The following is a 41,264-nucleotide window of genomic DNA, read 5'->3' on the forward strand; positions in this document are numbered from 1 at the left end:
TCACTAACCTCAACTAGTTTTGCCCCCTTTAAGACTGCTGCGACTGCTTTTTGACGCAAATCGTAACTGTATGGTCTTGCCATCGCTTTCCTCCACAGCATCTATCCTATAATATGACGACCTTACCCTGCTTGACTATAATTCAACATTTTTAATCACTGGAGCTGGAGGATTGTAAATCGGGGCGACGGCGCTGCGTGCGTTCCCGTTGTTGGGCGGCGCGCCAGGCAGCAATGGCCTGATGGTTGCCGGAGCGCAGGACTTCGGGTACCTGCCAGCCCCGAAATTCTGCCGGGCGGGTGTACTGGGGGTATTCCAAGAGGGATTCGTTGAAACTTTCGGACAGTAAAGAGGCGGCGTTGCCCAAAGTTCCAGGCAACAAACGCATCACCCCATTGATGATGGCTAGGGCAGGAATTTCACCACTGGTCAACACAAAATCCCCTAGCGAAATTTCCCGGTCAGCCAAATAGCGAATTCGTTCGTCAAAGCCCTCGTAGGCACCACAAATCAACACCAATTGCTGATAGTTGGCTGCCCAGTTTTTGAAGTGGGATTGGGTCAGGCGCTCCCCCTGGGGCGTCAGGAGAATCACCTCCCGCGGTTCCAAACGGGGTAAGGATTCCACCGCGGCAAAAATGGGTTCCGGTTTCAAGATCATGCCCACGCCACCCCCGTAGGGTTCATCGTCCACCCGCTGATGTTTGTCGGTGGTAAAGTGGCGGGGATTGGTGTACACGACCGTACCGATGCCCTTGGCAAGGGCTTTGCCCACCAAACCTTGCGCCAGAGGGCTGGTGAAAAATTCGGGAAAGAGCGTGACCACATCAAAACGCATGGCCGTTGACCCAAATTAGTGGGGATAAATGGATGTTTCGACCGCTTTCCAGTAGCGGGAAAACCGTCTTAAGTCCACGTATTTTTGGGGCGGAACCAGGGGTGGAATAGGCAGGATTTCCAGGGTAAATTGCCGGGATAAGGCCTGCACGATTTGCTTAAACCGAGGGCTGGGACTATGGGTGGTGACCAGTTGTTTTGCCCCCTGTTCGTGCATGGCTTGGGTCAATTCCTGCACCACATTGCCCCGGCGAATTTCTACCGGCAATTCTAATAAACATTCATAGATAAAAACAATCCGCTTGCGGCTGATTTGCCATTGGCGCAACAACTCCTCATCCCACACCCACACAGCCGGGGCATCCGGGTAAGCCAGAAGCGCCGGATTGGTTGGACTCAGGCTATCGCCGTGTACCCAAACGAGAACTGGACTGGGGCAATTCGGCATGGGGAAATAGGCGCATGTGCAATTGTTCGTAACTTCCCAAAAAGGGACAGGTGTTGTCTCGGTGCGGGCAGGACCGACACCAGCGGTGATGGGTATAACGGGCTAAATTCTCCTGGTTGAAATAGTAGGGTTTGGCGCTAAAGGTGCTGGCCACCCACTGCCAGGAGAGATTATTGCTTGCCGGGTCGCCATCTAATAGGTGCATCAGAAACCAGGCCGCCCCTGCCTGCCATTTGACCCGGCGCCAGTGAATGAGGTAAGCCGCTAACCACAGCCGGGCGTGGTTGTGCAGATAACCGGTCGTCTGTAACGCCTGACTAAAACTGTCCATACAAGGTAAACCCGTGGTTCCGTGGACCACATCGGCAGGCAACTCATCCGCATAGTCCGCCGCCGTCCAACCGGTTTTGTAGGGTTCCCGGTCCTGCCAGATGCCCTCGCCCCACTGTTCATACAAAGTCTGCCAATAGTCCCGCCAGGCCAACTGCCGCACCAGGGGTTCTACTACCGACCAGGGGTAGCCCTGGGACCGGAGATGGTCCCGCACTTCCGCTAGGGTGAGGACGCCATGCCGGATGTAGGGCGATAGGCGGGTGACCGCCCCATCCAGATAATTACGGGTGTCACCGTAGCGGTGGGGTTGCAGTTGCGCCAGGAGGTGCAAAGCTGCCCGGCGTCCCCCCACCGTTTCGCTCACAGGACCCCCTGCCTCCGGAAACGCCTGGGTGACGTAGGCAATCAGGTCGTCCCGGTTGGCAAATGTCCGCCGCATGGGAGTCACACCGTTGCCACCTCGCTCCGCCGTTTGCGGGTGCGGCGATTGGCTTCCTCCGCCGGAGGCGTCGCACTGGCTGCCGTGGTCTGCAACAGGAAAATCAGCAACGGCTGGCTTTTGAGTTCCCGACGGATCAACCGCTGCAAGGCCGCCTCCATCGCCTCTTTCAGCCCTGCCCAGTCCACATCCGTACCGTTGACGGCAAACTCCGACCAGCGCTCCTGCACCGTTTGCGCCAGGGTTTCCTGCACCAACTGCCGCAGGGTTGCTAGGGACACGCTCGTCACCACCCCCCGCACATGCAGTTCCGGGTTCGCCACCAGTTGCCCTTGCCCATCCAAGGTAGCCGCCACCGTCACGACCCCTTCGTCTGCCAACTGCTGCCGTTCCTTGAGCACCTTGCCGTCAACGACCCCCTCGCCGGAGGCATCCACCAGCTCGATCCCGGCCTTGACCCGACCCACCACCTGAATCCGGTCCGGCGTCAGCTCGATCACATCCCCGTTATCCACAATCACAATATTTTCCGCCGGTATCCCCAAAGCCTGCGCCGTCTCGCTGTGCTTGACCAACATCCGGTGCTCCCCGTGGATCGGCACAAAAAACTTGGGTTTCGTCAGGGCCAACATCAGTTTCTGGTCCTCTTGACTCCCATGCCCGGACACGTGAATCCCCCGGTCCTTGCCGTAGATGACCTTCGCCCCCTGGGCCATCAGCTTGTCAATCGTGCTCACCACCGCCAGCGTGTTGCCGGGGATGGGGTTAGCCGAAAACACCACCGTATCCGTCGGGCGAATCTGAATCTCCTTGTGCTCCCGATTGGCAATCCGGGTCAGGGCCGACAATGGCTCTCCCTGCGACCCGGTGGTCAAAATCACCACCTGCTCATCAGGCAACTGGCGGATTACATGCATCGGTTGCAGTAAATCATCAGGACATTGGATATACCCCAACGTGCGGGCATGGGCAATCACATTCAACATCGAACGCCCCAGCACCGACACCTTGCGGTTGTGTTTTTGCGCCAACTGCAGAATGATATTCAGCCGGTGCACCGAAGAGGCAAACGTAGTGATCAACAACCGACCGGGGGCCTCCGCAAACGCCCGGTCCAAGGCCGGAATTACCGCCCGTTCCGAGGGGGTAAACCCAGGCAACTCCGCATTGGTAGAATCGCTCATCAGACAGAGCACCCCTTTTTCCCCATGCTCTGCCAGCCGTTGCAGGTCAAACCGCTCCCCATCAATGGGCGTATGGTCAATCTTGAAATCCCCCGTGTGAATCACCACCCCCACCGGCGTATGCAGGGCCACCGAAAAACTATCGGCAATCGAGTGGGTATTGCGAATAAATTCCACCAAAAACGAGTTGCCAACCCGCACAAAATCGCGGGGGCCGACCGGGTGGAGTTTGGTGCGATGGGCCACCCCCGCTTCTTCCAACTTGGCCTGCAACAGGGCAATCGCCAAGCGGGGGCCATACATGATGGGAATGTCCAACTGTTGCAGATGGAAGGGAATCCCGCCAATGTGATCCTCATGGCCGTGGGTAATGACCATGCCCTTGATTTTGTGGCGATTTTCCCGCAGGTAGGTCAAATCCGGCAAGACCACCTGTACCCCGTGCATGCCCTCGGTGGGAAACGCCAGCCCGGCATCCAATAGGAGAATTTCGTCATTCATTTCAAACACACAGGTATTTTTGCCGATTTCGTGCAGACCCCCCAAAGGAATGATCTTCAGGGCGGCATGGGTCTGAGAACGGGTTTTCGTCATAGGCTCCTTGACATAAAACAACAGGACATGTGAGCACGGTTCACCCCTGGTCGGAGGGAAACTTTTAAGCCAACAGGTGCAAATCCTGCATCACCGGGCGTAAAACCTGATCGATTTCTGGGGAAGCAGCCACCAGCGGTAACCGCGGTGTCCCCACCGGCCACCCAGCCAATTCCAAAGCCCGCTTGATGGGAATCGGGTTGGTGGTCGTAAACAGGGCTTTGAAGAGGGGGTACATCCTATTGTACAGGGATTGCGCCCGTTCCAGTTGTCCTTGGAAAAATGCCTGCACCATGTTTTGGATGTCCACCCCCACCAGATGGCTGGCCACACTCACGACCCCCACCGCCCCCAGCGCCAGCAAGGGCAACGTCAGGCTGTCGTCCCCCGAATAAATCGCCACCCCCGGCGCCAACTGCCGTAACTGGGCCACCTGTTCTAAATGGCCACTGGCCTCTTTGATCGCCACGATATTTGCTTGTTTGGCCGCCAACTCCGCCACTGTTTCCGGCAAGAGATTGACCCCCGTGCGTCCGGGAATGTTGTACAGCATCAGGGGCAAATCCGGCACGGCCTGGGCAATGGTCCGAAAGTGGGCCAGCAAACCTGCCTGGGGCGGTTTGTTGTAGTAGGGAACCACCTGCAAACTCCCATCGAGGCCCAATTGCGCCGCTTTGCGTGTGGCTGCCACTGCTTCCTGGGTACTGTTGGCGCCTGTGCCTGCCAATACCTGCGCTCGGTTGCCCACCGCCGCCTTGACCACCCGGAACAACTCGTACTCCTCTTCCCAGGTGAGCGTCGGGGACTCGCCCGTCGTACCTGCCACGACCAGTCCATCACTCCCGTGCGCCACCAGGTGATCCGCCAGCCGTTCCGCCAGGGGGTAATTCACCTGCCCGTCCGGGGTAAACGGGGTGACCATCGCCGTAATGACCCGCCCAAACCGCGGGCGCTCTTCCGGGAGGGGTTCACGCATCACCGGTGTTTCCACCCACCCACCCAAGCCAACCGTGCCACCCGCATCCTCCCCTGACCATCATCCATGGAGACATTGCGCCAAACCAACCTGCATTGAGTTTATCGCAAAGATTTGCCGCTGGAAGCGCCGCTCTGGCAGTTCGTGCTGTACCATCGTCGCGTAAAATGGCAGTAACCCAGAAGTCGTTGCGTAAGGAGACGAGAAAAATTTTTCTGCTATTTTAGGGTGCAGTGGCAACATCTAGCAAACTCATTGGCGAGAGCGGAAAATAACTGCTGCGGTGATTGATTGTATATCTCCTACCGGTAAATCATGAAACCGTCGTATAAAATTCTTTATAATTAACCACCCCATCCTCGGTTGTGCCTTGGTAGCCTTAGGGGTACCTCTATTGATGCAAAAGATGGGAGTAAACCGAAGTGGTGAATTTTCAGATTTTGCGGGTTTTTCATGATACAAAGCATCCTTATGGAGGAGCTGAATTCTCATTTGATGAAGAGTTTGATGAAGAGTTTTTTATTAAGCATTTTGCCTGACCCAAATTTATGAACTTTTGTTTCAGATGCAACATTACTAGGTAAAATAGGTTTCTTAAACTGTTAATTCCCTTGTCTAAAATGGCGGTAAATCAGACGGAACTTTGTTGGCAGCTCTTTGCATAAAACTTTGACAATCCCCGGAAAAGAATTTAATTCCATCGTTATTTCGCATTTTGATTTACAGAGGTTTAGAATATTGTGATCCCTCTTTTTGTGCCTTTACCCATCTTTGAACCCTTCAGCCTAAGAAATTGAGCTTTTGATGAGACAGCAAGTCGGTGCTGCAGCATTTTATCGGGGAACGTTCCAGAGCCGGGAGGTCTGTAATCAATAGTAGCCATCCTGCTGCCAAAGTTGGTTGGCTAAGGGTTGGTGACATACTCCCGTCTCATGGCTCCGCCACGCTTTGCTAACGTCCTACAGCCAGAGAGCGGGCTTCAATACGCTTCAAAGGACTCCGTCCCGCTGACGCGACCGGGGAGCTTCCGCAAGAACCCTCTGCGTATCGCAGACACGGGATGCCCCTCCGCGTAGCCATACCAGATTCCGGCAACGCCGTTTTGTATAACCGGCCTGATTTTACCACACGGGGGTATCTGTATCCCGACACTGACCTTGCAGGTACCGTGCGGGGCTTATCCACCCCCGTACCCCCACCGGCTAAACAACGCTTTTATTTACTTTCCTTATGTTTACTCAATTTTTTATTAATTCTATCCATAGATGCAGTTGTGTTGTGGCGGTTCCCACCCGTTACAATGCTTAACAAATCACTTCTAGGTATTTATTCCTAATGGACATGCAGATTCCTTGGCTGACGGTGGCGGTGCTGGTTCCGCTGGGGGCGGCGCTGGCGATACCTTTTTTGCCCGCCAAATCGGGGCGCACGGTGCGTTGGTATGCGCTGGGGGTGGGCTTGTGGGATTTTGCTTGGTTGGTGACGGGGTTGTGGCAGGGCTATGACCCGGCGCTCCCGGGGTATCAGTTGGTGGAGCAATGGGTGTGGTTGCCCCAGTTGGGTTGGCATTGGGCGGTGGCGGTGGACGGGTTGTCTCTGCCGTTGCTGGTGTTGGGGGCGTTGGTGACGACGTTGGCAATGGCGGCGGCGTGGCGGGTGGAACACCGTCCCCGTTTGTTCTATGCCCTGATGTTGGTGCTGTATGGGGCGCAGTTGGGGGTGTTTGCGGCCAAGGATGTGCTGCTGTTTTTCCTGATGTGGGAGTTGGAGTTGGTGCCGGTGTATCTGTTGATTGCCATTTGGGGGGGGGCACAGCGGCAGTATGCGGCGACCAAATTCATCCTGTACACGGCGCTGGGTTCGGTGTTGATTGTGGTGGGGGGGTTGGCTTTGGCGTTGGCCGAGCGTCCGTTTACCTGGGATATGGCGGTTTGGCAGGAACGGTCCTGGCCCCTAGGGCTGGAGATGTTTGCTTATCTGGCGTTTTTGGTGGCTTTTGGGGTGAAGTTGCCCGTATTTCCCCTGCATACGTGGCTGCCCTTTGCCCACAGTGAGGCTGCGGCGCCGGTGTCGATGGTGTTGGCGGGGGTGCTGTTGAAGTTGGGGGGCTATGGGTTGCTGCGGGTGAATGGGCAGATGTTGCCGCATGCCCATCAGGTGTTGGCGCCGGTGTTGGTGGTGCTGGGGGTGGTGAACATTATTTATGGGGCGTTGACGGCCTATAGCCAAACCCATCTGAAAAAACGGTTGGCCTATTCCTCGATTTCCCACATGGGGTTTGTGTTGGTGGGGTTGGGAAGCCTGCATAACTGGGGGTTGCAGGGGGCAATGTTGCAAATGGTGTCCCACGGGCTGATTGCCGCTGTGTTGTTTTTCCTGGCAGGGGTGGCCTACGAACGGACGCATACCCTGGACATGGGGCAGTTGGGGGGGTTGGCGCGCACGGCTCCCCGGATTTTTGCCCTGTTTACGGCGGCCAGTTTTGCGTCTTTGGCCCTGCCGGGGATGAGTGGCTTTATCAGCGAACTGTCGGTGTTTTTGGGGTTGGTGGATGCTCCCTACAATGCCCTGTTCAAAGGGGTGGTGGTCAGTGTGGGGGCGGTGGGGCTGATTCTTACGCCCATGTATCTGCTGGATGCCCTGCGGCGGGTGTTTTACGGGCTGCCGGGGACGGCGGTCTGGGCCGGTACGGATGCCAACCCCCGCGAATTGTTCATCGCCCTGAGTTTGCTGGTGCCGGTGCTGTGGGTGGGTATTTATCCCCGCAGCTTGAGCGATTGGTCGAATCCCGCCACAACCCTGATGGCGGCCCAATGGCAAACTCCGGTGGTGGCACAACCGATAAACCCGCCGCCGGTGTTATTCTCGACGATGCACCAAGAGGGCGTTGGCCTGGTCGGTGGGCAGTAGGGTGAGTTCTTGGATGTTGACGTGGGGGGGACGGGTCAGGCAAAACACCACCGTCTCCGCCACGTCCTGTCCGGTTAAGGGAGTTAACCCCCGATAAACCTGCTTGGCGCGCTCGGTGTCCCCCCGAAACCGCACGGGTGAAAATTCCGTATTCACCAGACCGGGGTTGATGGTCGTCACCCGCACCGGTGTCCCCAACAAATCCTGTTTCAGGGCATCTCCCAAAATGCGCACGGCGGCCTTGGTCGCACAGTACACATTGCCCCCCGGATAGGCGGCCAGTCCGGCAATGGAAGCAATGTTCACCACATGACCCCGCCCCCGTTGGATCATGCCCGGTAGCACCATCCGGGTCACGTAGAGCAAGCCTTTGAGATTGGTGTCAATCATCTCTTCCCAGTCATCAATATTGCCGTCTTGGAGTTTGTCCAACCCCCGGCTCAGTCCCGCATTATTAATCACAACATCAATACATTGCCAGTCAGGGGGTAACTGCGCAAACCAGGTCTGCACTTCCAGGCGGTTCCGCACATCCAGGGCTTGGGGGAAACAGGGGGTTTTGTACTGCGACCGTAATTCTTGCGCCAAAGCCGCCAACCGCTCGTACCGCCGTGCCACCAGCAGCAGCCGCACGCCCAAGGGAGCTAACGCCCGGGCGCATGCCAACCCGATGCCGCTACTGGCGCCTGTGACCAATACCGTCTGCCCTGCAAGCATTGCCATACCCGCTGCCGCCTAGGTTGTTTCCTCTATCATCGCGGAAAAAGGCGTAGCGGTTGTGCCTGTTGCCAGGGTTGCATCAATGGCATAATCAACCGTGAGGCAAGGGGGCAAGCGCTATGGACGGCCCGATTGTCCTGGTGGGGGATATTGGCGGCACCCATAGCCGTCTGGAATTGCTACGTCTAACGGACCCGCCCCAAGTCCTGCACGCGCGCACCTACCACAACGATGACTACCCGGATTTGGGCGCCATTGGTCAGGAATTTTTGCAGCAAGCCTCTGCTTCCCCCGACCTAGCCTGTTTGGCCGTGGCCGGGCCGGTGATGGACAATTGTATGAACTTGACCAACCGGGGTTGGCAGGTGAGCGGCGCGGAATTGGCGGCGCAGCTCGGCGTGCCCTGTGTACATTTCATCAACGACCTAGAGGCGGTGGGCTACGGCTTGCAGTGCCTACAGCCGGAGGATTGGGTGGTGTTGCAGGCAGGCAGGGTGGTTCCCCAGGCGCCGATTGGGGTGGTGGCGGCAGGCACCGGGTTAGGCGAATGTTTCCTCACCTGGGACGGGCAAAAATACCGGGTGTGGCCTTCGGAGGGGGGGCATACGGATTTTGCACCCCGCAATGACCGGGAATTGGGGTTGTGGAAGTATTTACAAGCCAAATTTGGGCGGGTGTCGGTGGAGCGGGTGGTTTCCGGGCCAGGGCTATGTAACATTTACAACTATTTGGCGCAGGTGTTTCCCGAACAGGCCAAACCGGAGCTGCTGGCCGCGCAAAATCCCGCTTTAATTACGCAGAATGTGCATGACCCTTTATGCAGCCAAGCCGTGGATATGTTCATTGCCAATTACGGCAGTGAAGCGGGCAACCTGGCCCTAAAACTCCTGGCGCGTGGGGGCATTTATCTTGCCGGTGGCATTGCCCCCCGACTGGTGACACGGTTTCAACAAGGAGGATTCCTGCGCGCTTTTTTGGATAAGGGACGTATGGGGCCGTTGCTGGCCCATATTCCCGTCTTTTTGGTGACCAATCCACGGGTCGGACTTCTCGGCGCAATGGCAGCGGCGCAGCGCTATCTCAACCCTCCGGCTTAGTGTTTCAAATTGCGAAATTGGGTGAAATTGGCATCGAAAAGCATTTTGGCAACCCCGGTGGGGCCGTTGCGGTGTTTGGCAATGATCACCTCGGCAATGCCCCGCTCCGGCGTGTCGGGATGGTAGTACTCATCGCGGTACAACATAATCACCACGTCCGCATCCTGTTCAATACTGCCACTTTCGCGCAAATCGGAGAGCATAGGGCGTTTGTTGGTGCGATGTTCGACGCCCCGGCTCAACTGAGATAGGACAATCACCGGCACATGGAGTTCCCGCGCCAGGGCTTTGAGACCGCGGGTCATGCGGGATAGTTCCAGCACCCGGTTGTCGCTGGGGGTGCCGCTTTCCATCAGTTGCAGGTAATCAATCAAAACCAACCCCAAACTGCCCTGTTCGGCCTGCAGGCGGCGGCTTTTGGAGCGGATTTCCATCAGGGTGGCGCTGGCCGAGTCGTCAATGAAAATGGGGAGTTGCGCCAGGTTGCTGATGGCCTGGTTCAGGTGCGGCCATTCCTGTTCGGCGATGCGTCCGCTGCGCAAACGGGTGCTTTCGATGCGGGCTTCGCTGGCCAACAGCCGGTACACCAATTGTTCTTTCGACATCTCCAAACTAAAGAGGGCCACGGGCAAGCGGTGGGTGGCGGCGATGTTGCGGGCGATATTCAGACAAAAAGAGGTTTTCCCCATCGAGGGACGACCGGCGACGATGATCAAATCCGAGCGTTGAAACCCCTGCGTGAGGGCATCCAGGTCGTAAAACCCGCTGGTAATCCCCGGCGGTGACATATCCTCGGAACGCTGCTCGATTTCGTGCCAGATGGTGCTGACCATTTCGGCAGTCGAAACCAGTTCCTGGCGGGGCTGGCTTTGACAGATGGCAAAAATATGCTGTTCTGCCTGGTCCAACACCTGCTCAATCGGCAAGGTGGTTTCGTACCCCAGCCGGAGAATATCCTGCCCCGCTTGGATAAGCTGTCGCCGCAGGTATTTATCCGCCACCAGCGCCGCGTACTGGTCTATGTTGACCGCGCTGACCACCTGTTCGACCAACTGCACCAGTTTCGCCGGCCCCCCCACCTTTTCTAGCAATCCCTGGTCCTGCAACCAGGCAGCCACCGCCGTCATATCCGTGGGTTTGCCCTGCATATGCAAACTCAAGGCGGCGCGGTAAATGTCCTGGTGGGATTGGATATAAAAAAATTCCGGCTTCAGCAGATGGGTAATGCGGCCAATGGCCTCCGGGTCCAGCAGAATGCCCCCTAAAATGGCCTCCTCCGCGGCGACATTTTGGGGCGGCAATTGGTGAGGCGAAAAACCTAACTCCGCACTGCGCGGACGGTTGGGCGCATCGGAGAGCATAGCCAAGCCCTGATTTGCCCCTATTGTAACCGACAACCCGGCGCCCCGATTAGGGATGACTTTGGAAGTGGTGCTGTAGCTTGTCCGCCACCGCCTCCACCACCGTCCGGTTGTGCAGTTGGGCAGCCATTTCCGCCTCCAGGGCAGCCACCTGTTCAGCAGGAATCTGCAACAGGGAGATTAACTTGGCATAGGCGGCCTTTTCCTCCGCATTGACGAGCGGTTCATCAGGGGCGCGCCGACTGGCTTGGATCACCGCATAACCCAGTTGCAACACCAGAAACTTTTCCGTTTCGGTTTGCAATTTGGGCACCAGTTCTTCCAGGGGAATATTTTGGGTGACGTACTCCTGCAATTCCTGGCGCAGTTGGGCCTGTTGGGTTTCATTCTGGGCAAACAACTGGGCGAAACGCTCAAGCATCAGGGCGTTTTCTTCCGGGGAAAGTTCGCCATCGCTCCAAGCCAGAGCGGCCACCACCCGCAGGAGATTCATCTGCCGGGGAGAAATGCTGGGGACTGCGCTCATCAACCTAGCCATCGAGGGAATCATTTTGAACCCTACCACACGCCGAGAACATTCGCACCCTTGGATGCAATTATTGATGCAATTTGATGCAATTATTTATGGTTTGCCGAGGCCGGACGTGCAACCGTCACCTGCGCCAACCACGCCCAGGGGAGTTCCGCCGCGGCCCCTTCGTGCTGAACCTGCCACAAACAGGTAAACGCCCCTGCCCCCACCCCGGTGTGCGGCCAGCACCGATAGCAGGGAAAGTCGGCCAGATGGGACTGGGCAGATTGCAACGGCGGCACGGCCACCGGTTGTACATGGGGATGGTGTGCCATAAGCCAACGGCAATTCTCCTCGTTCTCTTCCGGGCTATAGGTGCAGGTCATATAGGCCAAATACCCCCCCGGTTTGACCAGACGCAGGGCATTGGCCAAAATCCGCCGTTGCCGGTTGGCATTTTTGCGAATGGTCAGGGGATGGAAACAGCCGGGATTTTTTTCCCCCTTGGCCAGCAGGGATTGGCCGGAGCAGGGGGCATCCACCACCACCACATCGGCGGTATGGGCCAAATGGTGGGCCAGTTGCTGACTGTCTTGACACAACACCAGCCCCGCCACCCGACAGCGGTGCAGATTGCTAATCAACATCCCCAGCCGTTTGCCAATCGGTTCATTGACCAGCAGCAGCCGCGGTTGCAAATACCGCCAGGCCAGCAACGCCTTGCCCCCCGGCGCGGCACACACATCCACCACCACCGGCGCAGGAATGGGAATGGCCCCCAACACCGCCCCGGCAAACACCGAGGACATATCCAGACAGTAGTAGTACCCCTGGGCATGGTAGGGATGACGACCGGGTTGCACCTGGGGAGGCAGCCGGTCCACCCAAACAGGTTGCCAAGAATAGGGCGGCAAAACCGGAAAAGGCGGCGGTTCCGGGCGCTCCCGGCACCAGAGAATGGCCGGCGTCGGCGCAGGCGGTGTCTGCAAAGCCCCGGTAAAGGCCCCTTGCGCCTGGGGGTCATCCGGCCAGAGATGTGCCGCTAATTTCGCCAAATAACGGGGCACTGGCCCATCCACAGCCATCGCAGGCGGAAACAGGCTCAAGAAGACAGGGGCACTTCGGGATTCCTCTTAGAAAATCCCCACACAAACAACAACACAATAACACTGGTAGTCACCCATTCGGGGGGAATCCATTCCGGGTGGACGGCTTTGAGCAATAACCGCAACCCCACCAAAACCACCGTTGCATAACCCGCATCCTGGAGATGGGTATAAATTTCCAACCAGCGGATAAACAAACCGGCCAAAAATCGCAGCGCCATAATCCCGATCACCCCACCGAGCAACACCAGCCAGGTTTCTTCCGCCACCGCAATTGCCGTCGTAATGCTATCTAAAGAGAAGGCCAAATCGGTAAAGGCCAAGGTCGGCACCACCTGCCAAATCGACTGCGCCGGGGGCAGGTGAGGCAATTCCCTATCATTTGTCGCTTGTCCCCGCGTGCGGACATAGTTGACCGCCAACCAGAGCAAATACAATCCCCCGGCCACCGAAACCAGAGGAAATCTCAAGACCCAGGTTGCCGTCAAAATCAGCAGAATGCGTAACAAAAACGCCAAAGCCAGGCCCCAATTCAGTGCTTTTTGTTCCAGTTTCGGGTCATGTAAGCCCTGGACAATTGCTGCCAAAGCAATGGCATTATCCGCCGAAAGGATTGCTTCGAGTAACACTAAAATGCCAATGACCACGAGGGTCTGTAACCCAAATTGTTGAGGCAGTTCGATGAGCTGGTCAAGCATGGATTCCTTTGGCGCAGTATTTCATAATGTAACAGATTGGTGTCAGCGGTGCGCTTTTCCGGCAAAGTAGGGTAGGAGAGGAGTTGTTGTTGCGGAGGCGGTGCATATGGGACTGTCGGATACCCAAGTATTTGTGGCGCTGGTGGTGGCGTTGTTGCCCCTGGCGATGGCCGTGCGGCTGGGTTTGGCGTTGTACAAGTAGTTGGCCGGGATGCTGAAGCTGTACGGGGGAACCCGCTCACGGGCGGCGATTGTCGCTTGGTATTTGGAGGAGCTGGCGGTTCCCTACGAATTTGTACGGCTGGACATGGCAGCCGGAGCGCATCGCCAACCCGAATACTTGGCGATCAACCCGATGGGCAAAGTGCCCGCCTTGGTGGACGGGGAGACGGTGGTGTGGGAATCCGGCGCCATTTTGCTGTATTTGGCGGATAAATACGGGCAATTGCCGACGGCAGTGGGGCAGCGGGCGCTGGTGTACCAGTGGATTTTATTCAGTAATTCCACCTTGGTCCAAGCCCTGGCCCAGCCAGACAAGCGCGAGCAGGAATTGGGCAAATTGCTTCCCCCCCTAGAGCAAATCTTGCAGGATCAGGCCTACATCACCGGCGCCACGTTCACGGTTGCGGATGTGGCGTTCGCCTCCATTTTGGGATTTGCAGTACAAATGTTTGGCATCAATTTGCAGCCCTATCCTGCCCTCAACGCCTATGTCCAACGCTGCCAAGAACGTTCAGCCTTTCAAAAAGCGATGGGTGGAAACGCGAACTCTCGTTCCTGATGCACCCAAATTCGGGGTCAACTTGGCCCTGGTGGCGCCTGCACAAGCAGCGTGAGAATTCCCTGCTGACCGAGCAAAAGTTCCCGCACCAAACTGAAAATTGCCACCCAAATCACCGGCGTCATGTCCACTCCCCCCAAAGGCGGCACCAAACGGCGGGTCGGCGCCAAAAACGGTTCTGTCGGCCAATAGATCAGTGCCTGCGGCCAGCGTTGCAGGGGAATTTGGGGATACCAGGTCAACACAATCCGCACCACAAACGCCACGATCATAAAAGCAATCCCCGGCCCCAACACCCAGGTCATCCAAAATGATAGACTCCCCCCAGACATGGCCCCAACCTCCAAACATGTCCATTTTGCCCACCTGATCCGCAACCAGGTTAGGGACAGCCAAGCTAGAAAATTAGCCAAAAACGCGAAACAACGATCAAACTTTAGCAAATTTTCAGGCGCTGCGGTTCAGGGTGGGGGGATGGTCACAGGCATTTATTTTGAGATATTTTTGTACTAACGTAAAAACAGGAACTTGGCAAACCGAAGCGGGGTTAAAAAGCGCTGGGGGTTTGCCAAAACCGCCAGAACCTGGAAAAATCAAGGCTTTTGTCTTCTGCAATCCCGATAGTGTACATTTATTGTACTAACAAAATGGGGTTGATGCTGGGGGTTTGCCAAAAATGGTTGCAGGCCTCCCGCAGTGTGGGAGTTTCAAGGGGTAGGGGGTTGCAATCAATTAATCCCGGTTTACGGGACTGAAACGATTATGGCTAAGATACAATTTTCGTGTTGCAACCAATTAATCCCGGTTTACGGGACTGAAAAATGAGGCAAACCAGCCCATGGGTTTGATGCTTTTGCTATTGCAATTACCTGCGGTGGCGTTGCTTTTGGCACGGCTATTACCGGGCATTAAACGCCCAAGTCCCCTTTTACCTGCTGCGGAAATTCCCGCTTATTTGGGGCAGGTGAGTGTGGTGATTCCCACGTTGAACGAAGTACGGCGTTTGGGGCCCTGTTTGACGGGGGTGCAACGCCAGGGCTACAGCGTCCGGGAAATTTTGGTGGTGGATAGCCAGTCCCAGGATGGCACGCGGGAATTGGTGGCGGCTCAGCAAACCCACGACCCGCGCATTCGCCTGCTGTCTGACCCCCCCTTGCCCGCAGATTGGGTGGGACGGCCTTGGGCCTTGGACTGGGGCTGGCGGCAAAGTTCCCCTGCGAGTCCCTGGATTTTGAATCTGGATGCGGATACTCGTCCCCAAATTGGCCTGGTGCCTGCTTTACTGCAATTGGCCATACAAGAAAACTATGATGTAATCACACTTTCTCCCCAATTCATTCTCAAATATCCGGGGGAATGGTGGCTGCAACCGGCTTTGCTCATGACCTTGATTTACCGATTCGGGGCAACGGGGGTAAATCCATCGGCTGCAGAACGGCTAATGGCCAATGGGCAATGTTGTTTGGTGCGCCGGGCGGTTTTGGAACAAATGCAGGGTTATGCCACGGCCAAATCTTCGTTTTGTGATGATGTGACGTGGGTGCGCCATGTGGCACAACAGGGCTATAAAGTCGGCTTTTTGGATGGGTCACGGGTGTTGCAGGTGCGGATGTATGAGGGGTTTGGAGAAACGTGGCGGGAATGGGGACGCTCTCTCGATTTGAAAGATGCAACTTCTACCGCTCAATTGTGGGGAGACCATTGGTTTTTATTGAGTGTGCAGGGGTTACCGATTTGGTTGTGTATCACCAGCTTATTTCTACCTACCAATCCGGTCAATCAAACCCTCTTTGGGGTGAATTTATTTTTGGTTCTCGTCCGCTGGGGAATGTTGTTTGCCATTCGTCCAGTGTATGCGGGTTGGAACCGCCACAGTTGGCTGTTTTGGTTGTCCCCTTTGGCCGATAGTTTGGCAGTAATGCGTATTATTTTATCCTCTGTAACCCGTCCCAAAACTTGGCGGGGACGTAACTATGGCGCAACCAAGCGGGTGAGGGCGTAGTGAACGACTTCCGGGGGCACTTGGTTGGTCATTGCTGCTTGACCAATTTTTTGGGGCAAAATAAAGCGTATGGTTCCCTTCTCAACTTTTTTATCCCAATGCAAAGCATTTTTAATCGCTGCGAGGTCAATATCGGGTCTGAGTTGCGTGGGTAATTTGACCTTGCAAATGAGTTGCTTTTGCCGTTGTTGTTCGCTGTCTGACCACCAGCCCATCTGCACGGCTATATCCCCGGCGGCAAGCATACCCAAAGCAACAGCTTCCCCGTGGGTGTACTGACGATAGCCAGTTACGGTTTCAATCCCATGCCCAATCGTATGGCCGTAATTGAGCAAGGAACGTAGGCCCGCTTCCCGTTCGTCTTGGCTGACAATCGTCGCTTTGGTTTGGCAGGAAAAATAGAGAATTTTGGTCAGAATTTCCGGGGATAAAAAGCGGTACTCAGACAGCCGGGGTTGGGCTTCTAATAAGGTAAATAATTCTGGTTCCCAAATCACGCCATACTTAATCACTTCTGCCATGCCCGAACGGTATTCCCGCACCGGTAGCGTTTGCAATACGTTGGGGTCAATGAGTACCGCTTGGGGTTGATAAAATGCCCCGATTAAATTTTTGCCTTGAGGGTGATTCACCCCTGTTTTCCCACCAATGGCTGCATCCACCATCGCCAACAAACTGGTGGGAATTTGCACAAAATGAATCCCCCGTAACCAGGTAGCGGCGGCAAAGCCGACCATATCACCAATGACCCCACCACCTAGGGCAATGAGGGTGGAACGACGTTCTAAACGATGCTGGGCACAATGGTCATAAATTCGCGCTACGGTTTTGAGCGTTTTGTACCGTTCGCCCGCGGGTAACAGACAGGATGCCACCGTAAAACCGGCGGTGTTTAACGCAGTGGATAACGCCTCCCCATAGTGTCGAAAAATCACCGGGTTGGAGACAATTAACACCTTTCCTGTAAGGCCAATTTCGGTGAGCAATTCCCCCGCCCGTTTCAGACCATCACGGATGATCCAAATGGGATAACTGCGCTCGGGTAAGGATACGGTAATGGACATGGGACGCATCATCGCACCAATGGGAATACAGTTAGGGCGGCAGGGAGGGGCGTTTCTCCATACTACCAAGCGGCGTTCCTAGAGACTGGACGTTCGGCCAAGCTGAGATAAAATGTTAAGCAACGTTAAATGTTCAGCCAGGTTTTTGGCCTATGCGGGTAGCGATTGTGGGGGCGGGTTTGGCGGGTTTGGCGGCGGCGGTGGCCCTGGTGGATGCAGGGCATCAGGTGACGCTGTACGAGGGACGCCGGTTTGTCGGGGGCAAGGCGGGCAGTTGGCAGGATGAGCAGGGCAATCATATTGAGATGGGGCTGCATGTATTTTTTAATAACTATTACAATTTGTTTGCTTTACTGAGAAAAGTGGGGGCATTTACGCATTTATTGCCCAAGGAGCATGTGCATACGTTTGTGAATCGAGGGGGGCAGTTGGGGCATTTGGATTTTCGCTTTTTTTTGGGGGCGCCGTTTCATGGGCTAAAAGCATTTTTCACCACAGAACAATTGACCTGGTGGGATAAGTTAGGCAATGCTTTGGCGTTGGGGACAAGTCCGCTGGTGCCAGGGCTGCTGAACTATGAGTGGGCGATGCAGCGAATTCGGGATTTAGACCGGTTGAGTTTTGCGGATTGGTTTCGCAGTCACGGCGGGTCGCAGCGCAGTTTAGAACGGTTGTGGAATCCGATTGCTTTGGCGTTGGGATTTATTGATGCCGAACAGATTTCTGCCCGCTGCATGTTGACGATTTTTATGATGTTTGCTGCCCGCACGGAAGCGTCCCGTTTGCATATGCTCAAGGGTTCGCCAGACCGCTATTTGCATCAGCCCATTGTGAACTACATCCGGGCAAGGGGGGGAGAAATTTTTACATCCCGGCGGGTGCGGCACATTGCTTTTACAGAAACCGCTAGGGGAACTGAAGTAACGGGGTTAGTGGTGGCGCAGGGGGAAACTACGGAATTGGTGACGGCGGATGCCTATATTGCGGCCTGTGATGTGCCGGGAATTCAGCGGTTACTGCCCCAGGAATGGCGCAAGTGGCCGGAATTTGACCGAATTTATAAGTTGGAAACAGTGCCGGTGGTGACGGTACAGTTGCGGTTTGATGGTTGGGTGACGGAATTGCAAAACCCCCAGGCGCAAAAATGTTTAACCAAAGCGGCGGGTTTGGATAATTTGCTCTACAGTGCGGATGCGGATTTTTCCTGTTTTGCAGATTTGGCATTGACCAGTCCGGCGGATTATTATCGGCAGGGGGAAGGGTCTTTGATGCAGGTGGTGCTGACGCCTGGGGATGCGTTTATTCCTATGAGTAATGAGGAGATTGCCCGTCATGTCCTGGCGCAAATTCAGGAGTTATTTCCTTCTTCTCGCTCCCTGAACATGACTTGGTTTAGTGTGGTAAAATTGGCGCAATCTTTGTACCGAGAAAAGCCGGGGATGGAGCCATTTCGTCCGCCGCAAAAGACCCCCATTCCCAACTTTTTCTTGGCGGGAAGTTACACGCGACAGGACTACATTGACAGCATGGAAGGAGCGGTGATTTCCGGGCAACAGGCGGCGCAAGCGGTGTTGGCATTTTTGAGGTAGGCAGATGGCAGAGTGGCTAGAGCATACGGTGCAGGTGGACGTGGAAATTCCCGTGCGGCGGGCGTGGGAATTGTGGTCGGACCTAGAGCGCATTCCCCATTGGATGCAGTGGATTCGTTCGGTGGAAATTGTGCCGGATCAACCGGAATTATCCCGTTGGCATCTGGCGACGCGGGGCTTGGATTTCAGTTGGCAATCGCGCATTGTCAAGCAAATTCCCTACCAAATCATGCAGTGGGAATCGGTGACGGGCTTGCCGAATCGGGGGGCGGTGCGGTTTTATGACCGGGGGGCGCACTGTGTGGTCAAGCTGACGGTGGCCTACAGTCTGCCTGCTTGGGTGAGCCAGTGGGTGGATGGGTTGGTCGGCCCCCAGGTGGAACGGACGTTGCTGGCGGATTTGCAGCGGTTTCGGGCCTACAGCCAGGGCTTGGCGGCGGGTCTAACTCCCGCAGGTCTGCCGCAGACGTTGTAATAAACGGGTGTTTTCGGCGGGTGTGCCGACGGTTAGGCGCAGTCCCCCGCCCGTGTGCCGCACCAGACTGCCGAGTTCCTGCAACCGTTGCTGGAGCCATGCGGGGGTGCAGGTGGTCGGGCGGCAGTACAAAAAATTGGCTTGACTCGGCCACACCCGGATGCCGGGGATTTTCTGCAATTCCAGGCGCAACCGCTCGCGCTCGGTGAGAATTTCTGGGATGGCGCTGAGCAGGTGCCGCCTCTGGGTGAGGGCCACTTGCGCCGCCAGCAGGGAAAATCCCGTGAGATTGTAGGGCAAACGTACCGCTTCCAGGGCAGCAATCACCTCCGGGTGGGCAATGGCATAGCCAATCCGCAAATTGGCCAGGCGAAATCCCTTGGAAAAGGTGCGTAGGATGACCCAATTGGGATGCGTTAACAAATCGGGCAAAAGCGTGTCCTGGCTGAATTCAAAATAGGCTTCGTCAATGACCACCAGAATATGGGGGGGCAGTTGACGCAACCACGCCCGTTCCGAAAGCGTTAAACCGTTGCCGGTGGGGGAATTGGGATGCACCACAAATACCACCCGGATCGGTTCCCGGTGGAGCAATGCCGTTGCCTGGGCAAGGTCAACGGCAAACTGTTCGTCCCGCGCCGCCGTCCACACGGGAATGCCCAGGGTACGGGCCAGAATTTGGTACATGGAAAAGGTGGGTTCGGCAATCAAAATCCCCGCATTTTGCCCCAAACAGGTGGCAATCAACAACGAGCGAATCAACTCATCGGAACCGTTGCCCACCGTTATCCATTCCGGCGTTAGCGGTGACGGCACTGGGCCTAACCCCTCTTGGATGTAATGACATAATTCCTGCTTCAAATCCCCGTGACTCCCATCGGGGTAGCGGTTGTTGGCAATATCCTGGCGATACAGCCAGACCAATTTTTCCTTCAGCGACGCAGGCCAATCCAGGGGAAATTCATTGCCATCGAGCCAATCCGTCCCCGGTTCCCGCACCTGGGGGTGATAGACCGTCAACGTCGCCAAATCCGGTCGCAAACAGGGCAACATTGCCATCCCTCCATGCCGTTAGTCCATCCTAGCCCGCCCAGAATCAATGAACTACCCCACCGGCTTGACGGCGAGATTTTTGTCTCTTCTAAATTCTCTGTCCACCCGCAAACCTTCCGCAGTAAGTAGGATGGCAGTAATGCCCTGCATCCATCGAGCCCCCTATGGACATTGCCGCCCAGCGTCGTCATTTCCCCGCTTTGGCCAACAAAATTTATCTGAATTTCGGCGGCCAGGGACCGCTGCCTACTCCTGCGCTGACTGCCATTTGCCAGGCCTACGAACAGAGCCAAAGCTGGGGGCCGTTTAGCCGTCGGGCGCTCGATTGGGTCATGGCCGAAGAGGATTTGACCCGCACCGCCCTGGCACAAATGCTCCGGGTGTCCGCCCAGGACCTGACCCTCACCCAGTCCACCACCCAAGGCTGCGCCATTGTCCTGTGGGGCTGGCCCTGGCAGGCTGGCGACCATCTGCTTTTAAGCGATGGAGAACACCCAGGCGTCGTGGCCACCGTTGCCCAATTGGCACGCCGCTTTGGCCTGACCTGGAGCACCTGCCCCTTGAGTTTTTGCGCCGACGATGTCGATACCATCTTGGGCATTATCGAGCGGGCCTGCCAACCCCGCACCCGAATGCTGGTCCTTAGCCACATCCTCTGGCACACGGGGCAAGTGTTCCCCTTGGCGGCCATTGGGGCGTTTTGCGCAGAACGGCAGATTCGCCTGCTGGTCGATGGCGCCCAATCCTTGGGGGTACTGCCCCTCGACCTCACCGGGGTAGATTTTTATGCGGCCACGGGTCACAAATGGCTGTGCGGCCCAGCGGGCTTGGGCGTGTTGTACATTCATCCGCAGTACCGAGAACAGGTGCAACCGACGCACTGCGGCTGGCGGGGACTCCAGGGGTTTCAAGGACAAATCCCCCAGTGGACACCGGACGGCCAACGGCACGAACTCGCCACCACCGCCTGGGAATTAGGGGCTGGGCTGCGCGCCAGTATTGCCCTCCATCAGAGCTGGGGAACAGATCAGGAACGTTACACCCGCTTAACCCACCTCGCCAGGGAGTTGTGGCACCAGTTGGGCACCATCCCCCACCTGACCCGCCTCCTCCCATACCCACCTGCCTGCGGTTTGGTCAGCTTTCGGCTCAGGCATCTATCGCCCCCGGAGACCGCCCAAAAGCTTGAACAGCAGGGGATTCTCGTGCGGGCGATTGCTGCCGGCAATTGCACCCGCGCTTCCATCCACTACCTCACCACCGCAGCGGAAATAACCCAGTTGGTCGCGGCCCTGCGCAGCCTAGAGGGAGGAACCGACCCCCACGTAGGAACCCCAGAAAAATAAGCCGACCAGCGCCACTACCGCCATACCGACTACCGTACCTACCAACCAGAGGGGAATCCGACCCGACATCACGCTCGTTACCTCCTGCTGACTGTCCTTGGGCGAAGGGCAATTTAGTTAAAAAAGTAGCTGGAAAATAAAATTGCCAGCACAAAAATCAACAACAGTCCCAGAAACAGGGATGTGCGATTTAATTCAACCGGCTGGGTATTGGGGTTTTTCTCCGGCATAACGCTTCCGACCTCCCTAACGACGGATAAACTGCATGGCCGCAATCGCCCCCAAAAAGAAAACCGTGGGGATGGCCAGGGTGTGGACCGCCAGCCAGCGCACCGTGAAAATGGGGTAGGATACCGGTTCGTTCGAGCGATTTGTGGTCATGGCGTAACTCCTAAACTTTGTTCAAACGCATCAATCTGTTGCCGGGCTTGGTACCGATCCGACACCACCGGCGGCTTTTCCTGCGCCGGGCCAAAGTAGGTATCCGGGCGCGGCGTGCCGAACACATCGTAGGCCAAACCGGTACTCACAAACAACCAACCGGCGATAAACAGCGCCGGAATGGTAATGCTGTGGATCACCCAATAGCGGACGCTGGTGAGGATGTCTGCAAAGGGGCGCTCCCCGGTACTACCTGCCATAGCATGAACCTCCTTTGAGGGGTGAAAAAGAATTTTTGGCTCATCAATTTTACAGCGTTCCCCCGCTCCTGGGGGTTATTTCTATTCTGCTCAGAAAACGGCTCACCTGTACAGCCCACACAGAACAATCACCTGGCGGGTCAAGGTGAGCGCTGCCGGTGCCCCCTGTTTGATCCCCACCTCCATCGCCAACAAAAGCGCTAGGGTTTCGGTCAAAGCAGCCAAGGGGACAGCCCGCACTTCTTTGGCCAAAAAATAGATGCGTTTCGGGTTGCCCAGGTGGGTCATCGCCTGCACCTGCTGCGCCTCCACCCCCGGTTCTACCTGCAGCAATTTCACCCACAACCACAGACGAAATTGGCTCACCAGGGTCGCCGTAATCCGCAAGGGGGGTTCTGCCATCTGCAGGAGGTCGTTGAGCAACCGTAACGCCCGCTCCGTCTGTCCCTGCCGAATGGCCTGCGCCAAGGCCAAGCTGGTTTGGGTGGTAGCGGGCACCAAAGGTTGAATCTCTTGGGCGGTCAAGGGGCGGGGGTCACCGGGGCGCCACAGGGCGAGCTTGTGCAATTCCTGGATCAGGCGGCAGCGGTCATTGCCCACCGCTTCCACCAGGTAGTCCACCGCATCGGCAGCCAGGGCCACCCCCAACGTTTGCGCCTCCGCCTGCACCATTGCCGCCAAAGCCGCCGTTTGCCAGGGGGGAATCGGGTTGAATTCCTGCACGGTGCCGTACTGGGCAAAAAGTTGCGCCAGCGGGGACTTGGCGGCCAATTTGCCGGTGCCGGTAAACAACAGATGGGAAGTAGCCGGGAGCTGGGGCACCACCGCGCTGAGGGTCTGCACCAGGGCTTCCGGGCATTTGCCTGCCAAGGGCGCATCGGTAATCCAGGTCAACCGTCCACCTGTGCCAAAAGGGAGCATTTGCGCTGCGGCTAAGGCATTTTGCAGCGCTTCCAGGGAGTCCCCGGCCACTTTTTGGTAATTAAAGCTCATCCAGTCGGGGGCAACGACCTGTTGGACTAGCGCTTGGGCGGCGCGCTTGATTTGGTAATCGTCTTCCCCCCAGTAGTAATAAAGGGGCATAGGCTGGTTGTTTGGCGAGTGTTGATATTTTTTTTAATTTGACATAGACCGCCCTGTTCCCAACGCTCTCAACAGGTAAGGGGACAGAGGATTGCCAGCGTGTGCTTCCTCGGTCTGAGGGGTAAAATGGAAGCAGTTACTGCACCCGTTTGTCCTGGGGTGGGGGGGAGGGAAGAGAGAAATGGATATTTTGGCGACCTTGCGGGCCGACTACGCCCGGTTTCCCGAAAACCAAACCTACGAAATTTACGCGGAAGATATCGTTTTTGCTGACCCGATGATGCGGGTGCGGGGACGTCAAAAATACCGGGATATGATTCATTTTTTGGCGACTTGGTTTGAGAATATCCGTTTGGAATTGCATGAGATGGTGCAGCGGGGCCGGGTGATTCATACCCGTTGGACCATGAGTTGGACGGCGCCGTTGCCCTGGCGACCGCGGGTGGTGGTCACAGGGCGCAGTGAGTTGACGTTGAATGACCAAGGGCAGATCAAACAGCAAATTGACTATTGGGATTGCTCGCGCTGGGATGTGCTGCGCCAGCATTTGCCGTGGGGGACCTAGCGACGGCACCGACATCCTTGGCCTATCGGCGGGGGCGGCTGGCGTTGCGGTGTTCGCCCTTTACCCAAGGGTTTTTGGCGGTGATGTTGGCACGGAGTGTGGCGGTGGGGGAGTTGGTGGGCCCCCAGGCGGTGGCTAAGGGTTATACGCGCCGGGTGTTGTCCTTGGCGCAGGCGGAACGGGAGACGGCCTGGTTGTTGGCCTTGGGGGTGTTGCGCCGGGAGGTGGACGGGCAGGGCTTGACGGATCGGTTTCGCTTGACTCCGCTGGGGCGGCAGTTGTTGGCGGAGTGGCAGACGACCCCTTGGCCGCCGCCGACTTGGCGGGAACGGCTGCGACATTTTTGTTGGCGCTGGCTCAAGCGCTAGGATTTGCACTGGGGGAACCAAATCCGGGACAATGAACAGTAACGAGGTTGGCTGGACGGGTGGTTATGACGGTGGCGCCCCTGCCCATTCGGGATGAAGCGTTTTCCGCAGAGGTCATGCAGGCATCGGAACCGGTGCTGGTGTATGTGTGGGCTGAGTGGTGTGGCCCTTGCCGCTTGATGACCCAGATTTTGACCCAGATGGCGCCCCAGTGGGCAGGACGGCTGAAGATGGTGAAAATGCACGCCGATGAAAATCCCCTAACGGTCAAGCAGTACAAGATTGAAGGCATTCCCACCCTGTTGTTGTTCCGGGGGGGAACCCTGCTGTGGCGCCATGAGGGGGTCCTCAACCAGGCGAAGTTGCAGCAGGCGTTAGAGGCGCATTTGGCGGGGTAGGGCGTATGGTGCGGTTGGCAACCCGGTTGGCTCCGCTGGCGCAGAATGTCTTTGCCGATATGGACCAGGCCAAGGCTCAGGCGGCAGCCCAAGGGATGGATGTGATTGACCTGTCTTTGGGGTCGTCGGATTTGCCCACCAGGCCGGAGATTTTGGCGGTGATTGGCGAAGCGTTGCAGGACCGGCGGACGCATGGGTATTTGTTGTTTCACGGCACGCAGGAATTTCGGCGGGCAGCGGCGCTGTGGTACGAACGGCGGTATGGGGTGGCGGTAGACCCGGAAACGGAGGTGTTGCCGCTAATTGGTTCCCAGGAGGGGACGGCACATTTGCCCCTGGCGGTGCTGAATCCGGGGGATTACGGGATTGTGCTCGACCCAGGGTATCCCTCCCATGCGGGGGGCATTGTGCTGGCGGGGGGTCAGCCCTACTATTTGCGTCTGCGGGCGGAACAGGGGTTTTTGCCGGATTTTGGGGCGATTCCCGACCAGGTGTTGGCGCGCGCCCGCTTGTTGGTGTTGTCCTATCCCCACAACCCGACGGCGGCGGTTGCGGATATGGCGGTGATGGAGGCGGCGGTGGCGTTTTGTCGCCGGTATGATTTGGTCTTGTGTCATGATTTTCCCTATGCCGATTTGGTGTTTGGGGAAACGTTGCCGCCTTCGGTGTTGCAAGCCGACCGGGACAAGCAGCGCAGTGTGGAATTTTTCAGTATGTCCAAGTCGTACAATATGGGGGGCTTTCGCCTAGGGTATGCCATCGGCAACCGGGAGTTGATTTTGGCGTTACGGCGGGTGAAAGCGGCAGTGGATTTTAACCAGTACAGTGGGATTTTGCGGGCGGGTGTTCAGGCGTTGTTGGGGGATCAAACCGGGGTGCGGGAAATGGTCGCCACGTTCCGGGCGCGGCGGGATGCGTTTGTGGCCGCCCTACACCGGATTGGCTGGTCCGTGCCGTTGCCCCCGGCGACGATGTATGTGTGGGCACCGCTCCCTGCGGCCTGGGCGGGCAATTCCCTGGAATTTTGTCAGCATTTGGTGCAGAAAACGGGCGTGGCGGCCTGTCCCGGTGTTGGTTTTGGTGCCGGGGGAGAAGGCTATGTGCGCTTTGCGTTGGTGCATCCCCCGGCACGTTTGCAAGAAGCGGTTGACCGCATGGCTGCTTGGTTGGGGATGGATTAAGGGTAGCCAGGATAGCACCTCCCATCTCACCCAAGAAATAACCAATTTTGGTACTTTGCACTGTCAAACAGGGGCAAATAGCGCGCGTACTATCGGGTTTATGAAGTGCCTAAAAAGTAAATTCCCTGGAAAAAAGAGGGTGCTCAATGCAGCAGCCTACTGTAAATTGGGGGAGATAAAAGACCTTTTTGCCTCGATAAACCAAGACAGAAAAGAAAGGGAGTGGGAGTTCAGTTGTTTTGCCCAATTGTCCCGCACCAAACTCCGTTGAAACCGTGTGGCTGCAGGCCAAGGACAGCGCCCCGTCGTCTGCCTACTCCACGGGTTTGGCCGCATCCCCCACCTTCAGGCCTTGACCGCTGAGAATCCGCCCCACCGCCGATACCGCATCCACTTCCGTCAACTGCACCCGTCCCACCGGCTGGGTCTCTTTACGCAACACCTTACCGGTTTGGGGGTCCTTGATTTCCCGCACGACCCGCTCGACCGACAGCACCATCCCCGGTTTGAGGCCATCTTTCGCCCCTTTGTTCAAAACCACACGCCCTGCCGATACATCCGCCACAATCGCCACCACATCCGGGAGCAAAGGCGGTAAGGCGGCAATGACGGCAGCCTGTTGCACCAGGCCATTGACCAGTTGGTCCACCGCCTGCTCCGTGGCAGCGCTCAAAATTCGGTCCCGCGCATCGGTCATACTCCCGCCGCCGATGCCATACACCGTCGCCCCGCCCGTCTCTTTGTCCGCCGTGCCTGCTCCTTCCGCTACGGCCAAAATTTCCCCGGTGCTGGTGTTGACAATCCGCGCTGTCAGTTTGACCTCGGCTTTTTGTCTTTGGCTGCTGGTGGAAATGCCAAAAAAACCAATGTTGACCCCGGAGTGGGATTCCTCCACGTTGAATTGGGTAATCGTGCCAATAATCACCGCATCGGCCCCCAACAAACGCCCAATTTGGGCTGCCGTGGCCGGTTCAATCCGCCCGCTAGCACCCAGGTTCTGCTCGGCCAAAATTTGGTCGATCCGGCTGCGCTCCACCATGATAAAGGTGCCGTTTTGCACCAACCGATTGGTTAAAAGGTCGCTGACCCCCTTGGCCGGCCCTACTGTGCCGGTCAGTCCCAAACCTGTTAACCCGGTGCTGCCAAACTCAAAATCCAAAACCGCCAGTCGCTTTTTGGTCTGTACCTGGATTTGTTCCAAACCCACGCCCTGCGCCACCACCACCGCCGGTAACGCCAGCGCAGAAACAATGACCACTAGGCTCACTGCCAACCATTGGCTTCCCCTGTTCATGACATGCGACTCCTCTCCCCTCTGGTGGTTGCGGTGGCTGTTGCCAGGCTTTTGGGGTAATATACCACGTGCAGGGGGCTCCTAGATTGTTGGGTTTGGGTTCGCCGCCCGGAGACGTCATCGTGGCTGGGCTGAGGAAGGTTATGGCTTGGTGGCAACGGTGTCTGCTGATTGGGTTGGCCATCTGGTGGTGCTGGCTGAGTCCGGCAGGGGCAGAAGATTACAACAAACGGGCGTTGATTGGAGCCAATTTTGCCGGGCAGGATTTAACCGATAGCAGTTTTGTCAAGGCGGTGTTGCGCCAGGCAAACTTCCAGGGGGCCGATTTGCGGGGGGTGAGCTTTTTTGGTGCGAATTTGGACCAGGCGGATTTCGAGGGAGCCAACCTGGCCGGAGCCACCCTGGATATGGCCCTAATGACGCGCACCAATTTGAAAAACGCAATTTTGCGGGGAGCCTACGCCTACCTGACCAATTTCAAGGGGGCCGATGTCACGGGCGCCGATTTTACGGATGTGGTGCTGCGACGGGACGCGCAAATGCTCTTGTGTGCGCACGCCCAAGGCGTAAATCCGGTCACCGGGGTCTCAACACGGGAGAGTTTGGGGTGTCCCTAGCGTGGCCAGCCATTGGGTGACCACCTGCCCCTGTAGGGGTTGCACCCAGACATAGCCGATCCGGGTGACATGGGTGGCAGCCAGTTCCACCAGCCCAAAGTGGTGCCAGGTCTCGGTGCCGACTCTGCGAATCCGGGGGACGACCGCCGCATTGAAATAAACCGTACCCTGGGCGTCCTGGTGCCACATACGCCGGTAACCCAAATTCCCCCGCAGCTTGTGGTGCATATGCCCAAACACCACCAGGGGAATCGCATACCCCTCCTGGCGGGCCGTTTGCAGCGCCGCTGCCAAATCCGGGTCCCCGTAATCCCCCCCCACCGGCGGCCAATCCCGGCCACAGGGTGCATCGGGAGTTGTGCCCAAGCCGGTCGGGCCGTTGTGGTTGAGCAGAATCACCCGCGGGACGCCCGTCTGCCGGATCGCAGCCATAATGCGGGTGTAGGAATCAGCCCAGCCCCCAACCCCAAAATAGTGCTGGTAAAAGTCCCCCTGCTGCCACGTACCGCCGCCCCAACTACAGGGTCGCCCACCCACCACCGCCAGTTGCCACTCGGGAAAGACCCGGTGCCCATAGCCCACGTGCGCCTCCGCCAACACCGCCAACTGAGCCGCAAACCGGTCTTCCTGACTGCGGTCATAGGGGCATTGCCGCCGTCCCCAATCCGTGGCCGTGTACCAGGCGTCGTGATTCCCCAACACCACCGCCTTCGGCCAAGGCAACGCCGCCACCTGACGCACCACTTCTAGGGATTCGTTGCCAAAATCCCCCACAAACAGCACCCCATCCACCCCCAGATGGCCTAGGGCAAGGGCATCCTCTGGCTGCCACTGCTCATGCACATCCCCCACCACCGCCAACCGCACCACCGTCAGTCCCCAGTCCCCGCCGGAAAACGAAACGTGCCACTGTGGGTGCCCCCCTCCGGATTGTGCAACTGCAAAAACAGCCGCAGATGGTTAAACGACGTCCCCCACAGGGTCACCGGCTCGTCGTAGCCCTTGAGCGTCGTGGTGTACGGGCGAAAAAATTCCTGCGCCTGGTCCATCTTTTGGATGTAACTGAACGTGCTTTGCCCCAGCGCCACATCCAACCCCAAGGAACGGGTAGCCGACTCCAGACGAAATGCCGCATTCACCGTATCCCCCAAAGCCGTATATTCGGGACGTTCGCCACTCCCTGTATTCCCCACAATCGCATAGCCCGTATTCAACCCCACCCCCACTCGCAACGGCCCCGGCAACGGATGCTGGTAATGCAAATTGGCCGTCGTTTTGTCAATCGCCCAGACCGTGCGTAACAGGCGCAACATATCGTTCTGGGAGGGGCCTTGGGTGTTGTGAATCCAGACCGCCATCACCGCATCCCCAATGTACTTGTCCACCCGCGAGCCAAACCGCTGAATGATTTCCCCCACCTGCCGAAACCAAGAACCAATCGCCTGGGACAACAGCGCTTCTTCCAGTTGGCGCGCCAAAAGACTAAATTCGCGGATGTCCACCACCAGCACCGAAATCAAACAGCGCACCTGCAGCACATCCGTAGCGTTCTCGTTTACCTTCGGCGGCACAGGCGGCACCGTCTGCGGCTCTAGGGACGGACGCAGGTGGAACACCATCTTGGTTTCCCCCATGACCAATTGATCCCCATCCCGCAACGGCACCGGAATACTCACCCGCCGCCCCTGCAAAAACGAACCATTGCGGCTGCCGAAATCAATAAAGTAATACTCCCCTGTATCCAAACGCTGAATCATGGCATGGTTGCGGGAAACCCAGCGATCCGCCAGGACAATGCCATTGCGATCCGAACGCCCGATACTCCAGCTACTCCCGCCCACCAGGGGAATGTATTGCTCGCCTGTCGGTGTAGTGATCAACAGATAGGCTGCGGCAGAAGTCACACGGTATCAGGAATGAATTCAGAAAACTCAGCATCAAACCCATGATAAACCACGCCTGACTTTTGTGAAGCAATTTCGGCCTGGGAGACGAAAACATTCTTGGCAGGGCCAACTGCGGGCGGTTCTGGTAAGGATTGCGCTGGTGGGCTTTTCCGGGTATGGTACAAAATTGCAACTTTGGGAGCACCTCGTGCCGGAACAGTTCCTCCTTGCCGGGAGTTATGGTTGGGGGTTGGCGGCGGTGGCGATCCCTTCTTGGTGGCAGGCGATTCTTCTGGGGTTGATCCAGGGGGCCACCGAATTTTTACCCATCAGCAGCATTGCCCACCTGCGGCTTATTCCGGCGTTTTTGGGGTGGCCGGACTTTGGGGTGTCCTTTAGTGCGGTGATCCAACTGGGTAGTTTGGCGGCGCTGCTGTGGTATTTCCGCCAGGATATGCGCCAGGTGGGGCAGGGGTTTGTCCAGGCGGTCCGCAAACGCCAGTGGCAGTCGCCCGCAGCCCGGTTGCTCATGGGTATTCTGGTTGGCACGCTGCCTTTGGTCCTGGCGGGGTGGTTGGTCAAGGCGACGGTGGGGTCGCCACCGCGGGGTCTGCCGGTCATCGCAGCGGCGTTGATTGGCTTGGGGCTGCTGCTGGCGTGGGCCGAACGGGTAGGCAGTCGGCGCCGGGGCATGGCCGACATCCGCATTTGGGATGGCTTTTGGGTGGGGTGCGCCCAGGCACTGGCTTTGATTCCGGGGGTATCCCGCTCCGGGGCAACCTTAACCGGTGGCCTGTTGTTGGGCTTGGAACGACCGGCGGCGGCGCGGTTCTCTTTTTTGCTGGGCATTCCCGCTTTATTTTTGGCCGGGATTGTGGAATTGATCACGGAAATTCAACTGACCCCAGATAGCCTGGTCAGTGTGTTTTGGGGTACCCTGTCGGCCTTGGTGTTTTCCTACTTGGCCATTGATTTTTTACTTAAATATCTCCAGGGCCACAGTACCCGCATTTTTATCATCTACCGGATTGTTTTGGGCATCCTCATCCTCATCGGCTGGGGGTTGGGCTACTGGCATTAGTCTGCTGGCGAATCAGGTCCACCGCCGCGGCCAAATCCGGTGCGATGAAATCCGGCTGGTACCTTGCCAGGGTCTCCCGGTCGCGAATGCCGCTCAGGACCGCCACCACCGGTATCCCATGGGTTTGGGCGGCAATGATGTCGGCTTCCGTATCCCCCACCATCCACACCGGCTGCGTCGGAGCCATCTGCGCCAACGCCCGCGCCAACACCAGCGGTTTGTCCAGGTGGTCCTGGGTCTTGACAAAATCATCGCTAATGCAATAGCAGTGGGTCGGCGGCAACAGGGATTCCAGGCCAAATTGCGCCAGGGCAAAGGTGAGTTCCCGCCGGCGACGCATGGTAATCACGTACACGGGTATCCCCTGGCGCTGGAGTTCGGCCAGCACCGCCCGCGCGCCCGGCCATAAGGCATCCCACTGGAAATAGGGAAACGTGTGTACGGTTTCGTGGCGGTACTGGGAAAATACCTGGGCCTGGGCCGGGTCTAACCCGGAACGACGGCCAATTTCCGTTTCCGACACCTTGGCCCGCTTCAGTGCCCAAAATTCGCTTTTACTAAGCACCGTTGGGGTAAGGCCGGGATATTCCTGCTGCACTTTTTCCAGACAAACGCGGTACACCCGGTAATACCGTTCCGAGACATCCACCACCGGGCCATCAAAATCGGTGCATAAGATGAACTCACCCATCCGGCACAGCTCCCTGATTTTGCTTCCAGCTTAGCCCATGCCACCGGCAAAATGTAACAGAGGCGTTACAATGGGCGCAGGTGAGGTGGGGCTATGGACTGGCAGTGGGACCAAGCCATTCGCGATTTACTCCGGCGCTGTGGAGCCAAGGCGCGACAGATGGGCGCCAGTGGGTTTGAGGTGATGGAAAAAGGCCCAGCCGACTACGTGACCACGGTGGACCGGCTGTTGGATCAGGAATTGAGCCAGCAGTTTCGCCAGTGGTTCCCCCAAGACGGGCTGATTACCGAAGAAAACCCGGATTCCCGCCGCGCCTATACCCGCTTTCCCCAACGGCTGTGGTGCATTGACCCGATTGACGGCACCGATGATTTTGTCCATCAGCGCCCCTACTACGCCCTCATGGTCGGTTGCCTGGAAGACTACCAACCCCAGGCGGGCTGGGTGTATGCCCCGGTTTTGGAACGGATGTACTGGGGGGGAATTGGGCATGGCTTGTACCAACAATTACCTGATGATTCCATTACGCCGCTCCCCTGTAAGGTTCCGGAACCGCCTTCCCCTTGGTATTGTCCGCTGGTGATTGGGGACAAGGACCGCCGTCGCTATGGTGCGGCTTTGGCGCAGTTGATTCCGGGGGTGGATTTCCAAAGTCTGGGAAGTTTTGGCCTCAAGGTGGTCGAGGTGATCCGCGGGCGGGCGCTGGTGTATGTGTATTTCAATCAGCGGGTGAAGATTTGGGACACGGTAGGGCCAATTGCCCTGGCGCGGGCGGCGGGTTTGACCTGTTGCGACCTCGACGGCCAGCCCATTCGGTTTGACCCCGATGCGGTGGACAACACCACCCTCTGCCACCAACAGCGGATTTTGGTGGGTTGGCCCGAAGCCCTGACCCAACTCCTACCGGTTATTCGCGAGGCCGTAGCCCGCACCGAAGCCGCCTAGGCCAAATCCGCCGGTGGCCCTGCCAGCTGCAACAGGTGGTTTTGCACCAATCGCTGTAGGTCCTGACGCTCCAGGGCCGCCCCCGCTTTCAGCCCCGGCTCCTCCCAAAACACCACCCCCTCTACCGGCTCCATCGCCAACAGTTGAAAAATAATCTGCACCACCGGCACCGGCAAGGCCATCAACCAGGGGTCCTTGGGCAAAGGAATGCTGGCCGTTGCGTCTTGCAAAGTGCAGTACGCATACAGCAACGTCCGTTCTGAACCGTCCGGGTTGGTCCAAATGCTCGTCTGCCAACGTTTGTCCAACGTCTGGACAATGTAGTACTGCTTGTGGCGGAAATTGCGGGCCAGGTCAATAAGCAGCGGCCCAATCACCTGCACCAACTGCGCCGTGTTGTCCCCTGGGGGCGCTTCGTCAATCAATTTCTGCACTTGTTGTTCCAGTTCCATGGGGGCAGGGGGGCTGATGGGGCATTCTTTCTCTACTGTAAACCAGCAGGGGGCAGGTTGGCCTAGTCCACCAGTTCCAACTGTGGCAAATTCCAAAAGGGGCCACTCAATGCCGAAAAAGCAATCCCCTTGACCCGATTGCGTACCGCCTCCAACGCCAAATTATTCACCAAATAAATAAACGGCAATTCTTCCTGGGTCAACGCCTGAAATTGCCAGTAAATTTGTTTGCGTTTGGCCTCATCCATCTCTTGGGAACCTCGGATCAACAGGTCATCAATTTGCAATTCCCAAGGCTGTACCGACCAATTTTTCAACGGGGGTTGTCCCGGCTGCGGGCCTTGATTAAACGTGTGTAAATTACCCCGACTGTACCAGATATTAAAGCCACTGTGCGGGTCGATACCACCGCCGCCAAAGCCCCCCAAATAACATTCCCAATCCCGCGTGCGATTGAGGCGTTCGACGTAGGGATTAAAACTCATGGTTTGTACATCCACCTGCATCCCCAACTGCGCCAAATCCTGTTTAATTTGGGCGGCCATTGCCGGGCGAATCCGCCGTTCGATGTTGGTAAGCAACGTAAATCTCACCGGATGGCCCTGGTCATCTACCAATTGCCCTTGGGTATTCCAGGTAAAACCTGCTTGTCGCAATAATTCTTTGGCCCGTTCCGGGTTATATTCATACACTTTTACCCGGGGATTGTAGTAGGGACTATTCGGGTGGATGGGAGAATTTTGCAACACCCCCAAGCCCCGGAAAATCGTATCCCGCATCCGCTCCCGGTTAATGCCATAGGCCACCGCTTGGCGAAAGAGCCGGTTGTGAAACCAACGGGATTTGATGGGGTCCACCAGGGGAACGCCTTGCTGATTTTGGGCACGGTTGAGATTAAACGCAATAAACGTACTCAGGGTCTCCGGCCCGGCATTATAGACAGTGAAATTGCGTTTTTTGGATTCTTTTTTCAACAGTTGAAATGCCTCTGGGGGCACCGAAATAGCATCCAATTCCTGGGAGAGAAACCGCAAAAGTTGGGTGTCGGTTGATTCAATAATTTGCCAGATAATCCGTTCGATCCGGGGCAAGGGATTCCCCTGCTTATCCTTTTGCCAGTAGTAGGGATTGCGCCGGAAAACGACCCTTTGGCTGGGGGTATAACGTTCCATCACGTAGGGGCCGTTGCCGACAATTTGCTGCACAGGCGTATCCGTTCCCCACATGGATAAAAACCGGGGATTACCCTGGGCATCGAGCGTGTGAATGCTGGGGCGCAAAACATGGGCCGGGAGAATGGGAATCCCGCCGACAAACCGCAAAAACGGGGCAAAGGGTTCGGGAATCCGAAAGACCACCCGTCGGGCATCCAGCGCTTGGACGGTGGGAAACTGACGCTTTTGCCCTATCCGCAAAATGTCTTGAATTCCCGAAGGAATTTTGGGATTGAGATAAACCTCCTGGTAAGAAAAAACCACATCTTCACTGGTGAGGGGTTGGCCGTCTGACCAGCGCAAGTTCTCCCGCAAGGTGAAAATAATTTCTTTTTGATCGGGACTGACCTGCCAGGATTCAGCTAGGGCGGGTTCTAACGCTAAAGTGACTCCATTGGTTTGTAAAAGCCCTTCATAAATAAAACCAAAAACACTGTAAAAGGAGGTGTTGAGGGGGTAGTTAAACGTTGCCGGGCCAGAGGGAGTCGCCAAGATCAATTGGGGGACTTGCGCGGTGGCATTTTTGAGCGTACAACCCGTCAGATGGACACTCACAAAACCCAGGCACAACAGCCACCCCAACCACCTGAACCATTGCCTTTTGCCACCGGGGATCACGGTCATAAACAAATCAAGGTTAAGGCTGCCACTCAGTATCGTCATTTCCAATAAGTTTGCGACCTTCGGCTTTACCCTCAAACCCTGTCCGAGAGGGGGATACAGTGATGACCGGTGCCTCAACGTGTGGCATTTTCTTGTGAAGCGACGATAAATGACTAACGAGATGACATCATTTAATTCTTAAATTACCCCATTCTTAAAGAGTTCAGTTCGCGCATTCTTGAACCAGACCCAAGCACCTAACGTCCCCGCAGCCGCCAGCCAATGTCCTCCCGGTAGTAGCAATCGGTAAAACTGATTTGTTTTACCCCGGCATAGCTGCGTTCCAGGGCCTCTTCCAGGGTGTCCCCGCAACCGGTGACGTTCAACACCCGTCCCCCGTCGGTAAAGGTCTGGTTGCGCTCCCGGCGGGTTCCCGCATGAAACACCAAAGCGCCCGTGGCCTCGGCCAAATCCAGCCCCCGCACGGGATACCCCTTGGCCCATTCCTGGGGATACCCGCCAGCAGCTATGACCACCGTGGCTGCCCATCCCGGTTTCCACACTGGCGGCGGCACCTCCCGCAACCGCCCCTCGGCGCAAGCCAAACTCAACTCCAGCAGGCAGGACTCCAACAGGGGCAAAATGACCTGGGTTTCCGGGTCCCCAAAGCGACAGTTGAATTCCACCACAAAGGGGTCCCCAGCCGGGGTGACCATCAAGCCCGCGTAAATCACACCCCGATAATCAATCCCGCGCCGCTTCAACCCCGCCAGCAAGGGGGTGAAAATTTCCCGCTCCACCCGCGCCACCAACTCCTTGGTCATCCAGGGCACCGGCGCACAGGCCCCCATGCCGCCCGTATTCACCCCCGTATCGCCCACCCCGAGCCGTTTGTAATCCTGGGCAGGCAACAGCGGATACAGGGTTTCGCCATCGGTGAGCGCCAGCAGCGACACCTCCTCGCCGGGCAAAAACTCCTCCACCAGTACCTGCTGCCCCGCCTGGCCAAACTTCCCGGCCAAAGCCGCCTGCACCGCCTGAATCGCTTCTGCGTGGGTTTGCGCCACGGTGACCCCCTTGCCACCGGCCAACCCGTCCACCTTCACCACCACCGGCAGGGGATGCTGTTCGATGTAGGCCCGCGCCGCCTCTAACTCCTGAAAGACCTGGGCATGGGCGGTGGGAATCCCCTCCGCCTGCATGAATTCCTTGGCCCACACCTTACTCGCTTCCAACTGGGCACCCGCCTGCCCTGGCCCCAGTACCCGCAAGCCCTGCGCCCGCATTTCATCGGCCATCCCCAGCGCCAGAGGGGTTTCTGGGCCAATCACCACCAACCCCACGCCCTGCACCAGGGCAAACCGGATAATGCCGCTCGTATCCACCGGCAACATGGGCATATTGACCGCCTTATCCAGGGTTGCCGTGCCCCCATTCCCCGGCACACAAAAGATTTTCGTCACCCGCGGTGACTGCGCCAATTTCCACGCCAGGGCATGTTCCCGACCGCCCCCCCCCACCACCATCACTTTCACGGGCGGTACTCCCTACAATCCGCAGCCACTGTCAAGAACGTTTCCACGCCAAGGTTACCCCATCTCCCAGGGGCAGCATCGTTAAGGCAATACGTTCATCCTGATGCAGCTTGTGATTCAACTGCCGGATGGCCTGGGTCGCCGCATCTTGAACAGATGGGTCCGCCACGGCGCCGCCCCATAACACGTTATCGATCATTATTAAACCACCGGGGCGCACCAACTGCAGACACTGCTCGTAGTAGGTGAGATAGTGTTCCTTGTCGGCGTCAATAAACGCGAAGTCATAGGTATTCGCTTCGCCTTGGGCCAGCAGCGTTGCCAAAGTCGTTTGCGCCGGGGCCAAACGCAGGTCAATTTTGGACGCTACCCCCGCCTGTTCCCAATAACGACGGGCAATTTGGGTGGTCTCCGGGTCAATATCGCAAGCGACCAACCGGCCATCGGGGGGCAACGCCAGCGCCACCGCCAAACTGCTGTAGCCGGTAAACACCCCCAGTTCCAACGCCCGCCGCACCCCCATCGCCTGCACCAACCAGGCCATGAATTGGCCCTGTTCCGGGGCAATCTGCATCTGGGCGCCGGGGAGGGCCTGGGTTTCCTGCCGCAATGCCTGCAAAATTGGCGGTTCCCGTAGGGAGTGGTCAAGCAGATAGGTGTACAATGCGGGCGTCAGGTTCAGGGTGCGGGGAGACATGGGCAAGATGCAGCCAACGCGTTCTTTTTCTATGATGCGCGATAGGCGGCGCCATGGGGAAAACCTGGCCTGTCTTTAGCCGAACCGAGGGCACAACACCAATGCGACCCTTGTATTTTCTCCTGCCGGGTACGACCCAACGCTACCACTGCGGCGGTCTGTGGGCAGAATTGAAACTCCTGCAATTGGCACAGACCTTGGGCACGGCGACCCTGGTGACCTATCAGCAGCGGGAACCCGACCATTTATTCCTCGCCGATGTGTTGGCGCAACCGGCATTTAGCGGGATTTTTGTGGTAAGTTGGGGGTTTCATGTGCCGCAGTTGCTGGCCCGACTGCGCCATTACCCGGTGGTCTATCACGCCCACAGTACGGGGTATCGGTTCCGGCTGCCGGTGGGGGTGCCCGTGGTCACGGTGAGTCGCCAGAGTTTGGGCTACTGGGGCCAACAGGCGCCCTATGCCCCCTTGCATTACCTGCCCAACGTATTGAGCGACGAATTCTATGACCAGGGCAAAACCCGCGATATTGACGTGCTCATCATAGCGCGCAAATCTTCGAGCTATTTGCTCGAACGTCTGGCCCCCCAATTACGCCGACACTGCCGGGTGGAAGTGGTGGATTCTTTTGTTCCCAGCCTGGCGGATTTGTTTAACCGCGCCCGCATTTATCTCTACGATTCCGCCGAGTATTGGGCGGTGCAGGGGGTGAGCGAAGGGTTTGGGCTGCAACCTTTGGAGGCCCTCGCCTGCGGGTGTCGGGTTTTCTCCAGTGTCAATGGGGGCTTGGCCGACTATCTGGACCCAGGGTTTAATTGCGAACAAATTGGCTGTTATCACTCGGGCTATGACATCGCCAAAATTCTCCGGGCCTTGGCGACCCCCAACCCGCCCGTGGCCCAGGAATTGCTCTGGGAATATCGCGCGCCCCAGGTGCAAAAAAAATTGCTGACTATTTGGCAGGCTTGGGATGAATTTTTCGATTACCGCGCCCAACACCCAGCAGATATCCCGCCGTTGACCGGGTGGCGTCTGGGGGTCAGGCGGGTTCGCCAACGCCTCCGCCGATTCTTAAAAAAATTCCTTTAAGGCCCCAGACGCGGCAGGTTTTTCGATAGGTTAGAACTTAGGGGGCAAAAAGGTTGCCAGCGAGGTGCGTATGAACGACATGAACCGGGGTGCGATGCGCTTTGATGAAGCCGACCATCCCTTAGTGGTCGTCACGGGGGCGGCCCTGATCCTGGGGGCAGTTGCGGCGTTGGTGCTGTTGGCCCTGAAGTACGCCTATTGACGGCAGGGCAAGTCCTCAGGCCGGATGGTAGTAAAACGCCGCCGCAATCACAACATAAGCAGAAAGCAGCAAACTGCCTTCTAACCAATTGGAACGTCCGTCCAAACTGATCAGGTTGGCAACGGTGACGGCGAGGGCCACGGCCACGACCTCAAAGAGATTGAAATTCAAGTCCATCGGTTGTCCCAACCAGGCCCCGACCAGCACCAGGACGGGCGCCACAAATAAGGCCACCAAAGCACTCGAACCCATCGCCACCGAGACGGACAAATCCATATTGTTTTTGAGGGCCACATTCACCGCCGTTACATATTCTGCGGCACCGCCTAACAAGGGCAACACAATCACCCCCGTAAACAGTGGCGTCAAGCCAATTTTACGGGTCGCCGCTTCGATCACCCCCACAAAAATTTCTGATTCCACCGCCACGCCCACGGTTGCCAGGGCCAAAATCAACACCCACAGCCAAAGATTAGGTCGGCCATGGGTTTCCCCCAATTCCACCACCCCCACCTCGTAGAGATAACTGTGGGTCTTCAAGGAAAAAACCAAGGTTAACCCATAGACCAGCATCAACACCACCGCCACCATTGCCGATAGGTTTTGGATGGCATGGGGGGCCATGCCCGCCCCTTCGGTGGTGTGGGCCAGCAGGGTGGGTAGAAAAATGGCGGTAACGGCCAAGGTCATCGCCGGCGCATTCACCTGGGGAAAAATCGCCGGAAACTTTTGTTCCTTGTGTTTGAGCCCCCCCAAGAGCATCGCCAGCCCCAACACCAGCAACAAATTGGCCACCACCGTTCCGGTGATGCTGGCTTTGACCACCTCGACCAACCCCGCCCGCAGCGCCACGATGGCAATAATTAACTCGGTGGCATTGCCAAAGACCGCATTCAGCAACCCGCCGACGCCCGGCCCGCTCACCAGGGCGATTTCTTCCGTCGCCGTACTCAGCCAAATGGCCAAGGGCACAATCGCCAAACCTGCTGTAATACCAATGACCAATTCATCCCAGTGCCACCACGCCGCCGCCCAAGAGATGGGGAGAAATACCAGCAGGCCGAAGGCAAGCGTGGGTTTCCAAGTCATGGGCAAAAGGGTTTGGTCCTCATGGCATCATCATAGCAGGTGGGATGCCGGGGCACTACACTGAAGGTAGCGTCACCCACCTTGGGTATGGCAGCGGCGGCAGACTCTCTCAGTGGCGCTACCTTGATTTGGCAACGTCTCAAAAGCGGTGATTTGACGCCCACTGCCGCCTTGGAATTGTTGGTGCAGCCGGATGGGACGGTGAATTTGTCCCTGCTCAACCCGGAGGTGAGCCGCCAGTTTTTCCGCAAAGTCACCCCCAGCCCCCACCTGCCCCAGGTATTGCCCCTGTTGTTGTGGCGCAATTGTTATTACCTGGGAGTCTGCCAACCGCTCACCCCAGAGCAGCGGGAATTTATCAGCAATCGCACCCGCACCGCCATCGAAACCGTGCCCATTCGCCCGGAGAGCTACCGGCAATGGTACCGCCAGCGCCATGCTGCGCCCCCTGACCAAATCCGTCTGGCGCCCCTGCTCAACCCTTTGACCGGCGAACCCGACCGTGCCGATGTCAGCGAGGATGCGGCCCTGTACTTGGGCAAGGCCGATACGTCCATCCAGCGCATCAATGCCCTGCTGGCCGTGGCCCTCAAACACCGCGCCAGCGACATTCACCTGGAACCGAGCAGCGATGGCCTGCGGGTGCGGTTTCGCATTGATGGCATTATGCGGCCCATTACCACCCTGCCCCCGGCCTTGAGCCGTCCTACGGTCATTGCCACCAAGGTCATGGCCGAGATGGACATTGCCGACAGTCGCCGTCCCCACGATGGCCGGATTAGCCGGAAATACCTCAACGACGTCGGCGGCACACAACATTTGGATTTGCGGGTGAGTACCCTGCCTTGTGTCGGCGGGGAAAAGGTGGTGATTCGGCTTTTGCCCCAGGAAAACCCCTTTACGTGTTTGGAGGATTTGGGCTTTAGCGGCACCACCCTTGCCACCTACACCCGCTGGCTCCGGCAACCCCAGGGATTAATCATTCTCACCGGCCCAACCGGCTCTGGCAAAACCAGTACGTTGTACACCAGTTTGCAACTCATTGCCACCCCCGAAGTGAATGTGACCACGGTAGAAGACCCGGTGGAGTATGTTTTGCCCCATATCACCCAAACCCAGGTGAACGTGCGGGCGGGCATGACCTTTGCTGCCGGTCTGCGCTCGATTTTACGCCAGGACCCGGACATCATCATGGTAGGGGAAATCCGGGATGGGGAAACGGCGGAAACCGTCGTGCGCGCGGCCCTGACCGGGCATTTGGTGCTGACGACCATGCACACCATTGATGCGGCGACGGCGATTCCCCGCTTGCGGGATTTGGGGCCTGACCCCGGTTTAATCAGCGATGCGTTGCTGGGGGTGGTCGGGCAACGGTTGGTACGGCGCGTTTGCCCCCACTGTGCGGTTCCCTACACCCCGACTGTGCAGGAGTTGGCCTGGCTGGGACTCACCCCAGACCATCCCTGGGCGCAGCATTGGCGGATCGGCAAAGGCTGTGACCAATGTTTGGGAACCGGGTATTTGGGGCGGGTGGCGGTGGTGGAACTGCTCGATGCCGATGACCAGGTGCGCCAGTTGGTCTATCGGGGAACGGTTGGCGAATTGCGGCGGTATCTTGCGGAAATTGACTTCGATTCCTTTCGCAAAGATGGCATTCGGAAAATTAGCCAAGGCCTGACGACGCTGCCGGAAATTCGCCGGGTTCTGCCCTATAGCATTCACCAGTGCGGCGATTAGGATGGGCATGGCTTTGCGCTTTTGTTGCTCAGAAAGTTACAGCTAGGTAGGTTAAGATTGTCGCCTTAAGATTCACGGCTACGCCATTGTGGGGTTACGCCCAGCGACCCATAGCATGTCAACCTTTGTATGCTTAGCTATAACTGTGCCGAGTTTCTTTCGCCCCTGCTTGGCGGATTTTTTTCTAGCTCTTTGTTCGCCAAAACACTTTATGATGGATAAATTCCTAGCGTCCCAGTCCGTCTGAAAGCCAGATATAGTCGTTTCACAAGAAAATGCAACACTTTGAGGCACTGGTCATGGCTGTATCCCCTTCCAGGACAGGGTTTGCAGGTAAAGGCGAATGTTGCAAACTTGTTTGAAATGACTATAT

The 41,264-nt window shown here is 57.2% G+C and carries 45 protein-coding genes; 18 read left to right on the forward strand and 27 right to left on the reverse strand.

What is annotated here, in order from left to right:
* Positions 1–151: 151 nt before the first annotated feature.
* From trmD to dapA, 5 genes are all read right to left on the reverse strand, one after another.
* On the reverse strand, positions 152–838 hold the full coding sequence (gene trmD / locus ACWISF_RS07395; RefSeq protein ID WP_448380940.1) for a tRNA (guanosine(37)-N1)-methyltransferase TrmD: 687 nt from the start codon (positions 836–838) through the stop codon (positions 152–154).
* Between the two features lie 15 nt (positions 839–853).
* Complete coding sequence (locus ACWISF_RS07400; RefSeq protein WP_448380941.1) at positions 854–1,189, reverse strand: hypothetical protein; 336 nt, start codon at positions 1,187–1,189, stop codon at positions 854–856.
* Positions 1,190–1,238: 49 nt separating this feature from the next.
* Complete coding sequence (locus tag ACWISF_RS07405; RefSeq protein WP_448380942.1) at positions 1,239–2,057, reverse strand: FAD-binding domain-containing protein; 819 nt, start codon at positions 2,055–2,057, stop codon at positions 1,239–1,241.
* Between the two features lie 5 nt (positions 2,058–2,062).
* Positions 2,063–3,835: a ribonuclease J gene (locus ACWISF_RS07410; RefSeq protein ID WP_448380943.1), complete on the reverse strand. Its 1,773-nt coding sequence runs from the start codon at positions 3,833–3,835 to the stop codon at positions 2,063–2,065.
* A 64-nt stretch (positions 3,836–3,899) separates the two neighbouring features.
* A complete protein-coding gene (gene dapA / locus ACWISF_RS07415) occupies positions 3,900–4,811 on the reverse strand; it encodes a 4-hydroxy-tetrahydrodipicolinate synthase (protein WP_448380944.1) in 912 nt (303 codons plus the stop codon).
* 1,335 nt (positions 4,812–6,146) lie between these two features.
* On the opposite strand from dapA, the gene ACWISF_RS07420 reads away from it, so the two are divergent.
* Positions 6,147–7,721 (forward strand): NAD(P)H-quinone oxidoreductase subunit 4, encoded by a 1,575-nt coding sequence (locus ACWISF_RS07420; RefSeq protein WP_448380945.1) that lies wholly within the window; start codon positions 6,147–6,149, stop codon positions 7,719–7,721.
* Here ACWISF_RS07420 and ACWISF_RS07425 read toward each other — a convergent pair.
* Entirely contained in the window at positions 7,671–8,444 is a 774-nt protein-coding gene (locus ACWISF_RS07425) for an SDR family NAD(P)-dependent oxidoreductase (protein WP_448380946.1), read from the reverse strand. The genes ACWISF_RS07420 and ACWISF_RS07425 overlap by 51 nt on opposite strands.
* 116 nt (positions 8,445–8,560) lie before the next feature.
* Between ACWISF_RS07425 and ACWISF_RS07430 the strand changes: the two genes are divergently transcribed.
* Positions 8,561–9,538 (forward strand): glucokinase, encoded by a 978-nt coding sequence (locus ACWISF_RS07430; RefSeq protein ID WP_448380947.1) that lies wholly within the window; start codon positions 8,561–8,563, stop codon positions 9,536–9,538.
* On the opposite strand, the gene dnaB is transcribed toward ACWISF_RS07430, so the two are convergent.
* The 4 genes from dnaB to ACWISF_RS07450 form a co-directional block, all read right to left on the reverse strand.
* Positions 9,535–10,899 carry a replicative DNA helicase gene (gene dnaB, locus ACWISF_RS07435; RefSeq protein WP_448380948.1) on the reverse strand — a complete coding sequence of 455 codons (1,365 nt, stop codon included), beginning with the start codon at positions 10,897–10,899 and terminating at the stop codon, positions 9,535–9,537. The two genes, ACWISF_RS07430 and dnaB, sit on opposite strands and share 4 nt — an antisense overlap.
* A 49-nt stretch (positions 10,900–10,948) precedes the next feature.
* Positions 10,949–11,425 (reverse strand): tellurite resistance TerB family protein, encoded by a 477-nt coding sequence (locus ACWISF_RS07440; RefSeq protein ID WP_448380949.1) that lies wholly within the window; start codon positions 11,423–11,425, stop codon positions 10,949–10,951.
* Between the two features lie 92 nt (positions 11,426–11,517).
* The gene (locus ACWISF_RS07445) at positions 11,518–12,495 is read right to left on the reverse strand and encodes an RsmB/NOP family class I SAM-dependent RNA methyltransferase (RefSeq protein ID WP_448380982.1); all 978 of its coding nucleotides are present in this window, start codon (positions 12,493–12,495) and stop codon (positions 11,518–11,520) included.
* A 17-nt stretch (positions 12,496–12,512) separates the two neighbouring features.
* Positions 12,513–13,214 (reverse strand): TerC family protein, encoded by a 702-nt coding sequence (locus ACWISF_RS07450; RefSeq protein ID WP_448380950.1) that lies wholly within the window; start codon positions 13,212–13,214, stop codon positions 12,513–12,515.
* A 106-nt stretch (positions 13,215–13,320) separates the two neighbouring features.
* Here ACWISF_RS07450 and psaM point away from each other — a divergent pair, with 106 nt between their 5' ends.
* Positions 13,321–13,416, forward strand: coding sequence for a photosystem I reaction center subunit XII (gene psaM, locus ACWISF_RS07455; protein ID WP_448380951.1), 96 nt, complete (start codon positions 13,321–13,323; stop codon positions 13,414–13,416).
* A gap of 9 nt (positions 13,417–13,425) precedes the next feature.
* Positions 13,426–13,995 (forward strand): glutathione S-transferase family protein, encoded by a 570-nt coding sequence (locus ACWISF_RS07460; RefSeq protein WP_448380952.1) that lies wholly within the window; start codon positions 13,426–13,428, stop codon positions 13,993–13,995.
* Between the two features lie 17 nt (positions 13,996–14,012).
* Here ACWISF_RS07460 and ACWISF_RS07465 read toward each other — a convergent pair whose 3' ends face one another.
* Entirely contained in the window at positions 14,013–14,327 is a 315-nt protein-coding gene (locus tag ACWISF_RS07465; protein ID WP_448380953.1) for a YggT family protein, read from the reverse strand.
* A gap of 506 nt (positions 14,328–14,833) precedes the next feature.
* Here ACWISF_RS07465 and ACWISF_RS07470 point away from each other — a divergent pair.
* Positions 14,834–15,997, forward strand: coding sequence for a glycosyltransferase (locus tag ACWISF_RS07470; protein WP_448380954.1), 1,164 nt, complete (start codon positions 14,834–14,836; stop codon positions 15,995–15,997).
* Here the strand turns inward: ACWISF_RS07470 and aroB are convergent.
* Positions 15,967–17,061 (reverse strand): 3-dehydroquinate synthase, encoded by a 1,095-nt coding sequence (aroB, locus tag ACWISF_RS07475; RefSeq protein WP_448380955.1) that lies wholly within the window; start codon positions 17,059–17,061, stop codon positions 15,967–15,969. The two genes, ACWISF_RS07470 and aroB, sit on opposite strands and share 31 nt — an antisense overlap.
* 152 nt (positions 17,062–17,213) lie before the next feature.
* On the opposite strand from aroB, the gene zds reads away from it, so the two are divergent.
* Together zds and ACWISF_RS07485 are read left to right on the forward strand one after the other, a co-directional pair.
* Positions 17,214–18,650: a 9,9'-di-cis-zeta-carotene desaturase gene (gene zds / locus ACWISF_RS07480; RefSeq protein ID WP_448380956.1), complete on the forward strand. Its 1,437-nt coding sequence runs from the start codon at positions 17,214–17,216 to the stop codon at positions 18,648–18,650.
* Between the two features lie 4 nt (positions 18,651–18,654).
* Positions 18,655–19,125 (forward strand): SRPBCC family protein, encoded by a 471-nt coding sequence (locus ACWISF_RS07485; protein ID WP_448380957.1) that lies wholly within the window; start codon positions 18,655–18,657, stop codon positions 19,123–19,125.
* Here ACWISF_RS07485 and ACWISF_RS07490 read toward each other — a convergent pair.
* Positions 19,093–20,178 (reverse strand): histidinol-phosphate transaminase, encoded by a 1,086-nt coding sequence (locus ACWISF_RS07490; protein WP_448380958.1) that lies wholly within the window; start codon positions 20,176–20,178, stop codon positions 19,093–19,095. The two genes, ACWISF_RS07485 and ACWISF_RS07490, sit on opposite strands and share 33 nt — an antisense overlap.
* 164 nt (positions 20,179–20,342) lie before the next feature.
* Here ACWISF_RS07490 and ACWISF_RS07495 point away from each other — a divergent pair, with 164 nt between their 5' ends.
* The gene (locus ACWISF_RS07495) at positions 20,343–21,524 is read left to right on the forward strand and encodes an aminotransferase class V-fold PLP-dependent enzyme (RefSeq protein WP_448380959.1); all 1,182 of its coding nucleotides are present in this window, start codon (positions 20,343–20,345) and stop codon (positions 21,522–21,524) included.
* Here ACWISF_RS07495 and ACWISF_RS07500 read toward each other — a convergent pair.
* The 5 genes from ACWISF_RS07500 to holA form a co-directional block, all read right to left on the reverse strand.
* The gene (locus ACWISF_RS07500) at positions 21,480–21,593 is read right to left on the reverse strand and encodes a photosystem II reaction center protein J (protein WP_448380983.1); all 114 of its coding nucleotides are present in this window, start codon (positions 21,591–21,593) and stop codon (positions 21,480–21,482) included. The two genes, ACWISF_RS07495 and ACWISF_RS07500, sit on opposite strands and share 45 nt — an antisense overlap.
* Before the next feature lie 44 nt (positions 21,594–21,637).
* Entirely contained in the window at positions 21,638–21,754 is a 117-nt protein-coding gene (locus tag ACWISF_RS07505) for a photosystem II reaction center protein L (protein ID WP_448380960.1), read from the reverse strand.
* A gap of 16 nt (positions 21,755–21,770) precedes the next feature.
* Positions 21,771–21,905, reverse strand: a complete 135-nt coding sequence (psbF, locus tag ACWISF_RS07510) for a cytochrome b559 subunit beta (RefSeq protein WP_448380961.1) — start codon at positions 21,903–21,905, stop codon at positions 21,771–21,773.
* Positions 21,902–22,165 (reverse strand): cytochrome b559 subunit alpha, encoded by a 264-nt coding sequence (psbE, locus tag ACWISF_RS07515; protein WP_448380962.1) that lies wholly within the window; start codon positions 22,163–22,165, stop codon positions 21,902–21,904. The genes psbF and psbE overlap by 4 nt, the downstream gene beginning before the upstream one ends.
* A gap of 102 nt (positions 22,166–22,267) precedes the next feature.
* Entirely contained in the window at positions 22,268–23,248 is a 981-nt protein-coding gene (gene holA, locus ACWISF_RS07520) for a DNA polymerase III subunit delta (RefSeq protein WP_448380963.1), read from the reverse strand.
* A gap of 181 nt (positions 23,249–23,429) precedes the next feature.
* On the opposite strand from holA, the gene ACWISF_RS07525 reads away from it, so the two are divergent.
* From ACWISF_RS07525 to ACWISF_RS07540, 4 genes are all read left to right on the forward strand, one after another.
* Entirely contained in the window at positions 23,430–23,813 is a 384-nt protein-coding gene (locus tag ACWISF_RS07525; RefSeq protein ID WP_448380964.1) for a DUF2358 domain-containing protein, read from the forward strand.
* Entirely contained in the window at positions 23,801–24,181 is a 381-nt protein-coding gene (locus ACWISF_RS07530; RefSeq protein WP_448380965.1) for an Npun_F0494 family protein, read from the forward strand. The genes ACWISF_RS07525 and ACWISF_RS07530 overlap by 13 nt, the downstream gene beginning before the upstream one ends.
* Positions 24,182–24,246: 65 nt before the next feature.
* Positions 24,247–24,579: a thioredoxin family protein gene (locus ACWISF_RS07535; protein WP_448380966.1), complete on the forward strand. Its 333-nt coding sequence runs from the start codon at positions 24,247–24,249 to the stop codon at positions 24,577–24,579.
* Between the two features lie 8 nt (positions 24,580–24,587).
* Positions 24,588–25,760 carry an LL-diaminopimelate aminotransferase gene (locus ACWISF_RS07540; RefSeq protein ID WP_448380984.1) on the forward strand — a complete coding sequence of 391 codons (1,173 nt, stop codon included), beginning with the start codon at positions 24,588–24,590 and terminating at the stop codon, positions 25,758–25,760.
* A 313-nt stretch (positions 25,761–26,073) separates the two neighbouring features.
* On the opposite strand, the gene ACWISF_RS07545 is transcribed toward ACWISF_RS07540, so the two are convergent.
* On the reverse strand, positions 26,074–27,054 hold the full coding sequence (locus ACWISF_RS07545; protein WP_448380967.1) for a CsgG/HfaB family protein: 981 nt from the start codon (positions 27,052–27,054) through the stop codon (positions 26,074–26,076).
* 143 nt (positions 27,055–27,197) lie between these two features.
* On the opposite strand from ACWISF_RS07545, the gene ACWISF_RS07550 reads away from it, so the two are divergent.
* The gene (locus tag ACWISF_RS07550; RefSeq protein WP_448380968.1) at positions 27,198–27,671 is read left to right on the forward strand and encodes a pentapeptide repeat-containing protein; all 474 of its coding nucleotides are present in this window, start codon (positions 27,198–27,200) and stop codon (positions 27,669–27,671) included.
* Here the strand turns inward: ACWISF_RS07550 and ACWISF_RS07555 are convergent.
* Both ACWISF_RS07555 and ACWISF_RS07560 read right to left on the reverse strand, forming a co-directional pair.
* Positions 27,642–28,541 (reverse strand): TIGR04168 family protein, encoded by a 900-nt coding sequence (locus tag ACWISF_RS07555; RefSeq protein WP_448380969.1) that lies wholly within the window; start codon positions 28,539–28,541, stop codon positions 27,642–27,644. The two genes, ACWISF_RS07550 and ACWISF_RS07555, sit on opposite strands and share 30 nt — an antisense overlap.
* Positions 28,542–28,543: 2 nt before the next feature.
* Positions 28,544–29,575 (reverse strand): FHA domain-containing protein, encoded by a 1,032-nt coding sequence (locus ACWISF_RS07560; protein WP_448380970.1) that lies wholly within the window; start codon positions 29,573–29,575, stop codon positions 28,544–28,546.
* A 190-nt stretch (positions 29,576–29,765) separates the two neighbouring features.
* Here ACWISF_RS07560 and ACWISF_RS07565 point away from each other — a divergent pair, with 190 nt between their 5' ends.
* Entirely contained in the window at positions 29,766–30,638 is an 873-nt protein-coding gene (locus ACWISF_RS07565; protein WP_448380971.1) for an undecaprenyl-diphosphate phosphatase, read from the forward strand.
* Here ACWISF_RS07565 and ACWISF_RS07570 read toward each other — a convergent pair.
* Positions 30,607–31,329, reverse strand: coding sequence for an HAD family hydrolase (locus tag ACWISF_RS07570; RefSeq protein WP_448380972.1), 723 nt, complete (start codon positions 31,327–31,329; stop codon positions 30,607–30,609). The genes ACWISF_RS07565 and ACWISF_RS07570 overlap by 32 nt on opposite strands.
* A 93-nt stretch (positions 31,330–31,422) precedes the next feature.
* Between ACWISF_RS07570 and ACWISF_RS07575 the strand changes: the two genes are divergently transcribed.
* Positions 31,423–32,274: a 3'(2'),5'-bisphosphate nucleotidase CysQ family protein gene (locus ACWISF_RS07575; RefSeq protein WP_448380973.1), complete on the forward strand. Its 852-nt coding sequence runs from the start codon at positions 31,423–31,425 to the stop codon at positions 32,272–32,274.
* Here the strand turns inward: ACWISF_RS07575 and ACWISF_RS07580 are convergent.
* From ACWISF_RS07580 to ACWISF_RS07595, 4 genes are all read right to left on the reverse strand, one after another.
* Entirely contained in the window at positions 32,271–32,726 is a 456-nt protein-coding gene (locus ACWISF_RS07580; protein WP_448380974.1) for a hypothetical protein, read from the reverse strand. The two genes, ACWISF_RS07575 and ACWISF_RS07580, sit on opposite strands and share 4 nt — an antisense overlap.
* A gap of 62 nt (positions 32,727–32,788) precedes the next feature.
* Positions 32,789–34,564 carry an ABC transporter substrate-binding protein gene (locus ACWISF_RS07585; protein WP_448380975.1) on the reverse strand — a complete coding sequence of 592 codons (1,776 nt, stop codon included), beginning with the start codon at positions 34,562–34,564 and terminating at the stop codon, positions 32,789–32,791.
* A gap of 236 nt (positions 34,565–34,800) precedes the next feature.
* Complete coding sequence (purD, locus tag ACWISF_RS07590; RefSeq protein ID WP_448380976.1) at positions 34,801–36,078, reverse strand: phosphoribosylamine--glycine ligase; 1,278 nt, start codon at positions 36,076–36,078, stop codon at positions 34,801–34,803.
* Between the two features lie 31 nt (positions 36,079–36,109).
* On the reverse strand, positions 36,110–36,775 hold the full coding sequence (locus ACWISF_RS07595; RefSeq protein ID WP_448380977.1) for a class I SAM-dependent methyltransferase: 666 nt from the start codon (positions 36,773–36,775) through the stop codon (positions 36,110–36,112).
* Positions 36,776–36,876: 101 nt separating this feature from the next.
* Here ACWISF_RS07595 and ACWISF_RS07600 point away from each other — a divergent pair, with 101 nt between their 5' ends.
* Together ACWISF_RS07600 and ACWISF_RS07605 are read left to right on the forward strand one after the other, a co-directional pair.
* Entirely contained in the window at positions 36,877–37,863 is a 987-nt protein-coding gene (locus tag ACWISF_RS07600; protein ID WP_448380978.1) for a glycosyltransferase, read from the forward strand.
* Positions 37,864–37,933: 70 nt separating this feature from the next.
* Complete coding sequence (locus tag ACWISF_RS07605; RefSeq protein ID WP_448380979.1) at positions 37,934–38,065, forward strand: hypothetical protein; 132 nt, start codon at positions 37,934–37,936, stop codon at positions 38,063–38,065.
* 15 nt (positions 38,066–38,080) lie between these two features.
* On the opposite strand, the gene cax is transcribed toward ACWISF_RS07605, so the two are convergent.
* The gene (cax, locus tag ACWISF_RS07610; RefSeq protein WP_448380980.1) at positions 38,081–39,154 is read right to left on the reverse strand and encodes a calcium/proton exchanger; all 1,074 of its coding nucleotides are present in this window, start codon (positions 39,152–39,154) and stop codon (positions 38,081–38,083) included.
* Positions 39,155–39,241: 87 nt separating this feature from the next.
* Here cax and ACWISF_RS07615 point away from each other — a divergent pair, with 87 nt between their 5' ends.
* A complete protein-coding gene (locus tag ACWISF_RS07615; protein ID WP_448380981.1) occupies positions 39,242–40,891 on the forward strand; it encodes a GspE/PulE family protein in 1,650 nt (549 codons plus the stop codon).
* Positions 40,892–41,264: the final 373 nt, after the last annotated feature.

Source organism: Gloeomargarita sp. (genome assembly GCF_053491055.1).

Coding starts and splice junctions, on each gene's coding strand:
- trmD (WP_448380940.1), bottom strand. CDS start 838: ATGCGTTTTGATGTGGTCACGCTCTTTCCCGAATTTTTCACCAGCCCT.
- ACWISF_RS07405 (WP_448380942.1), bottom strand. CDS start 2,057: ATGCGGCGGACATTTGCCAACCGGGACGACCTGATTGCCTACGTCACC.
- ACWISF_RS07410 (WP_448380943.1), bottom strand. CDS start 3,835: ATGACGAAAACCCGTTCTCAGACCCATGCCGCCCTGAAGATCATTCCT.
- dapA (WP_448380944.1), bottom strand. CDS start 4,811: ATGCGTGAACCCCTCCCGGAAGAGCGCCCGCGGTTTGGGCGGGTCATT.
- ACWISF_RS07420 (WP_448380945.1), top strand. CDS start 6,147: ATGGACATGCAGATTCCTTGGCTGACGGTGGCGGTGCTGGTTCCGCTG.
- ACWISF_RS07425 (WP_448380946.1), bottom strand. CDS start 8,444: ATGGCAATGCTTGCAGGGCAGACGGTATTGGTCACAGGCGCCAGTAGC.
- ACWISF_RS07430 (WP_448380947.1), top strand. CDS start 8,561: ATGGACGGCCCGATTGTCCTGGTGGGGGATATTGGCGGCACCCATAGC.
- dnaB (WP_448380948.1), bottom strand. CDS start 10,899: ATGCTCTCCGATGCGCCCAACCGTCCGCGCAGTGCGGAGTTAGGTTTT.
- ACWISF_RS07440 (WP_448380949.1), bottom strand. CDS start 11,425: ATGAGCGCAGTCCCCAGCATTTCTCCCCGGCAGATGAATCTCCTGCGG.
- ACWISF_RS07445 (WP_448380982.1), bottom strand. CDS start 12,495: ATGGCTGTGGATGGGCCAGTGCCCCGTTATTTGGCGAAATTAGCGGCA.
- ACWISF_RS07450 (WP_448380950.1), bottom strand. CDS start 13,214: ATGCTTGACCAGCTCATCGAACTGCCTCAACAATTTGGGTTACAGACC.
- psaM (WP_448380951.1), top strand. CDS start 13,321: ATGGGACTGTCGGATACCCAAGTATTTGTGGCGCTGGTGGTGGCGTTG.
- ACWISF_RS07460 (WP_448380952.1), top strand. CDS start 13,426: ATGCTGAAGCTGTACGGGGGAACCCGCTCACGGGCGGCGATTGTCGCT.
- ACWISF_RS07465 (WP_448380953.1), bottom strand. CDS start 14,327: ATGTCTGGGGGGAGTCTATCATTTTGGATGACCTGGGTGTTGGGGCCG.
- ACWISF_RS07470 (WP_448380954.1), top strand. CDS start 14,834: ATGGGTTTGATGCTTTTGCTATTGCAATTACCTGCGGTGGCGTTGCTT.
- aroB (WP_448380955.1), bottom strand. CDS start 17,061: ATGTCCATTACCGTATCCTTACCCGAGCGCAGTTATCCCATTTGGATC.
- zds (WP_448380956.1), top strand. CDS start 17,214: ATGCGGGTAGCGATTGTGGGGGCGGGTTTGGCGGGTTTGGCGGCGGCG.
- ACWISF_RS07485 (WP_448380957.1), top strand. CDS start 18,655: ATGGCAGAGTGGCTAGAGCATACGGTGCAGGTGGACGTGGAAATTCCC.
- ACWISF_RS07490 (WP_448380958.1), bottom strand. CDS start 20,178: ATGTTGCCCTGTTTGCGACCGGATTTGGCGACGTTGACGGTCTATCAC.
- ACWISF_RS07495 (WP_448380959.1), top strand. CDS start 20,343: ATGGACATTGCCGCCCAGCGTCGTCATTTCCCCGCTTTGGCCAACAAA.
- ACWISF_RS07500 (WP_448380983.1), bottom strand. CDS start 21,593: ATGTCGGGTCGGATTCCCCTCTGGTTGGTAGGTACGGTAGTCGGTATG.
- ACWISF_RS07505 (WP_448380960.1), bottom strand. CDS start 21,754: ATGCCGGAGAAAAACCCCAATACCCAGCCGGTTGAATTAAATCGCACA.
- psbF (WP_448380961.1), bottom strand. CDS start 21,905: ATGACCACAAATCGCTCGAACGAACCGGTATCCTACCCCATTTTCACG.
- psbE (WP_448380962.1), bottom strand. CDS start 22,165: ATGGCAGGTAGTACCGGGGAGCGCCCCTTTGCAGACATCCTCACCAGC.
- holA (WP_448380963.1), bottom strand. CDS start 23,248: ATGCCCCTTTATTACTACTGGGGGGAAGACGATTACCAAATCAAGCGC.
- ACWISF_RS07525 (WP_448380964.1), top strand. CDS start 23,430: ATGGATATTTTGGCGACCTTGCGGGCCGACTACGCCCGGTTTCCCGAA.
- ACWISF_RS07535 (WP_448380966.1), top strand. CDS start 24,247: ATGACGGTGGCGCCCCTGCCCATTCGGGATGAAGCGTTTTCCGCAGAG.
- ACWISF_RS07545 (WP_448380967.1), bottom strand. CDS start 27,054: ATGAACAGGGGAAGCCAATGGTTGGCAGTGAGCCTAGTGGTCATTGTT.
- ACWISF_RS07550 (WP_448380968.1), top strand. CDS start 27,198: ATGGCTTGGTGGCAACGGTGTCTGCTGATTGGGTTGGCCATCTGGTGG.
- ACWISF_RS07570 (WP_448380972.1), bottom strand. CDS start 31,329: ATGGGTGAGTTCATCTTATGCACCGATTTTGATGGCCCGGTGGTGGAT.
- ACWISF_RS07575 (WP_448380973.1), top strand. CDS start 31,423: ATGGACTGGCAGTGGGACCAAGCCATTCGCGATTTACTCCGGCGCTGT.
- ACWISF_RS07580 (WP_448380974.1), bottom strand. CDS start 32,726: ATGGAACTGGAACAACAAGTGCAGAAATTGATTGACGAAGCGCCCCCA.
- ACWISF_RS07585 (WP_448380975.1), bottom strand. CDS start 34,564: ATGACCGTGATCCCCGGTGGCAAAAGGCAATGGTTCAGGTGGTTGGGG.
- ACWISF_RS07595 (WP_448380977.1), bottom strand. CDS start 36,775: ATGTCTCCCCGCACCCTGAACCTGACGCCCGCATTGTACACCTATCTG.
- ACWISF_RS07600 (WP_448380978.1), top strand. CDS start 36,877: ATGCGACCCTTGTATTTTCTCCTGCCGGGTACGACCCAACGCTACCAC.
- ACWISF_RS07605 (WP_448380979.1), top strand. CDS start 37,934: ATGAACGACATGAACCGGGGTGCGATGCGCTTTGATGAAGCCGACCAT.
- cax (WP_448380980.1), bottom strand. CDS start 39,154: ATGACTTGGAAACCCACGCTTGCCTTCGGCCTGCTGGTATTTCTCCCC.
- ACWISF_RS07615 (WP_448380981.1), top strand. CDS start 39,242: ATGGCAGCGGCGGCAGACTCTCTCAGTGGCGCTACCTTGATTTGGCAA.